57 protein-coding genes (2 of these 57 cut by a window edge) are annotated in these 56165 nt (G+C 62.9%); 28 read left to right on the top strand and 29 right to left on the bottom strand.

Translation table 11 applies throughout. The annotated features are described in order from the left end of the window. From LUA85_RS16760 to LUA85_RS16825, 14 genes are all read left to right on the top strand, one after another. On the top strand, window positions 1-514 hold the 3' portion of the coding sequence (locus LUA85_RS16760; RefSeq protein ID WP_231471496.1) for a DEAD/DEAH box helicase. 995 nt of this gene lie to the left of the window's left edge; only the last 514 of its 1509 coding nucleotides appear in the window; its start codon lies beyond the left edge, outside the window; its stop codon occupies window positions 512-514. 118 nt (window positions 515-632) lie between these two features. After that, window positions 633-1343 carry a sterol desaturase family protein gene (locus tag LUA85_RS16765; protein ID WP_231471497.1) on the top strand — a complete coding sequence of 237 codons (711 nt, stop codon included), beginning with the start codon at window positions 633-635 and terminating at the stop codon, window positions 1341-1343. After that, entirely contained in the window at window positions 1340-1771 is a 432-nt protein-coding gene (locus tag LUA85_RS16770) for a DUF2141 domain-containing protein (protein ID WP_231471498.1), read from the top strand. The genes LUA85_RS16765 and LUA85_RS16770 overlap by 4 nt, the downstream gene beginning before the upstream one ends. Further along, window positions 1771-3069, top strand: a complete 1299-nt coding sequence (locus LUA85_RS16775; protein ID WP_231471499.1) for an MFS transporter — start codon at window positions 1771-1773, stop codon at window positions 3067-3069. The genes LUA85_RS16770 and LUA85_RS16775 overlap by 1 nt, the downstream gene beginning before the upstream one ends. 19 nt (window positions 3070-3088) lie before the next feature. Next, window positions 3089-3937: a CoA ester lyase gene (locus LUA85_RS16780; protein ID WP_256448259.1), complete on the top strand. Its 849-nt coding sequence runs from the start codon at window positions 3089-3091 to the stop codon at window positions 3935-3937. Window positions 3938-4025: 88 nt separating this feature from the next. Continuing rightward, window positions 4026-5420 carry a hypothetical protein gene (locus LUA85_RS16785; protein ID WP_231471917.1) on the top strand — a complete coding sequence of 465 codons (1395 nt, stop codon included), beginning with the start codon at window positions 4026-4028 and terminating at the stop codon, window positions 5418-5420. A gap of 52 nt (window positions 5421-5472) precedes the next feature. Continuing rightward, a complete protein-coding gene (locus LUA85_RS16790) occupies window positions 5473-6444 on the top strand; it encodes an alpha/beta hydrolase (RefSeq protein WP_231471500.1) in 972 nt (323 codons plus the stop codon). 7 nt (window positions 6445-6451) lie between these two features. Continuing rightward, window positions 6452-7837, top strand: coding sequence for a M48 family metalloprotease (locus LUA85_RS16795; protein ID WP_371823732.1), 1386 nt, complete (start codon window positions 6452-6454; stop codon window positions 7835-7837). Between the two features lie 11 nt (window positions 7838-7848). Beyond that, entirely contained in the window at window positions 7849-8646 is a 798-nt protein-coding gene (locus tag LUA85_RS16800; RefSeq protein WP_231471501.1) for a DsbA family protein, read from the top strand. 72 nt (window positions 8647-8718) lie between these two features. Next, on the top strand, window positions 8719-9864 hold the full coding sequence (locus tag LUA85_RS16805) for a sensor histidine kinase (RefSeq protein ID WP_231471502.1): 1146 nt from the start codon (window positions 8719-8721) through the stop codon (window positions 9862-9864). Between the two features lie 97 nt (window positions 9865-9961). Then, window positions 9962-10759 (top strand): LytTR family DNA-binding domain-containing protein, encoded by a 798-nt coding sequence (locus LUA85_RS16810; protein ID WP_231471503.1) that lies wholly within the window; start codon window positions 9962-9964, stop codon window positions 10757-10759. Window positions 10760-10910: 151 nt separating this feature from the next. Then, entirely contained in the window at window positions 10911-11789 is an 879-nt protein-coding gene (nadC, locus tag LUA85_RS16815) for a carboxylating nicotinate-nucleotide diphosphorylase (RefSeq protein WP_231471504.1), read from the top strand. 32 nt (window positions 11790-11821) lie between these two features. Beyond that, window positions 11822-12244, top strand: coding sequence for a hypothetical protein (locus LUA85_RS16820; protein WP_231471505.1), 423 nt, complete (start codon window positions 11822-11824; stop codon window positions 12242-12244). 4 nt (window positions 12245-12248) lie between these two features. Continuing rightward, window positions 12249-12947 carry a ribonuclease T2 gene (locus tag LUA85_RS16825; protein ID WP_231471506.1) on the top strand — a complete coding sequence of 233 codons (699 nt, stop codon included), beginning with the start codon at window positions 12249-12251 and terminating at the stop codon, window positions 12945-12947. 27 nt (window positions 12948-12974) lie between these two features. On the opposite strand, the gene LUA85_RS16830 is transcribed toward LUA85_RS16825, so the two are convergent. Both LUA85_RS16830 and LUA85_RS16835 read right to left on the bottom strand, forming a co-directional pair. Continuing rightward, window positions 12975-13640 carry a TetR/AcrR family transcriptional regulator gene (locus LUA85_RS16830; RefSeq protein WP_231471507.1) on the bottom strand — a complete coding sequence of 222 codons (666 nt, stop codon included), beginning with the start codon at window positions 13638-13640 and terminating at the stop codon, window positions 12975-12977. A gap of 199 nt (window positions 13641-13839) precedes the next feature. Further along, a complete protein-coding gene (locus LUA85_RS16835) occupies window positions 13840-14217 on the bottom strand; it encodes a limonene-1,2-epoxide hydrolase family protein (protein WP_231471508.1) in 378 nt (125 codons plus the stop codon). A gap of 121 nt (window positions 14218-14338) precedes the next feature. Between LUA85_RS16835 and LUA85_RS16840 the strand changes: the two genes are divergently transcribed. Genes LUA85_RS16840 through LUA85_RS16850 form a run of 3 tightly spaced genes read left to right on the top strand, consistent with a single transcriptional unit; the run spans window position 14339 to window position 17395 of the window. After that, window positions 14339-15256: a Rieske (2Fe-2S) protein gene (locus tag LUA85_RS16840; protein WP_231471509.1), complete on the top strand. Its 918-nt coding sequence runs from the start codon at window positions 14339-14341 to the stop codon at window positions 15254-15256. 19 nt (window positions 15257-15275) lie between these two features. Continuing rightward, window positions 15276-16337, top strand: coding sequence for an oxygenase (locus LUA85_RS16845; protein WP_231471510.1), 1062 nt, complete (start codon window positions 15276-15278; stop codon window positions 16335-16337). Beyond that, window positions 16337-17395, top strand: a complete 1059-nt coding sequence (locus LUA85_RS16850) for an LLM class flavin-dependent oxidoreductase (RefSeq protein ID WP_231471511.1) — start codon at window positions 16337-16339, stop codon at window positions 17393-17395. Before LUA85_RS16845 ends, LUA85_RS16850 begins: the two co-directional genes overlap by 1 nt. 70 nt (window positions 17396-17465) lie before the next feature. Here the strand turns inward: LUA85_RS16850 and LUA85_RS16855 are convergent, their stop codons facing one another. The 3 genes from LUA85_RS16855 to LUA85_RS16865 all read right to left on the bottom strand — a co-directional run bounded on the left by LUA85_RS16855 (window position 17466) and on the right by LUA85_RS16865 (window position 20812). After that, window positions 17466-19115 (bottom strand): FAD-dependent oxidoreductase, encoded by a 1650-nt coding sequence (locus tag LUA85_RS16855; RefSeq protein WP_231471512.1) that lies wholly within the window; start codon window positions 19113-19115, stop codon window positions 17466-17468. A gap of 568 nt (window positions 19116-19683) precedes the next feature. Beyond that, window positions 19684-20214, bottom strand: a complete 531-nt coding sequence (locus LUA85_RS16860; RefSeq protein WP_231471513.1) for an ester cyclase — start codon at window positions 20212-20214, stop codon at window positions 19684-19686. A gap of 385 nt (window positions 20215-20599) precedes the next feature. Beyond that, window positions 20600-20812, bottom strand: a complete 213-nt coding sequence (locus LUA85_RS16865; protein ID WP_231471514.1) for a ferredoxin — start codon at window positions 20810-20812, stop codon at window positions 20600-20602. Window positions 20813-20919: 107 nt separating this feature from the next. Between LUA85_RS16865 and LUA85_RS16870 the strand changes: the two genes are divergently transcribed. The 7 genes from LUA85_RS16870 (at window position 20920) to LUA85_RS16900 (ending at window position 28445) form a co-directional block, all read left to right on the top strand. Then, the gene (locus tag LUA85_RS16870) at window positions 20920-22308 is read left to right on the top strand and encodes an aromatic ring-hydroxylating dioxygenase subunit alpha (RefSeq protein WP_231471515.1); all 1389 of its coding nucleotides are present in this window, start codon (window positions 20920-20922) and stop codon (window positions 22306-22308) included. A gap of 14 nt (window positions 22309-22322) precedes the next feature. Further along, a complete protein-coding gene (locus LUA85_RS16875) occupies window positions 22323-22904 on the top strand; it encodes a 3-phenylpropionate/cinnamic acid dioxygenase subunit beta (protein WP_231471516.1) in 582 nt (193 codons plus the stop codon). Window positions 22905-22909: 5 nt separating this feature from the next. Beyond that, the gene (locus tag LUA85_RS16880) at window positions 22910-24076 is read left to right on the top strand and encodes an NAD(P)/FAD-dependent oxidoreductase (RefSeq protein ID WP_231471517.1); all 1167 of its coding nucleotides are present in this window, start codon (window positions 22910-22912) and stop codon (window positions 24074-24076) included. Further along, window positions 24073-24888, top strand: a complete 816-nt coding sequence (locus LUA85_RS16885) for an SDR family NAD(P)-dependent oxidoreductase (protein ID WP_231471518.1) — start codon at window positions 24073-24075, stop codon at window positions 24886-24888. The genes LUA85_RS16880 and LUA85_RS16885 overlap by 4 nt, the downstream gene beginning before the upstream one ends. Then, on the top strand, window positions 24885-25511 hold the full coding sequence (locus tag LUA85_RS16890; protein ID WP_231471519.1) for a TetR/AcrR family transcriptional regulator: 627 nt from the start codon (window positions 24885-24887) through the stop codon (window positions 25509-25511). The genes LUA85_RS16885 and LUA85_RS16890 overlap by 4 nt, the downstream gene beginning before the upstream one ends. Window positions 25512-25549: 38 nt before the next feature. Continuing rightward, entirely contained in the window at window positions 25550-26779 is a 1230-nt protein-coding gene (locus LUA85_RS16895; RefSeq protein WP_231471520.1) for an acyl-CoA dehydrogenase family protein, read from the top strand. 379 nt (window positions 26780-27158) lie between these two features. Beyond that, window positions 27159-28445 (top strand): cytochrome P450, encoded by a 1287-nt coding sequence (locus LUA85_RS16900; RefSeq protein ID WP_231471521.1) that lies wholly within the window; start codon window positions 27159-27161, stop codon window positions 28443-28445. Window positions 28446-28737: 292 nt separating this feature from the next. Here the strand turns inward: LUA85_RS16900 and LUA85_RS16905 are convergent, their stop codons facing one another. Continuing rightward, the gene (locus LUA85_RS16905; protein WP_231471522.1) at window positions 28738-29190 is read right to left on the bottom strand and encodes a tRNA (cytidine(34)-2'-O)-methyltransferase; all 453 of its coding nucleotides are present in this window, start codon (window positions 29188-29190) and stop codon (window positions 28738-28740) included. Window positions 29191-29230: 40 nt separating this feature from the next. Then, entirely contained in the window at window positions 29231-29692 is a 462-nt protein-coding gene (locus tag LUA85_RS16910; RefSeq protein WP_231471523.1) for a nucleoside deaminase, read from the bottom strand. A 122-nt stretch (window positions 29693-29814) separates the two neighbouring features. On the opposite strand from LUA85_RS16910, the gene rpmB reads away from it, so the two are divergent. Further along, entirely contained in the window at window positions 29815-30099 is a 285-nt protein-coding gene (gene rpmB / locus LUA85_RS16915; protein ID WP_231471524.1) for a 50S ribosomal protein L28, read from the top strand. Between the two features lie 76 nt (window positions 30100-30175). Here rpmB and LUA85_RS16920 read toward each other — a convergent pair whose 3' ends face one another. The 4 genes from LUA85_RS16920 to LUA85_RS16935 form a co-directional block, all read right to left on the bottom strand. Then, window positions 30176-31198, bottom strand: coding sequence for an esterase-like activity of phytase family protein (locus LUA85_RS16920; RefSeq protein WP_231471525.1), 1023 nt, complete (start codon window positions 31196-31198; stop codon window positions 30176-30178). Window positions 31199-31246: 48 nt separating this feature from the next. Next, entirely contained in the window at window positions 31247-31750 is a 504-nt protein-coding gene (gene msrB, locus LUA85_RS16925; protein ID WP_231471919.1) for a peptide-methionine (R)-S-oxide reductase MsrB, read from the bottom strand. 151 nt (window positions 31751-31901) lie between these two features. Next, on the bottom strand, window positions 31902-33152 hold the full coding sequence (locus tag LUA85_RS16930; RefSeq protein ID WP_231471526.1) for an ABC transporter permease: 1251 nt from the start codon (window positions 33150-33152) through the stop codon (window positions 31902-31904). Further along, window positions 33149-34138: an ABC transporter ATP-binding protein gene (locus LUA85_RS16935; RefSeq protein WP_231471527.1), complete on the bottom strand. Its 990-nt coding sequence runs from the start codon at window positions 34136-34138 to the stop codon at window positions 33149-33151. Before LUA85_RS16935 ends, LUA85_RS16930 begins: the two co-directional genes overlap by 4 nt. A 73-nt stretch (window positions 34139-34211) precedes the next feature. On the opposite strand from LUA85_RS16935, the gene queG reads away from it, so the two are divergent. Beyond that, a complete protein-coding gene (queG, locus tag LUA85_RS16940) occupies window positions 34212-35258 on the top strand; it encodes a tRNA epoxyqueuosine(34) reductase QueG (protein ID WP_231471528.1) in 1047 nt (348 codons plus the stop codon). Between the two features lie 106 nt (window positions 35259-35364). Here queG and LUA85_RS16945 read toward each other — a convergent pair whose 3' ends face one another. From LUA85_RS16945 to LUA85_RS16995, 11 genes are all read right to left on the bottom strand, one after another. Beyond that, window positions 35365-36612 carry an NAD(P)/FAD-dependent oxidoreductase gene (locus tag LUA85_RS16945; protein WP_371823700.1) on the bottom strand — a complete coding sequence of 416 codons (1248 nt, stop codon included), beginning with the start codon at window positions 36610-36612 and terminating at the stop codon, window positions 35365-35367. Window positions 36613-36744: 132 nt separating this feature from the next. Further along, window positions 36745-37362: a molybdenum ABC transporter ATP-binding protein gene (locus LUA85_RS16950; RefSeq protein ID WP_231471529.1), complete on the bottom strand. Its 618-nt coding sequence runs from the start codon at window positions 37360-37362 to the stop codon at window positions 36745-36747. Next, window positions 37352-38044, bottom strand: a complete 693-nt coding sequence (modB, locus tag LUA85_RS16955) for a molybdate ABC transporter permease subunit (protein ID WP_231471530.1) — start codon at window positions 38042-38044, stop codon at window positions 37352-37354. Before modB ends, LUA85_RS16950 begins: the two co-directional genes overlap by 11 nt. Beyond that, window positions 38045-38815, bottom strand: a complete 771-nt coding sequence (gene modA, locus LUA85_RS16960; RefSeq protein WP_231471531.1) for a molybdate ABC transporter substrate-binding protein — start codon at window positions 38813-38815, stop codon at window positions 38045-38047. It abuts the gene before it with no gap. Between the two features lie 96 nt (window positions 38816-38911). Next, complete coding sequence (locus tag LUA85_RS16965; RefSeq protein WP_231471532.1) at window positions 38912-43627, bottom strand: NAD-glutamate dehydrogenase domain-containing protein; 4716 nt, start codon at window positions 43625-43627, stop codon at window positions 38912-38914. A gap of 207 nt (window positions 43628-43834) precedes the next feature. Beyond that, a complete protein-coding gene (locus LUA85_RS16970; RefSeq protein ID WP_231471533.1) occupies window positions 43835-44827 on the bottom strand; it encodes an LLM class flavin-dependent oxidoreductase in 993 nt (330 codons plus the stop codon). After that, window positions 44824-45741, bottom strand: coding sequence for a tetratricopeptide repeat protein (locus LUA85_RS16975; RefSeq protein WP_231471534.1), 918 nt, complete (start codon window positions 45739-45741; stop codon window positions 44824-44826). Before LUA85_RS16975 ends, LUA85_RS16970 begins: the two co-directional genes overlap by 4 nt. A gap of 4 nt (window positions 45742-45745) precedes the next feature. Further along, the gene (locus LUA85_RS16980) at window positions 45746-46480 is read right to left on the bottom strand and encodes an alpha/beta fold hydrolase (protein WP_231471535.1); all 735 of its coding nucleotides are present in this window, start codon (window positions 46478-46480) and stop codon (window positions 45746-45748) included. A gap of 37 nt (window positions 46481-46517) precedes the next feature. Continuing rightward, window positions 46518-46691: a hypothetical protein gene (locus LUA85_RS16985; RefSeq protein ID WP_231471536.1), complete on the bottom strand. Its 174-nt coding sequence runs from the start codon at window positions 46689-46691 to the stop codon at window positions 46518-46520. 2 nt (window positions 46692-46693) lie between these two features. Then, entirely contained in the window at window positions 46694-46888 is a 195-nt protein-coding gene (locus LUA85_RS16990) for a helix-turn-helix transcriptional regulator (RefSeq protein ID WP_231471537.1), read from the bottom strand. After that, window positions 46885-47310, bottom strand: coding sequence for a hypothetical protein (locus LUA85_RS16995; RefSeq protein ID WP_231471538.1), 426 nt, complete (start codon window positions 47308-47310; stop codon window positions 46885-46887). Before LUA85_RS16995 ends, LUA85_RS16990 begins: the two co-directional genes overlap by 4 nt. Window positions 47311-47660: 350 nt before the next feature. Between LUA85_RS16995 and thrS the strand changes: the two genes are divergently transcribed. Together thrS and LUA85_RS17005 are read left to right on the top strand one after the other, a co-directional pair. Next, window positions 47661-49652: a threonine--tRNA ligase gene (thrS, locus tag LUA85_RS17000; protein ID WP_231471539.1), complete on the top strand. Its 1992-nt coding sequence runs from the start codon at window positions 47661-47663 to the stop codon at window positions 49650-49652. Between the two features lie 170 nt (window positions 49653-49822). Then, window positions 49823-50764 carry a hypothetical protein gene (locus LUA85_RS17005; RefSeq protein WP_231471540.1) on the top strand — a complete coding sequence of 314 codons (942 nt, stop codon included), beginning with the start codon at window positions 49823-49825 and terminating at the stop codon, window positions 50762-50764. 5 nt (window positions 50765-50769) lie between these two features. On the opposite strand, the gene LUA85_RS17010 is transcribed toward LUA85_RS17005, so the two are convergent. The 7 genes from LUA85_RS17010 to sufB all read right to left on the bottom strand — a co-directional run. Beyond that, window positions 50770-51135, bottom strand: a complete 366-nt coding sequence (locus tag LUA85_RS17010; RefSeq protein WP_231471541.1) for an iron-sulfur cluster assembly accessory protein — start codon at window positions 51133-51135, stop codon at window positions 50770-50772. Window positions 51136-51250: 115 nt separating this feature from the next. Continuing rightward, a complete protein-coding gene (locus LUA85_RS17015) occupies window positions 51251-51739 on the bottom strand; it encodes an SUF system Fe-S cluster assembly protein (RefSeq protein WP_231471542.1) in 489 nt (162 codons plus the stop codon). Continuing rightward, window positions 51736-52971, bottom strand: coding sequence for a cysteine desulfurase (locus LUA85_RS17020; protein ID WP_231471921.1), 1236 nt, complete (start codon window positions 52969-52971; stop codon window positions 51736-51738). The genes LUA85_RS17015 and LUA85_RS17020 overlap by 4 nt, the downstream gene beginning before the upstream one ends. 83 nt (window positions 52972-53054) lie before the next feature. Further along, entirely contained in the window at window positions 53055-53792 is a 738-nt protein-coding gene (locus LUA85_RS17025; RefSeq protein WP_231471543.1) for a SufD family Fe-S cluster assembly protein, read from the bottom strand. Then, window positions 53789-54532 (bottom strand): Fe-S cluster assembly ATPase SufC, encoded by a 744-nt coding sequence (gene sufC, locus LUA85_RS17030; RefSeq protein WP_231471544.1) that lies wholly within the window; start codon window positions 54530-54532, stop codon window positions 53789-53791. The genes LUA85_RS17025 and sufC overlap by 4 nt, the downstream gene beginning before the upstream one ends. An 11-nt stretch (window positions 54533-54543) precedes the next feature. After that, window positions 54544-55041: a DUF559 domain-containing protein gene (locus LUA85_RS17035; protein ID WP_231471545.1), complete on the bottom strand. Its 498-nt coding sequence runs from the start codon at window positions 55039-55041 to the stop codon at window positions 54544-54546. Next, window positions 55038-56165 carry the 3' portion of a Fe-S cluster assembly protein SufB gene (sufB, locus tag LUA85_RS17040; protein WP_231471546.1) on the bottom strand. The gene runs 354 nt beyond the window's last position, so 1128 of the gene's 1482 nt are visible here — the last part of the coding sequence; its start codon lies off the right edge, out of view; the stop codon is at window positions 55038-55040. The genes LUA85_RS17035 and sufB overlap by 4 nt, the downstream gene beginning before the upstream one ends.

Below are 56165 nucleotides of genomic sequence, written 5' to 3' on the forward strand. Positions count from 1 at the left end.
GTATGTCCACCGCATTGGCCGCACGGCGCGCGCGGGTGCCGATGGCATCGCGATGAGCTTCTGCGCGCCGGATGAGAAGCCCTACCTCAAGGACATCGAGCGCCTGACCCGCCTGAAGGTGGACACCATGCCGTTGCCCGAAAACTTCATGGCCGAAGCCGCCAAGCTTCCCGCGCCCAGCCGCAAGCCTGCCGAAGAAGAGCGCGACGCGCGCCACGATGCCCGCGCCCAGCGCGGCAACGGTGGCCGTGGCGGAAACGGTCAATCGCGCGGTGGCGGTGGCGGCCAGAGCCATGGCGGTCGCGCGCAAGGCCGCGATGGCCGTCCGCGCGATGCCAGCCCGCGCCAGGAACAGCGCGATGGCGAGCGTCAGAACGATCGCGGCCCGGTGCGCAATCCGGTCCACGCCGACGGTGCCGGTGGTGAACGCGACGGCAACAAGCCGCGCACCTTCCGCCCACGCGGCGCGCCCGGCGTCGGCGCGCACCGCAACAAGGTCCGCCGCGCAAGCTGAATCAATACAGGCTGATCGATGACAGTGCGGCCCGCGAGGGTCGCACTGTCATCCCGTCAGCCGGTCATGCCCCAAGGCAGGGCTGTCCCTTCGCGGCAAAGCTTGGCATAGCGCAGGCATGAACAGCGCGCTTGCTTCTGCCCTTGCGATGACGGTGATCGTCGCGCTGCGCTATCTGGCCACCAGCGGGCTGTTTGCATGGGCCACGCACAAGGTGCGGCCCGGTCTCTATCGCGGCCTGGGCAGGCAGATCCGGTCCGAAATCGCGTGGAGCCTTGCCACCGCAGCGATCTATGGCGTTCCTGCCGGGATCGTGGCCTGGGGATGGCAGCAACGCGGGTGGACCAAAATCTACACCGATCCACTCGCCTGGCCGCTGTGGTGGATGCCGGTCTCGCTCCTCGCCTACCTCGTCATCCACGATGCATGGTTCTACTGGACGCACCGCTGGATGCACCGGCCCGCGGTGTTCCGCAGGGTTCATGCGATCCATCACGCCAGCCGCCCGCCCACGGCATGGGCGGCGATGAACTTTCATCCGGTCGAAGCGGCGATCGTCTCGTTGCTGATTCCGGCGCTGGTCTTCGTGATCCCGATTCACATCGGCATGCTGGGGCTGGTGCTGCTGATCATGACCGTGATGGGCGTGACCAATCACATGGGCTGGGAAATGTTTCCACGCGGCCTTGTTCATTCAAGGTTGGGGGGATGGCTGATAACCGCCAGCCACCATAACCGCCATCATGAGCAATATCGCTGCAACTACGGTCTCTATTTCCGTTTCTGGGATCGGCTGTGCGGCACCGACAAGGGACTTTCCGCCCCATGAAGCGCGCACTTCTGCTTCTTCCGATCGTGCTGCTGCCGGGAAACGGCGCAGATACGACGACGATCGCGATCGACCTGACCGGCCTGCGCAACAGGACCGGCATGATCCATGTCTGCATGACCGCAAAACCGAAATCGTTTCCCAAAGGCTGCGATACCGACCCGGACCGCCGGGTCGCTTCGGCAAAGGCGTCCGACACCGGACCGATGGTGCTGCACAACGTGCCTTCGGGGCGCTATGCCATTGCCGTGCTGCATGACGAAAACAGCAACAGCAAGATGGACATGGCCCTGTTCCTTCCCAAGGAAGGCTATGCCTTTTCGCGCAACGCGCCGATCAGGATGGCCCCCCCCAAATTCGATGCCGCAGCATTCGAAGTCTTGCCCGGAAAGCCCGTTCACATGACCCTGAAGGTCCGTTACATCTAGTGCCTGCCCCAACCAGCCAGACTTCCGGCGGCGCGCTTGCCCCGTTCCACTACCCGGCTTTCCGCGCGATTTGGACGGCCAACCTGTTTTCCAACATCGGTTCGATGATCCGGTCCGTCGGCGCAGCATGGCTGATGACCGAACTGACGACCAGCCACGTTCTGGTAGCGCTGGTGCAGGCCTCCGCCACGATCCCGATCCTGCTGCTTGGCGTGTTTGCCGGCGCGATTGCCGACAATTTCGACCGCCGCCGCGTGATGCTGGCGGCACAGACCGGGATGCTGGTCGTTTCGGGCGTACTGGCGGCGCTGTCCTATACCGGCAACATCGGTCCGTGGTCGCTGCTCGCGCTCACCCTGATGGTCGGCATGGGCACCGCGCTCAACGGGCCAGCGTGGCAGGCCTCGGTGCGCTTGCAAGTGGCGCGCGCCGATCTGCCGCAGGCGATCTCGCTCAACGCCATATCGTTCAATCTTGCCCGCAGCGTGGGGCCGGCACTGGGCGGCGTCCTCATCTCGCTGTGGAGCACCAGCCTCGCGTTCGGGCTGAACGCGGTCAGCTATATCGGCATGATCGTGGTCCTGATGCGCTGGCGGCCCGAATCGCTGCCCCCTGCGCGTGAGCCGATGCTGGCCGCCATCGGACGGGGCCTGCGGTTCTGCGCAGGCTCGTCACCGATCCGCAAGGTGCTGCTGCGCGGACTTGCCATCGGGGTCGGTGCGGCAGGATTCCAGGCGCTGATGCCCAGCATTGCGCGCGACATGCTGGGGGGCACCGAACTCGACTATGGCCTGATGCTGGGCGCATTCGGCATCGGGTCGATCCTGACCGCGCTGTGGATTTCGAAAGCGCGGCGGCGCTTCGGTGCAGAGGCCGTGGTGACGGGCGCGACGATGACCTTCATCGTGGCATTGCTGCTGATGGCCTGGGCGACCAGCCTGCCGATGGCAGTCGCGGCATCGTTCGTCGGCGGCATGGGCTGGGTCAGCGCGATGACCAGCCTGAACGTGGCCATGCAGTTGCGCAGCCCGGAGGACATTCTTGGGCGATGCTTGTCGATTTACCAGGCCGTAGCCTTTGGCGGCATGGCGCTGGGAGCGTGGGCATGGGGCACTGTTGCCGATCATTCCAGCCTGCCAACCGCGCTGCATGCTGCTGCGGGCTGGTTCGTGCTGACACTGGTCCTGCATTTCGTGGCTCCCATGCCAACGCGAGAGGAAGGCCGCCTCGACATCGTGCCCGATACGACGCAAGGCCTACCCGAAGGACTGCTCCAAGGACCGAAAAACTGTGACTGATCATCGCCCCTTACGCTCCGTGCTGTACATGCCTGCCAGCAATGCCCGCGCCATGGCCAAGGCGCGCGGTCTCGATTGCGATGCCGTGGCGCTCGATCTGGAAGATGCGGTCGCGCCGGAAGCAAAGGCTGATGCGCGCGGCGCGCTGGTTGCCGAAGCGCAGGCGGGGGGCTTCGGCCATCGTCGCCTGATCGCACGGATCAACGCGCTTTCGACGCCGTGGGGACATGATGATCTGCGCGCGCTCGCTGCCGCCCCGGTCGAAGCCGTGCTGGCGCCAAAGGTCGACGATGCCGACGATATTGTCGGGCTTTCGCGGGCGATGGACGCTGCGGGATTTGCGCCCGATATCGCACTGTGGGTGATGATCGAGACGCCGCGCGCCGTACTGGCGCTGGAGCGGATCGCGGCCTGTGCCGCCACTACGCGGCTGCGTGGCTTCGTGCTTGGCCTGAACGATCTGGCCAAGGACAGCGGCATTGCGCAGTTGCCCGGTCGCGCCGCCTTTGTGCCGGTGCTGACGATGGCCGTGCTGGCAGCCCGTGCCCACGGTCTGCTGATCCTTGACGGGGTGTGCAACGCGATTGACGATCCCGCACTGCTGGAGGCCGAGTGCGTACAGGCGCGCGATTCGGGGTTTGATGGAAAGACGTTGATTCACCCCGCGCAACTCGATGCCTGCAACCGCATCTTCGCACCGACCGATGCTGATATCACCAATGCGGAGGCAATTGTCGCGGCCTTTGCCGACCCGGCAAATGCGGGCAAGGGCGCCCTGAGAATAAACGGGAAAATGGCGGAACTGCTGCATCTGGCACAGGCCCGGCAATTGCTGGGCAAGGCCCAGGCCATCGCCATGCGCGCCTGATCCATGCCCACGCCACTGGCGCAACTTAAGCACATTTTTACAAAGTTGCGCCAGACCTGTCCCCGGACAAGGGGATCTGGTGGACGTAATGGATACTTTGCGGGGAATTGACCGGGACAGCGTCGATGCGGAACTCGACCTTGCAGGCTTCGAGGACGAAGTGGCAAGCGAACCACCGCCGTCGGTCGGCCAGGACGAGCGCCGCATGCAAGTGCGCGCCTACAATTACTGGGCCGGATTGCTGGGCAACCACACGTTCCCGCCCGTTGCCACCCTGCTGGCCGGGGTCTATCCCGATTTTGCCGAGAACGCGGTCCTGCTTCATTTCGATGATGGCATCGAAAACCCGGCCATTGCCTTCGTCGGCGGCAAGCTGGCGGCGGAATGCGGAACCGAAAGCTCGATCGAACGGCTGAGCCAGGTGCCGGGCCGCTCGCTGCTGTCGCGCATCACCGATCACTACATGCAGATCATCGCCAATCAGGCGCCGATCGGGTTCGAGGCGGAATTCGTCAACCAGCATGGCCGCACCATCCTCTATCGCGGCATCCTGCTGCCGTTCTCGTCCGACGGGCTGCAGATCGATTACATCATGGGGGCCATCAACTGGAAGGAACTGGCCGATCAGGCGACGACCGACGAACTGCTGCAAGCCATTGGTCAAGTACTCGACGCCGAGCCTCAGCAGACGCGTTCGCGCCGCCCGCTGATCGAGGCGACCGATGCGTGGGCCGATGGTCCTGCGGCGCTTGACCTTGGTGCATTCCCCCAGCCGGTTTTCGGCCTCGACGATGTTGCGCTGGACGATGCCGGGCTGGACGATGCCGGGCTGGACCATGATAGTCTGGCAGCGCCGGGGGCCTTGCCCGCGGAAGAACCGGAAGAGCTGGCCGACTGGCTGGCATCGGCCCGCGATCTGGCACTGGTAGCCAATTCAAGCGAGGACCGCACCCGCAGTGCACTTTACGCCGCAATCGGCCGTGCGTGGGACTTTGCCCTGGCGGCTCAGGACGCGCCTGAAGATTTTGCTGAACTGCTGGAAGACGCGGGCCTGACGATGCAGGAACGCGCGCCGATGACGCCGGTGGTGAAGCTGGTGTTCGGGGCCGATTACGACAAGACCCGCCTGACCGAATATGCCACCGCGCTCACCCATGCCCAGCGCATCGGTCTGCCGCGTGGTGGCCTGGGGCAATATCTGTCCGATGCGCCCGGTGGTCTCAAGGGTGTGGTCAATACCGAACGGCGCCTGCGCCGCGAGGAAGCGGGCAAGGCGCTCGCCAGGCGCGGACCGGAAGCGCTGGTCGAATCGCTTCGTGCGATCCCGCCGCGCAAGGTCTCGGAGATCGCCTGTGCCGATGGCGCCGAATTTGCGCTGGTGGTCGTGCGGCGCCTTGAAAACGGCGAAGTCACGCTTATCGGCGAAGTGATCGAAGATCCCGCGCTGTTCGAACGTGCCGCGCGCAACCTGATCGGTCACTGACCGACCCACAGACCGCTTTGCGGTATGCTCCGGCACTGCTAGCCCTTCTGCCATGAAGCGAACGGCACCACGAACGGCACTGGGCATTTTGCGAATGGGATGGATAGGCTGGACAGCCGTCACGCTGGCGCTGCTTGCGGCAATCGGAACGATCGCCTTTCGTCATGCGCGCCAGAACAATGCCGTAGCGCTGCTCGATAGCGTGGACAGGATCTTCAACGGCGGTGACGGCGCAATCCGGCTGGTGGCCAACGTCCGCTATGGCCCGGACCCTGCGCAGAAGCTGGAGATGTTCGTGCCCCAGAGTGCCAGCGGCGCACTCCCGATTGTCGTGTTCATCCACGGCGGCAGCTGGGCAAGTGGCGATCCGCACGATTACCGCTTCATCGCGCGCACCCTTTGCGCGCAAGGCTATGCCGTGGTGCTGGCGGGATACCGGCTCTATCCGCAGGTGCGCTACCCCGCGATGCTGGAAGACGGCGCGGCCGCGCTGCGCTGGGTACAGGACAATGCGGGCAAGCACGGCGCCGATCCGGCCCGGATGGCGTTGATGGGACATTCTGCCGGGGCCTACAATGCCGTCATGCTGACTCTCGACCGGCAGTGGCTGCGCGGCGTCGGCCTCGATGATCGGATCATACGCGGCACGGTGGGGCTGGCAGGCCCGTTCGATTTCCTGCCGTTCGATACCAGTTCGTCGATCAACAGCTTTGGCAAGGCGCCCGATCCATCGCTCACGCAGCCCGTCAACTTTGTCCGCCGAGACGCGCCTGCGCTACTGCTGGTGACCGGCGATAGCGATAAAACGGTAAAGCCCCGCAATTCGCAATCCCTGGCCCGGCGAATGACGGAAGCAGGTGTGCCGACCGCGCCGGTTTTGCTGAAGGGCGTGACGCATGAAGACATTATCAAGCAGTTCGCGCGTCCCTATTTGCGTGATAGCCGCACGCTCGATACCGTGTTGCCCTTTCTCGCCAAGGTAACCGCACCCGCTTCAGTTGCGGTTCAGGCAGAGGGTCGATAGTCCCGGCATCGTGAACAGACGCCCCACTCTGAGCCGCTTCCTCGCCCGCGTGGGCACCGGTCTTGCCGCGCTGGCGCTGTGCATCCAACCCGCCGCCGCGCAATCGGTCCTGCGCGATGCCGAGACGGAGGCCCTGTTCCGCGATGCCGCCGCGCCGATCTTCAAGGCCGCGGGCTTCAATCCGGGTGCGGTAGAGCTGGTCCTGCTCAACGATGGGTCGATCAACGCCTTCGTGGCGGGCGGGCAGGCCATCTTCATTCATTCCGGGCTGATCGGCGCGGCAGACAGCGTCAACGAATTGCAGGGCGTGATCGCTCACGAACTTGGCCATATCACCGGCGGGCATGTGATCCGTTTTGACGAAGGCCTGAAGCCCGCCACCGGGATCACCGTGCTCAGCCTGCTGCTGGGCGGTCTTGCCGCAGCGGCCGGATCGCCCGACGCGGCCATTGGCGTGTTCATGGCCGGCCAGCAAGCGGCGCTGGGCAAGTTCCTGGCGTTCAGCCGCGCGCAGGAATCATCGGCAGACGCCGCTGGCGCGCAGTTCCTTTCCAACGCGGGCATTTCCGGGCGCGGATCGATAGAATTCTTCAAGAAGCTGCAGAATCAGGAATTCCGCTATGGCTATAACGCCAGCGCCAATCCCGATGCAGAATTCTATCGCACTCACCCGATGACTTCGGACCGCCTGACCACGCTGCAGGACGTCTATGAACGCGACCCTGCCTGGAACACCCCGCCACCGGCAGACCTGCAAGCGCGGTTCCAGCGGGTGAAGGCCAAGCTCTATGGTTACCTTGCCGATCCGCAGGACACATTGCGGGCCTACCCGGAATATCTGACCGACGTTCCCGCGCGCTATGCCCGCGCCTATGCCTTTCACAAGGAAGCCTTTGCCGACAAGGCGCTGGAGGAAACCAAGGCGCTGATCGCGCAGGACCCGGCCAATCCCTATTTCCTGGAACTGGAAGGCCAGATCCTTCTGGAATCGGGTCGTCCCGCCGAAGCGATAGAACCCTTGCGCAAGGCGACCGCAGTGACCAGCAACGAACCGCTGATCGCCACGACGTTCGGCCATGCGCTGATCGCCACCGAAAATGCGCAGAATTTTGCCGAAGCGGAAAAAGTGCTGAAGACCGCCGTGGCGCGCGACAAGGACAATCCGTTCACCTGGTATCAGTTGGGCGTGGTTTATGAAGCCAAGGGCGATCTGCCCCGCGCGCGGCTGGCCAGCGCGGAACAGCAACTGATGAACATGCGACTGCCCGAAGCGCTGCGCAGCGCCGAAGCGGCAGAGGCCGCCTTGCCCAAGGGAACACCCGACTGGCTGCGCGCGCAGGACATTGCGATGTCGGCGCGCGCAATGATTGAGCGGCAGCGCAAGTCGCGCTAGGCCCGGTGGCGATGGCAGATTCCCAACCCCGGCGCCTTGGCGCTTTCGCACTTGTCGCAGCGCTGTTTGCCGCAGGGGGCGCTGGCGCGGGCTGGTGGTTCGAGAACCAGCGTTCGGACGATGCCGCCGGCAGTGATGCGCAACTCGAAGCCTCGCTTGCCAGCGCCGGTATCGACGGAAAAGAGCGCGCCGCCATCGAAGGGCTGGTGCGGTCCTACATCCTCGAACATCCCGAAGTGCTGCCGCAAGCGATGGAACGCCTGCAACAGCGCGAATCCGCAGCCCAGATCGCACCGATACGCGGCGCGCTCGAAACACCCTTCCCCGGCGCGGTGCTCGGCAATCCCAACGGCAAGGTCACACTCGTCGAATTCACCGACTTTGCCTGCACGTATTGCCGCCAGAGCGTGAAGGCCCTCGAAGGCCTGATCGCGCAGAACCCCGACTTGCGCGTGGTGATTCGCGAATTGCCGATCATCGCACCCGAAAGCGCGCCCGCCGCGCGCATGGCGCTCGCCGCGGCCGCGCAGGGGCGCTATTCCGCTTTCCACAAGGCGATGTTCGAAGGCGCGCGCCCCAGCGATGACAGCATCGCCGCTGCTGCCGGTGCCGCCGGGCTGGACCTTGGCGCCGCCCGCAACTTTACGGCGCGCAGCGAGGTTGAGGACGAACTCAAGCGGAACCTGGAAATGGCTCGCCAGCTTGGAGTCAATGGCACACCCGCATGGGTGATCGGCGAGCGGATGATAAATGGCGCAGTGCCTGCGGCCGAACTCCAAACCGCCATCGATGCTGCGCGCAAGGGATGATCTCCACCGCTGCCTTCGCGGTCGATCGGGCAAAGGCTAGCTTCCCTGTCCGCTAACCGATACAATCCGTTCATGGCCGCGCTGCCGTTCCGCCCTACGCCGTTCTTCGGCAACAAGAACCGCGCCTTCTGGCGCCTGCAGTTCCTTGGCTGGGGCGGCGCGATGCTGCTGCGCGCGGTTTCGTCCATCGCCAATGCGCAGCCATGGTCGTTTCTCGTCATTGTGGTCATCGCCACGATTACCGGCTTTTCGATCTCGCTGATCATGTCGGTAATCTACCGCGCGGTGATGAACCGCCGCCCGATCGTCACCTGGGGCGTGACTGCACTCGTCCTGCCGCTGTCGGTCGGCCTTTATGCGTTCATCGATTCATGGGTGATCAGCCTTTACCGCCAGGGCGGCGATGCCAGCTTTGCGCAATTGTTCGTGGGCGTGTTCTACCTCGACCTCACCCTGCTGATTTCGTGGACAGGCCTGTATTACGCGATCAACTTCTTCCTGCAGGTGGAGGAGCAGAACGACCAGTTGATGCGGCTGGAAGCGCAGGCAACCAGCGCCCAGCTTGCGATGCTGCGCTACCAGTTGAACCCGCATTTCCTGTTCAACACGCTCAATTCCATCTCCACGCTGGTCCTGCTCAAGCAGACCGAACCGGCCAATGCGATGCTGTCGCGCCTGTCGTCGTTCCTGCGCTACACGCTGGTCAACGAACCGACCGCGCGCGTGACCGTTGCGCAGGAGATCGAGACGCTCAAGCTGTACCTCGATATCGAACTGATGCGCTTCGAAGAGCGCCTGCGCACCGAATTCCGCATCGAGGACGCCGCCCGCAACGCCCTTATGCCCTCGCTACTGCTCCAGCCGCTGGTTGAAAACGCGATCAAGTATGCGGTCAGCCCGCTCGAATATGGCGCGGAAATAACCATCGAGGCGCAACTCGTCGGCTCCATGCTGCGGGTTACCGTGTCCGATACCGGGCCGGGCTTGCAACCGGGCACCGACCCTTCGACGGTGTTCGGCGTGAGCAGTGACTCGACCGGCATAGGATTGGCCAACATTCGCGACCGGCTGGCGCAGGCCTATGGCGAAAACCAGCGGTTTGATATTTCCAACCGCGCGGAAGGTGGCTTTCAGGTGGTGCTCGAACTTCCGTTCGAGCCACGCGAACCTGCCTCCAACGCCATTCCTGTCCGCCGTCCAGCGGGCGTATCGGCATGATTTCGGGAACCGAACGCCCGCAGTCCCGTCCTGCGTTCAGGGCTGCTCCAACGGGAAATCCGTCACGGGGGCGCAACGTGATCCATAAGGGAACCGCATGACCATTCGCACGATCCTCGTCGACGACGAAAAACTGGCCATTCAGGGGCTGCAACTGCGCCTTGAAGCCTTCCCCGATGTCGAAGTGATCGACACCTGCTCCAACGGTCGCGAGGCCATTCGCAAGATCAAGACCGAAAAACCCGATCTGGTCTTCTGCGATATCCAGATGCCCGGATTCGATGGTTTTTCCGTGGTCAAGGGCGTGATGGAGATCGATCCGCCCCTGTTCGTCTTCGTCACCGCCTATTCCGAACACGCGATCAAGGCATTCGAGGCCAACGCGGTCGATTACCTGCTCAAACCGGTCGAAGTGGATCGTCTTGCCGATGCGCTTGACCGGGCGCGCACCCGCATTGCCGAAAAGCGTGGCCGGGAAGAGGCGGACAAGCTGAAAATCGTGCTTGCCGAAGTGGCGCCCGATTCCATGCCTGAAATAGAAGATGAGGGTGAGCCGGTAACCGGCCGTTTCGAAAAGCTTATCAACATCAAGGATCGCGGCCAGATTTTTCGCGTCGATGTCGACACGATCGAGCGGATCGAGGCGGCGGGCGACTACATGTGCATCTACACCGGCGACAATTCGCTGATCCTGCGCGAGACGATGAAGGATCTTGAACGCCGTCTCGATCCGCGCGTTTTCCAGCGGGTCCATCGCTCGAAGATCGTCAACCTCGATCAGGTCCGCCAGGTCCGCCCGCACACCAACGGCGAATGCTTCCTTGTGCTGGAGAGCGGCGCGGAGGTGAAGGTCTCACGCTCCTACCGCGATGTTGTGGCAAGGTTCGTTCACTAAGCCCCGCTTCTGCCAAAAATGCCAGATACCCGTTCATCCTGAGCTTGTCGAAGGACTCGCGAAACAGTAGCGACCTGACGCATATGCAGCGTTCGTAGTTCCCGCCCTGCGCGCGTCCTTCGACAGGCTCAGGACGAACGGAGTGGGTGACATGGAAGAATTTGAAATCCCCGGCTTCGATCTTGAAGCCTTCGTCGCCGCCACGCTTGCCGAAGATCTGGGTGAAGGTCTGCCCGGCGGCGGGCATGACGTGACTTGCGAAAGCGTGATCCCGGCTGACGCGCGCTTTACCGGCGTGATGGATAGCCGCGATGCGATCACGGTTTGCGGGCTGCCGATTGCCGCAGCGTTCTTCCGCGCGCTCGACCCGGCGATGTCCATCGAGATTCTGGTTCGGGAAGGCGCACAAGTAACGCCCGGATCAGACCTGATGCGGCTGGAAGGCAATGCCCGCGCGATGCTGACGGCGGAACGCAGCGCGCTGAACACTGTCCAGCACTTGTCCGGCGTAGCGACTCTGACCCGTCAGTATGTCGATGCGATCGAGAGTTTCGGGGGCGACACGAAAGCCCGCCTGCTCGATACGCGCAAGACTATCCCCGGCCTGCGCCATCTGGAAAAGTACGCGGTGCGCACCGCCGGTGGCACCAATCACCGCATGGGCCTGTGGGATGCGGCGATGATCAAGGACAACCACGTCCTCGTTGCGGGCGGCGTGGCCGAAGCGGTACGTCGTGCGCTGTCGGCGGGCGTGAACGACGTGATCTGCGAAGTGGACCGAATCGAACAGATCGAACCAGCGCTTGCCGCAGGTGCCACTCGCCTGCTGCTCGACAACATGGGGCCGGACCTGCTGCGACAGGCGGTGGCACTGGTTGGCGGACGTGTGCCATGCGAGGCTTCGGGCGGTGTGCGGCTCGACACGATCGGTGCGATTGCCGCATCGGGCGTCGATTACGTTTCCGTCGGCCGTCTGACGCAAAGCGCGCCTGCGGCGGATATCGGTCTCGACTTCACACCGCTGGCCTGACAGTCTGTAGGGGCAATGACAGGGGATTTTTGATGCGTCCGGCTTCCATCCAGTGGTTCGAGCGGATTTACTTTGCAACGCTCGCCATCGGGCTGATCAACCTGCTGATCCATTACGGCACCCTGAGCGAAGTATTGGGCGGTAGCGGTCAGACGATGGGTATTGTGCTGATCAGCTTCCTTGCTGGTATCGCGATCTCATTGGTATTCTGGTATCTCGTCGCACGCCGTGCCAGCACCATCGCCAAATGGTTTCTGGTCGTCCTCGTGGTGATCGGCCTCATCGGGTTACCCGGCGGCTTTGCGATGACCGAGACGCTGGGCATCGCTTACGTTGGCATCGGCGCGCTTTCCACGCTGCTGCAGGCCATCGCCACCGGACTGTTGTTCACGCCAGAATCGCGCCGCTGGTTCGCCAGCAAGGGTGCACCAGCCGGACCCGAAACCTTCGAATAGCATGATGCGCACGGTAATTGCCTGTGTCCTGGCGGTCGGCGCCACCCCCGCCATCGCCCAGGGGTGGCAATGCCGGGTGCCGCCCCAAATCTCCGTACCGCCCCTGCCCAAACCGGACGCCCCGCCGCGCGTGGTGCCGACGACCGGCTATACCCTCGCGCTGAGCTGGTCTCCAGAGTTCTGCCGTACCCGCAAGGCCGATCCCGCGCATGCCACGCAATGTTCGGGATCGATGGGGCGCTTCGGTTTCGTACTGCACGGGCTTTGGCCCGAAGGCAAGGGCGGGGCCTATCCCCAATGGTGCCCGGTGCGGCGCGCGCCAGATGCGCAGACGCTGCGAGAAAACATGTGCGCCACGCCATCTGCCGATCTGCTGGTCCATGAATGGGCCAAGCACGGCAGTTGCATGACGCGCGATCCCGCAACCTATTTCGACAAGGGCCGCGCGCTGTTCCAGGCGATGCAGTTTCCCGATATGGCCCGGCTTTCCCGGCAGGAGGGCCTTGATGCAGGGATGGTACGGCAAGCCATGGTCACTGCCAACCCGCGCCTGAAGCGCGATATGATCAGGCTTCTGCTGGGCCGTGACGGCTGGCTGCGTGAAATCCATGTGTGCCATGGGCGCACCCTGAAGCCCGCGCGGTGCCCGCAGGGCACTGGCCCTGCCGATAGCGTTCCTGTCAGGATCTGGCGCAGTTTCTGAAGCCCGGACATACTGCGAAAGGCCGGATCATGCTGGCCGTTCCTGCGGACTGCCAGCAAATGGATCGGGATGTGCAGCGATCCCCTGCAAGACCAGCGTGACGACGTGGGTGCGCCAGCGATCGATCATCTCGTCGCAGGTGAAGTCGGTTCCGCAGCTCTCGATCATGGCCCAGGCTTGCGTGAATACGGACGTGGCAAGCGTAAACAGCGTCCAGTAAAGCATGAAGGGATCGATCCCCGGTCGAAAGAATCCCTCGGCAACACCCCGGTCCACGATGGGAATCATCCTGGCGTTGACGAACTTGCGAACGGTGGGGATGTACTGTGATCGGCGCGTTATATGCTCACCCTGATGCAGGTCCTGATCGAGCATCATCCCGGCAAGGTAGGGACGCTCACGGAAACTCTGCATGATGCGGGTAACCAGCAGTGCAATGGCTTCGGGCGGTGTGCAATCGTCGTAGTCACTGCTGTCGAGCATGATATGCGAATCGCGCGAGATAAGGTCGAGCACAACGCCGTAGAGTTCTTCCTTCGACTTGTAATAGTGATAGACCAGTTGCTTGGTGACGCCTGCGGCCTTGGCAATGGCATCAAGCCGCGCTCCGTCGAACCCGTTCTGCGCAAACTCGGCGCGGGCAGCCGCCAGTATTTTCTCCAGTGTGACAGCCGCGGAATGGGGGCGCGCCATGACCTAGCGCTCCGCGCCAGTGGCCGCACCGCTGGGCGATGCCTGCCCACAAACATGACATCCCTTCCCCATGGCTGGCAATTGTCCCTCGCCAAAACCTGCCGGCATCGCGCCGGTCCCGAACAGCATTCTTCATCCCGTCCCGACCGGGGGCCACGCGCCGGGGGCAGCCTGGCCACCCCTATGGCGCAACGGCCATTCAGAACCCCTTTGCCGTATCGAAATAGTCACGCCAAGCGAGGATTTTCGGCCCGTCCATTTCAAAAACGCCCATCAGCGGGATCGAGAGGACGAGATTGCCGTCCTTGTCATAAAAGTTGTCGATCCGTTCAGTCAGAACGGCATTGCCCGCCGCAGCAATGTGATGAACAATCACTTCACCGCTCTCGATCGGGTTGGCGCCTGCAAAGGCTTCCATGAACGCCTTTGCCTGCGCGAAGCCCACCGTCCGCGAAATGCCGACATTTTCCCATACCGTCTCGTCGGTAAAGCGTTTTTCCATCGAAGTGAGCATGGCGGCCAATGTCGGCTTCCATTCATCGAAAAAGGCCAGAACTTCCGTCACGGGGTCGCTCATTGCTCCAACGCTCCTTTGCACAACCTGTCCGGCCCAAAAGCCAGCCTTTTCGGAGAATTGACAATTAAATTGCCATATGTCAATTTAATGCCAATGAAGTCTGGGAGAAAGCGAGTCGTTAATGCCAGCGAATGCGTGGTGGGCCGTCGCACGGTCTGAAGAGATTACCGCGACCAAGCCGATCAATGTCGATATTGGAGATCAGCCGATAGTGCTGTGGCGCGACAATGGTGTTGTCCGCGCGCTGGAGGATCGCTGCCCTCATCGCCGCGCGCCGCTTTCGCTGGGTTGCGTGCTGGGCAGCGGCAAGATTCAATGCGGCTATCACGGCTGGACCTTTGATGGGAAGGACGGCCAGCTGGTCGATATCCCCAACCTCAAGAGCGACCGCAAATTCCCGCCCGTCTATCGCGCCCGCGCCTTTGCGGTGGCGGAAAGCGGTGGCTTTGTTCGCGTGAACCTTGACGCCAAGGCAGCAGCACCTGCGCCTCTGGCCGAAACCCTGCCGCTGGCAGGCACCGAGAATGTCGCTCTGGGCCACGAACACTTCATCAATGCCCTGTTCGACAATCCCGCACTGGTCATCGCCATCCGCGGCATCAAGTTCACGCCATATCTCATGGCCGAACTGGTCGAACAGGATGGCCGCCTCGTGCTTGAACGGTCATGCCAGTGGTCGACGCCGAGCTGGCCCGCTCCGTTCATCTCTGATTTTCCCGTGACTCTGCGTATCTCGACCGATGCGATAACCGGCGAAAGCGAGCTGTTGCTGCGCGACGATGCCTTCATGCCGCTGTTGCGCGCCACCATTGCGCCGGTTCCAGCTGCGCGCGGCGTCACGCAGGTTCGCTGGCGGGCAAAGCTGGAGGCCGGGCGTCGCAGCCTTGCCGCGAAAGCCATGGCACTGGGCGCACCGTTCCGCGTCCTGCCGACGGTGGACGGTGCCGAACTTCGCGTCACCAAACCATCTGCTTCCATCCACGCGGCTGATTTGCGCCGCGAAATTGCCAACCGCGCCGACAGCGCCGTCGCTGCCTGATCTGGAAAAGGAGATCGCAATGCTCGATATCAATGACAGTGCGCCGACCCTCGACTACGAGGATCCGATTTCCTCCGATCCGCGCACGTTTGCGGCAAAGGTCAATTCCTGGGTTCCGCACGACATCGTGCTCAAGGATGCCTGGTTTCCGCTTGCCCACAGCTTCGCGGTGGAAGCAAAGCCTGTCCGTCGTGCGGTCTATTCGCAGCCCTATTTCCTGTGGCGGGAAAACGGCCTTGCAGTTGCTTCGGAATTTCATCCTGCCGAAGGGCTGCAGGGGGCAAAAACCGCATTTTCCGATGCCGCCGGACGCTATCCGGTGATCGAGAAGTATGGCTATGTCTGGGGCTGGTTCGGCAATCCCGCCAATGCCGCCCCGGAACATGTGCCAAGCATCCCCTACCTGCCTGAAGACGGCGGCCTGCCCCTGCACATGCTGGGCACGGTGCGGTTCGATTGCTGCGCCCCGCTAAGCCTCGAAAACCTGATCGATCTCACGCATGCCGATTTTCTTCATGCCGATGTCGTCGGCGACGAGAAGATGGACAAGGAAACGGTCGAGGTGTTTCACGACAGCGAAACCATCACCATGGTCCGTACCTGCGTGAACAAGTCGGTCGCGCCGGTGATGAAACTGTTCGGCGGCGTGAAGGCCGATGTCCAGCAGGTCCGTCAGGTGATCCGCATTTACCTGCGCAGCCACGCCGCCATTGCCTATGGCCGGTTCAGCCCCGGTGATAACGTGCAGTTGTTCCACCCGTGCGTACCCGAAACGCGCGACAGGACCCGGCTCGACTATGCGATGAACACGAGCAACGTGAAGAAGAGCAATCCCTTCCGCTACGTGATGCCCAAGGCCAGCTACAAGGTTTCGCGGCAGGACAGTTCGATGACCAGCCCGCAAAGCCCGCGCTACATGCACAGCGAACCGCGCAAGGACCTGCATTCGCCACTGGATGAAGCAGGACAGAAATATCGTGTGCTGATGCTGGCACTGGCCGAACGTCAGGCGCGCGGCGATTTTGCCTATCGCGACAATGTCAGCACGGATTGCAGCGAAATCATCGGGTATCAGAAATAATGACCAGCCTATTGAATGCAACCGGCGGCGAGCGTCGCTGGTGGGGCGTCATGCCCGTGCTTCCCGCGCCGGTCATGGGCGGTATTGCCAAACAGATGGAGGCCGTAGGCTTCGAGGGATGCTTTTCCTTGCAGATCTACGGTCCTCCGTTCGTGCCGATGGCGGCAGTCGGTGCGATGACCGACAAGCTGAAGGTATCGACCGGTATTGCCGTGGCGGGGACCCGCAGTCCGGTCGAGACCGCATTTGCCGCGATGGAAACCGACACGATCACCCAGGGCCGCTTCATCCTCGGCTTGGGGACCTCGCTGCACAGCGCGGTGTGCGGTATCTACGGCGAACCCAAGCGCAAGCTGCTGACGCATCTGCGCGAAGTCGTGAAGGTCGTCCGCTATGTAAACGCCAACGCGCACAAGGGGATGGAGCCGATTCACGGCGAATACTTCAACGCCGAATGGACCGAGATGATGATGACCGCACCTCCGGTGCGCGAACGCATTCCGATCTGGATCGCCGCACTGAAGGACAAGCTGACCAGCCTCGCGCTTGAAATCAGCGATGGCCTGATGGTCCATGCGCTGTGGACGGTTGATTACACCGTCCAGAAAAAGGCGTTCATCGAGGCTGAACTGGCCCGTTTCGGCCGCCAGCGCAGCGACGTGGAAGTCAACGCCTGGCCCTGGATCGCGATCAACGACGACAAGCAGCAAGCCATCGACGACAGTCGCGCAACCGTTGCCGGTTATATCGGTTACAAGGAATACGAGCCGTTCTTCGACGCGATCGGGTTCGGTGATCTGGCCCGTTCATGCCAGCTGGCGGCGGGCGAACATGGCGATGTTTCCAGCGTCATCAAGAATGTCAGCGACGAGGTCGTCCAGGCCTTCGTCAAGTGCGGGTCGGTGGACGAAGTTCTCGAACAGATCGAGCCGTTCTGGACGGTGGTGGATTCGCTGTGCCCGATGACGCCGTACCGCAATCTCAGCCAGGAAAAGCTGATGACCTATAACGAAGGTCTCTACCGGATGGTTGCCGAGGCCAAGCGCCGGGCCGCCTGATACTTCGGACGATCAGGGCGACCCCGGACCTTCCAGCGCACGGAGCGCGGAAGGTCCGGGGTTCGCCCCTTCATAAGCTTGCGATTGCCTTCCCGGCGATATAGCCGGTCACCATGGCGGGACCGACGTTGCAACCGTGAGCAGGCGATTTGCCCTGCCAGATCGAGTTTGCATCCAGTCCGGCCGCCCACAATCCGGGGATCGGCTGGCCATCTTCACCGCGGACCCGGCACTTTGCATCGATCTTGACGCCGACGGTAGTCGAGCCATCGCCGGGGAAAATCTGGATGGCATAATACGGACCATCGCCAAGCGGGCCAAAGCATGGATTTGGCGCATGGCCCGGATCGCCGATTTCCTGATCGATCAGCGTATCACCCTTTCCGAATGCGGTATCCTTGCCGGTAGCCGCATCGGCATTCACCCTGGCTGCCGTGGCCACCAACCCGGCGGCGTTGACACCAATCCGCGCAGCCAGTTCCTCCAGGGTTTTCCCGCTCTTCAGATAGCCGCTTGCCAGAAGCTCCTTGAGCCGTCCGCCACCCGGCAGAACCAGCCCCATGCCATACTTCTTCACGTTCTTCGCGCTGGCAATGATATGTGCCGGTACGGTGCCGGTGGCGTGCATGGCGCTGACGAAATGCTGGCTCGCCTCGTTGGCGAAACGCGCACCCTGGTTGTTCACGGCGATGCAGCCGGGCTTCGACATGTCGATCAGGTGGGCGTAACGCTCTACATAGCCATTGGCGAGCGTGTTGGTCGAAACCACCGCCCAGACCGCATTGACATGATTGTCCGCGCCCATCGCCGCGCCAACCGCCTGACCTGCGGCGATTCCATCGCCGGTATTGGTATAGGGCAGGATCGAAATGTGCTGGTCGGGATAAGGGATGAACGCCTTGCGCAATTCTGCACTGGCGGAGAACCCTCCCGATGCCAGCACGACGCCGCGCGCAGCCTTCAGGTCGGTGCTCTTTCCATCAATCGTGGCGCGAACCCCGACGACCTTGCCGTCCTCTACCAGCAAGCGCTCGACCGGCGCATTCTCGCGCAATTCCACCCCGGCATCGATGGCCGACTTGAACAGGCGTCCGGCCAGCGCCGTGCCCATGGTCAACCGCGAACCGCGTCCGAGCTTGCGCTTGTCGAGTGCGAACCGGACCGCGATCTTGGCCATGTGCCACAGTGCGCCCGGCGCCGGCAGACGCGCGATATAGGGCAAATCGAACAGATCGATCATCATGCCACCCGGCGCGTTGAACTCCTCGCGCGGCTTCGACAGGCGCGAAAAATCAGCCCCCAGGGTCTTGCCGTCGAACTCCGCCGGTGCGAGCAGCCGCCCTTCATGCGCCGATCCCGGTACTTCTGGATACCAGTCCGAGGACGGCGGCGAGAGCAGGAAGTGAACCGAGGTGTTTGCGCCAAGCCATGCCACCATTTCGGGACCGACCGCCATGTACGCTTCGATGATCTCGCGCTCCGCGCGATTGCCGACGACGGCAAGAGCGTAGTCGCGCGCCTTTTCCACGCTATCGTCGATGCCCGCGGCGATGGCCTGCGGGCTTCCGGGAATCCACACGCCGCCACCGGAAATTGCGGTGGTCCCGCCGAAATGGCCAGCCTTTTCCAGCAGCACGACCTTCAGCCCGGACTTCGCAGCGGTCACCGCCGCAGTCAGGCCGGCAGCTCCCGATCCCATGACAATCACATCGTAATTCATCGCTTAATCCCCCGCGCACATCATGGCGCTTATCTGTTTATCATCAATTCCTGATTGATCGGTGCGGTCGGACCTTCGTGCAGGAATCCCGTCCAGCAATGTCCGCCCCGTTCGTTGGCAACGGCAACGTCGGACAAGACACTTGCGGTCGTTGTGCGATCACGCTGGGCCATGCGACAACTTTACCTGCATCAAAACATTTCCGACCTTCGACCACCGCTTCCACGCAGATGGCGCAGATCTCACGACAGGCGTTCCGGCCTGCTCACAAATTCCGCAATGGGCTGCAAACGCTGGGTTTCGGGCGATCTTGCGGACAAACGCCCTGGTTTCCAGCCCTTCCTCCATCGCGATCTCCTGCATCCATGCCCCTTCGCATCATCGGCACGAGACACTGAAGCGCGCCTTCCCTTGGACAGGGTGCGCAAGCCGCACGGGGCGGGGGAGCGGCAGGCAATGGCACATGCCCCTGCCGCCATCGGACTTGATTGGTTGCCAACGCAAAAGGGGGAGGCCTTGCGGCCTCCCCCCAATGCATCGACAGACGCTTCCTGAGCGGAAGACCGTCTTACTTGTAGGGATCCACCGGCTGCGGCGCTTCGATCACTTCGAGGTCGATCAGCATCGAGAGCACGTCGGAGATCGAGTAGATGTGCACGATCTTGTCGCCGTCGAACTTGATCCAGCTGAACCAGAGCACGTCGAGCTGGTTGCCGGTTGGCTGGACGCCCATGTAAGGGCCGCCGGTGTGTTTGCCGTGGTGGTGGCACAGTACGCAGATTTCGTCGTCGCCACGGCCCCACGCCTTGAGCGTGCGATAAAGGCTGGGCGGGAAGGTCTTGTAGAGGGCGACAGGCGATGTCGACCACTGCTCGAACGTTCCGAGATCAGGACGATTGGGGTTGTCGTAAGTCATCTTCGACTTGTCCATGAACTGGTCGAAGCCGCTCCAGTCACCCACGTTCAGCTTGTCGTGCAGATTCATCCACTGGTTGACCATGAACGCCTGGCGTTCGGTCAGACCTTCGGTGATTTCGGCGCGCTTTTCAGCCGAGAGCGTGAAGTCTGCTTCAGTGAAGGGCGGGATACGTCCAGCCATGTCAATTCTCCAAAATAGTATCCGCATGTAGCGGTGGTTTATGTCTGAGCACCAACTGCGCCTGCGCGCCAACTTGTGTTCGGGGCGGCTTTTCAGGGCTATCACCGAATGTGCAACCTACCTTCGGAAAGGACATTGCGGCCCTGTTCGAGATCGCGCCTATCTTTCGGGACGGAAAATGCCGAAGACATGCCAAGGGTGGGTGGGCTTCCATACCGAAGGAAGCCCGTCGCGCGATGTCTGGATGGAAGCGCCCGGACGGCCACCGGCATAAACAAGGCACAAACAAGGCAAGGGCGGCCAGTCAGATACTGGCCGCCCCCGAATCTCCTGAATTGAATCCCCTGAAGCAAGTCACCGCATCATGCAGCGCGGCATCGATCCCTCAGGCAGGGACGACCTTTATGGCGTTCTGCGGACAGGCATCGGCGCCTTCGCGAGCGCGATCCTCAAGGCCTTCGGGCACGATTTCCTCATCGACATAGACGATGCCGTTCTCGTCCAGTTTGTAGACCTCAGGGCAGATTTCTGCACAAACTCCGTAGCCGCAGCACGCAGGCTTGTTAATGACAACCTTCAACTTTCCCTCTCCGCTCATGGCGAAACTCCGTATGCTCGTGACGCCTCAACTTACATGTTGAACACCTTCCATACAATATGTATATCTCGAATCAGATAGAAAAGAACCCCCGAGGAGAAGCTGCCATGCTCCAGAAAACCAGCCTGGTATTGCGTGATGGAACGTCGCTCGACGATCTCGTCAAACGTGATACGAATGAAGTGTCTTTGCGGGTAATGACCGACGAAGAGCTTTATCATCATGAAATGGAACGGATTTTCGCCAAGACTTGGCTGCTTCTCGGCCACGAGAGCGAGATTCCCGACGTCGGTGATTTCATCGTGCGCGACATGGCCGAAGACAATGTCATCGTCGCTCGCGGACAGGACGGCGACGTTCATGTCTCGCTGAATGTGTGCCCGCATCGCGGCATGCGTGTGTGCCTGGGTGAGGCTGGCAACAAGCGTATTCACCAGTGCATCTACCACGGCTGGGCGTTCCGCCCGAACGGCGATTTCATCGGTGCGCCGGTCGAAAAAGAGAAGATGCACGGCAACGATGTCGACAAGTCCACGCTCGGCCTGAAAAAGGCGCGGGTCTACCTTTACGGCGGCCTGATCTTCGCAACGTGGAATGTGGATGGCCCCTCGTTCGAAGAATACCTAGGCGACATCAAGTTCTACCTCGACCAGCTGTTCTGCCGCACGGACAACGGCCTGGAACTGCTTGGCCCGCCGCAGCGCTTCGTGCTGCCCTGCAACTGGAAGGTTCCGGGCGAACAGTCCGGCTCGGACGGCTTCCACACGTTGACGCTCCATCGCTCGCTGATGGAAGGTGGCGTGATGGGCGGCACGGCCGAAACGATCTACGATCAGGCTCCCGGCATGTATGGTGTCGATGTTTCCTGCAAGCAGGGCCACTCGCTGCGCTGCCTTGAAGCTGAAAAGACATTCAAGATGTTTGCCGACGTGCCGTTCGAAGGCAAGTCGACAGAAGAGCGCCTCAATCTGCTGACGCCTCCCGGCATCACCAAGGACATGATTCCGCAGCTGTTCAAGAACCTCAGTGAAGACCAGGTTCGCCAGCTTGCGACAATTCCGCCGCAGGTTGGCGGCATGTTCCCGAACGTGCTGATCGCGTTCATCTTCGCACCGCGCACCGATGGCGGTTCGTCGGGTGCGCTGACGCTGCACACCTACATGCCCAAAGGCCCGGACAAGGTGGAGTTCATCAACTACATCTTCGCCGAAAAGGACGCGCCGGAACAGATGAAGCGCGACATGCTTCAGAATTCGATCTGGAACACTGGCACTTCGGGCGTGATCGAACAGGACGACGCCGACGTATGGCCCGTGATCATGCGCAATGCGCGTGGCGCAGTGAGCAAGGACATCACCCTGAAGTATCAGGCCCTGCACGGCCATGAACGGCCTGAAGGCTGGGTGGGTGAAGGCCTGCTTTATCCCGGCTTCACCAAGGATGACACGCAGTGGAACTGGTGGATGGCCTATTACGATCTGATGAGCGAAGCCTGAGCGAGGGACAAGACATGACCTGGATCACCAAATCGACCGCCGCTCCAGACGCCACCACCATCATGCGCGGCCTTACCGCAAAGGTCCGCGTTCCGCTGGGTTCGGAAATCTACAACCGCATCCTCGAAACGCTTTACGACGAGGCTGCCCTTCTCGACGAGCGCCGGTTCGACGATTGGGTAGCGATGCTTGCGCAGGACATCATCTATCAGGCGCCAATCCGGCTGACGCGTACCGGTGCACATCGTGACCGCGATGTGATGCGGACGATGTTCCACTTCGACGAGGATTACGGTTCCTTGCTGATGCGCACCGGCCGTATGCAAAAGAGCGCCTGGGCCGAAGACCCGCCCTCGCGCTGCCGCCGCTTCGTGACCAACGTGCGTATCGGCGAAACCGAAGCGGCAGGCGAATACGAAGTTGTCAGCTATCTGTTCCTTGAGCGCAGCCGTGGCGACAATCCCCACAACGAGCAGATGACCGCCGAACGCCGCGACATATGGCGCGATGTTGACGGTATCTACAAGCTTGCCCGGCGTGAGATCATCGTCGATCAGGCGGTGCTCGGCATGTCCAACTTCGCCGTGTTCCTCTGATCGCTATGACGGGCCAAGCTGCCCCAACCATCGTCGTCGTCGGAAGCGGTCTTGCCGGCTTCGGGGTCCTGCGCGAGTTGCGCAGGCTTTCCCCCGAAGCCCGGCTGGTATTGGTGACCGGCGAATCCGGCCACTTCTATTCCAAGCCTGCGCTGTCCACGGCCCTGGCCAAAGGCAAGAACGCGGCAACCCTGGTGACAACGCCAGCGGAAAAGATGATTGCCAACCTCAGGCTCGATGCGCGCATTGGCCGTGAAGCCGAGGCGATCGATCGTAACGCAAAGGCTCTGCTGACCACCGGTGGTCCCATCCCTTACGATGCGCTGATACTGGCAACAGGTGCCGAGCCTGTTGTCCCGCCGATCGGTGGCGAGGCCGCGCACCGCGCCATAGCCGTCAACCAGCTCGATCATTACGACAGGTTTCGCCGTGAACTGCCCGAAGGCGGGCGCGTTCTGGTGATCGGATCAGGTCTGGTTGGCACTGAATTTGCCAATGATCTGGTTTCGAGCGGATACAATGCGACAGTCGTCGACCTGATGCCGCAGCCGCTGGCGCAACTCGTGCCTGCGCAAGTGGGCGAACGGGTCCGCGATGCTCTGGCTGACAAGGGCGTTGACTGGCACCTTGGCCGCAGGGTCGAGACGATCGACTATCGGCAAGGAACGCCGGGCTATGTCGCCCGTCTCGACGATGGCACCGTGATTGAATCAGACCTTGTCCTGTCGGCGGTGGGGTTACGTCCAAAGGTGGATCTGGCGCGCGAGGCCGGTCTTGATGTCGGACGTGGCATCCGCGTCGATGAATTTGGCCGGACAAGCGATCCTTCCATTTTCGCCATCGGAGACTGTGCGGAATACCCCCACGGGCTATCGGCCTATGTCACGCCGATCATGGCCGCAGCGCGGGCCATTGCGCCCGGTGCGCTGGGAACACCGACAGCGATGCGTTTTCCGCCGCTTTCGGTTCAGGTCAAGACAACGCTCTATCCGATCAATCTGCTGCCGCCTGGTGCCGCAACGGTCGGAGAATGGCGCACGATCGAGGACGACGAGACTGGCGGGAAATATGTTTTCGTCGATCAGGCAAACGTGGTTCGCGGTTATGTGCTGACGTGTGACAAGTGCGAAGAACGCATGGAAATGGATAAGATCGTGGGAGAAACTGCATGAACCGCTTGCTTGAGGGCAAGGTCGTCATCGTCACCGGCGGTGCGAAGGGACTTGGCCATGGCATCTCCCGGTGCATGGCCCGCGAAGGGGCATCGGTCCTGATTACCGGGCGCGATGGTGCGGCTACCGAAGCCGTGGCCGCAGAAATCCGCGCCGAATTTGGCACGGCAGCCATTGGCATGTCCGCCGACATGCGCTCGAAGGAGCAGGTTGAAGCCATGGTCCAGCGCGCCGTCGATGAATTTGGCGGGCTGGACACGCTGGTGACCAATGCCTCGCAACTTTCGCCCAACGTGCTGCTGGAACACAAGACCGACGAAATGCTCGCAGATACCCTTGCAATGGGAGTCTGGGGCACATGGTGGGCAATGCGGGCAGCCATGCCCCACATGAAGAAGCGCGGCGGTGGCAGCGTCGTCAATTTCTATTCCATCGATGCCAATACCGGCGCGTGGCTGCATAGCGATTACAACATCAACAAGATGGGCATTCTCGGCCTGACGCGCAGCGCAGCCGTGGAATGGGGGCGGTTCAACATCCGTGTCAACGCGATCGCCCCAACCGGAATGGGTCAGGTTTTCGCGCAACTGGTCAAGGACGTTCCGGGCTTTCTCGACATGGCCACATCGACCAACCCGCTGAAGCGGGCGGGGGATCCGGAAAAGGATATCGGTCCGGTCGTGGTGTTCCTTGCTTCGGAAATGTCGCGGTTCGTCACGGGCGAAATGATCAATGTCGACGGGGGCCAACACCTGCCGGGTTACGTCAGCATTCCGCATAATCTCGAAGAAATGGAAAAGGACGGGGCATGAAATTCATACCGGACGAACCCATTGCAACGATTGGTCCCGGCAGCGAACTTGAATTGACGCCCAGCGTCATCAAGATCCTTTCCGGTGCACTGGATGCGATTGCAGCACGGGGAATCCGGCGCCTTTCGATGAGCGACATCATCGAGGCCAGCGGCGTTTCGCGCGGCACCTTGTACCGCTATTTCTCGAACAAGGACGATGTTCTGGCTGCTGTGGCCGAATACGTCTGCGTCGGGTTTGAAACTGGTCTTGCCGCCTGTGCCAACGGCATCACCGATCCGACGGAACGTTTTCGCCGCGTCATGCAATTCTACTCGCGCTATACCAACGAAAACTCACCCGATCGTGTGTTTGAAGTGGAACCGCGCTTCCATCTGGAGTTCTTTCGCAGTCGCTTTGCGCGCTACAATGCCGCAGTCAGCGCCGCGCTCCAGCCGACGTTCGCGCATTTCGAAAGCCTGATCGGGACCGAACTCGACCATGAGGCATTCGTCGAAACCCTGGTCCGGCTCCAGTTGAGCACCTTGCTTGTCCCGGCCACCGAAGCCTGGACGATGCGGTGGGACGAAGCGCCGGAAGTTATAGAGAATTGGGTGCGTCGCGTCGCGCGACAGCACGCCTGATTTAGATAGATGTGATTTAGATAGAGAGGAAAATGGAGATGGCTACCGCATCGTTGCCCAGAACGAACGAGGGTCTGTCGACCTGGGCCAGCAAGGAAACCGCCGATGCGCTGGTAGCGCGGGCGAAAGAGTTGCGCCCCTTTCTGATGGAGCAGGCGCCCGAAGGCGAACGGCGACGCAATCCTACAGAGGCGGTGGACCGGATGCTCAAGGAAGAAGGCTTCCTGCGCATGCTCCTGCCCCAGCGGCTGGGCGGGTTCGGTCTTTCACCCACCGATTTCTGCCGTGTGCAAATGGAGATCGCCAAGGGTGATCCGGCAATCAGCTGGGTTGTGCAGATCGTGAACGGCACCAGCTGGATCACCAGCCTTGCGCCCGATGGTGTGCAGGATGCGGTATTTGCCAACGGCCCGGCTGCGGTGTGCGGTGCCTACAATCCTCCGGGCAAGGCCCGCAAGGTGGACGGTGGCTGGATCATCAACGGTGCCTGGCCATATACGTCCGGGTCGCGCCAATCGACCTGGGCACAGCAGGGCGTGGTGCTTGAGGGCTACGAAGGGCCGGTCGTACCCGGAATTTCGATGTGCTACATCCCGTTCAGCGACCTTACCATCAAGGATTCCTGGTATGTCACGGGCATGCAGGGCACAGGATCCGATACCAGCATTGCCACGGATGTCTTCATCCCCGATGCGCAAATGGTGCTGATGGACGAGCGGGCCGGCCAGATCGACCGGACGAAGCGCCATTTCGGCGCGCCATCCGATCTGCTTCCCGCCGTGCCTGTAGTCCGCACCACGGGGATCGCCCAGCTTATTGGCGCGGTCGAGGCGATGTTCGAAATCGTTCGTGCGGAAGCACCCAAAAAGCCGGTGCTGACCACGATCATCGGCCCGCGCACCAGTTCGGGGGCTTACATGCGGGATCTGGGCGAAGCTGCTGCCCTGATCGAAACTGCCAAGCTGATTCTGTTCGACCTGACGGCAGAACTCGACGCGGTTGGCCTCGGTGCCGAGCTTACGCTTGAGACCAAGGCTCGCGGTCGGGGGCAGTGCGGCAAACTGATCGAGCTGACCCATCAGGCGAGCGAATCGCTGATGTTCCTTGCAGGAAGTTCGGCCTTTTCGCTCGACAAGCCGATTTCGCGCTATTGGAAGGATGTTTCGATGGGCCTTCGCCACATCCAGAACATCCCCGCAATCGGCTATGAAATCTTTGGCCGCAACCTTACCGGGGCTACCCCGATCTCGCCTCCGGGCGCCTACTGATCCACTGACGGGAATCCTGCGCGCGGCAACAGCAACATGTTGCCCGTGACAGGATTCCGCCCGGTCCGGCAACGCACCATCACCGTGCTGTCCCACGCCTTTCAGATGGCGTGTAGCGTAGTGGCCGTGACTGTTCCGGTCGCGCAACCGGACGGATGGCAACAGGCCGCAGCTGTTTCCTGCACATCGCACTTCGGCTTACGCAAACCTGCGCGATATTTCCGCTGACCCGGTCTCCGGGCAGAGCGTCCGAACTTTGCCATCCCGGCGCGCAAGCGCTTTACGGCATTCAAAAGACTTGCCTTCAGGCAGATGGCCGTGCGGACTAGAACGATCAGGCGTCAGTTTCGCCTGCGGGCGTAGGGAACGAGTGGAAACGATGAACAAGAACGAAGCCATGCTCGACCAGATGGTCGCCGACTATTCTCTGGTGACCAACGGCTATTCCGGCAAGGCACCGAGCAACCCCTATCCGATGTTTGCCGAAATGCGGGGGAAATGCCCTGTGATGCACGGCGATCTCCTGATCCAGAACAATATCCCGTCAATGGCCGACTACATGATGTCCGGCCGTCCTGTCGTGACCTTGCTGCGGTACAAGGACATCCATCAGGTCCTGATGAACCCGGCTGACTGGCAGAGCTATATCGTGGGTGACGGCTTCGGTGCGGCGGTGGACAACATGCTGCTGACCGCGATGGACGGGGAGGAACACGACAAGTTCCGCGCCACCTTGCAGAAGCCCTTCATGCGCAGCGAGATCCGCAAGCTGATCGACACGCTGATCCGCCCGGTCGTGGTCGAGGAATTCATCGCCAAATTGCGTCCTGCGGGCAAGGCCGACCTGTTGCGCGAATTCGCCCTGCCGTTCCCGATCCGGGCGATGTACGCCTATTTCGGCTTTCCCCATGACGAGGACCTGCTGGGCAACCTTGCCAGTTGGGCGATTCAGGTCGTCGCCGCGCCGCAAACCGACCCCGAAGTTGCCAAGATCACCATTCCCCAATCGATGGTTGCGGGCCAATCGATGTATGACACGCTGCTGCCGATCGTTCAGGCGTACCGTGCGCGTGGCGAAATGCGCGCAGACATCCTCGGCTACATGATGCAGGTGGAACACGAAGGAAAGCGCTTCACCGACGCCGAAATCGCCGCCTTTATCCGCATGCTGCTGCTTGCTGCCGGTGAGACGACCACGCGCAGCTTTGCCAACATGATGGTCCAGCTTCTCGAAAATCCCGATGTGCTGGACGAAGTACGGCAGGACCGTAAGCTCATCCCCAAGGCGGTCATGGAAACGATGCGCCGCGATCCTACGGCTGGCGCCGTGGCGCGCGTTGCTGCGCGTGACATGGAAGTGGGCGGACAGGTCATTCCCAAGGGCACCGCGGTCCTGCTCTCGATCGCATCGGCCAACCGCGATCCTGAAACCTACGAAGATCCTGACCGGTTGTGGCTGAAGCGGCCGATGCGCCCGCTGCTCAGTTTCGGCTTCGGCCCGCACATGTGCATGGGCATGCATATGGCACTGGCCGAAATTGAAGTCGCGCTCGATGCGATGCTCGATTTGCCGAACCTGCGTTTCGACCCGGCCTATCCCCACCCGCAGATTCGCGGCCTGAACATGCGTGGACCTGATGCGATCCACGTGCTGTGGGACGCATAGCCTGATTCCGGTCCGGCGCTGCAAAGAGGCGCCGGACTGGTCTTGACAGGTGCCCATTGCCTGCGATGGCGCCAATTTTGCCAACACCACACCCATGGGAAAACCACGCGGCTTCCCTGATCGGCAAAAAAAGGGGGCCAACTTGCGTCGGCCCCTTTGAAAGTTTGGGAGAGGATGCCTGAAAGGCCTGTCCTGTTTGCTCAATGACTGCCGCTATCACAAGTGCGTTTACAGCAAAGTAAGTTGCATTTTACGCAAACGCGGCTGCCGAAATGCCGCCGATATGCAAGACTCATGATCCTGCTTGTTGCGTTTGACGCAATGCCTCGCCCAGAGCCAGGGCTGCCGCCGTGGCAAGGTTCATCGAGCGTACCTGCGGCCGCATCGGTATGCGGATGCAGGCGTGACAGGCATCGGCCACAGCACCGGGTACGCCTGCGCTTTCCTTGCCGAACAGCAGGACATCGTCTGGGCGAAAGCTGAAGTCATAAAGTGTTTGCTGGCTTTTCGTGGTGAAGAGGATCAGCCGGTGAGGGCTGACCTTTGCTGTGAACGCAGCGAAATCGGGATGGCGCGCGATAGTTACATGATCGATGTAATCCATGGCCGTTCGACGGACCCGGCGATCGTCCCACTGGAATCCCATCGGCTCGATCAGATCCACTGCCGCCCCCAGGCAAGCGCCCAGACGCAACACCGCCCCCACGTTTCCGGCAATCTCAGGTTCGTACAAGGCAACGCGCATCGCGGCTGATTGGCGCTGATATGGCCGCATTGCAAGCCGCCTATGATCCTCTTCGTTCACGGAAGAAGGTGCGCAGCAGGTCGGCCGATTCAGCCTCGCCCATGCCTGGATAGACTTCGGGGCGGTGCAGGCAGGCGGGCTGGTCGAACAGGCGCGCCCCATGCTCCACCGCGCCGCCCTTGGGATCGGGCGCCGCGTAGTACACCCTGACAATGCGCGCGTGAACGATCGCACCTGCGCACATCGCGCAAGGCTCCAAAGTGACCCACAAGTCGCAATCGTCGAGCCGTTCCTGCCCCAGCGCCGTGGCAGCAGCGCGAATCGCCAGCACTTCGGCATGGGCGGTGGGATCGCATTGCGCCCGCGGGCGGTTGTGCGCGCGGGCGACGATCCGGCCGTCCTTGACCACGACCGCGCCAATCGGCACTTCGCCTTCATCGCGCGCGCGCGCCGCTTCATCCAGCGCGGCGCGCATCGGTTCGGGAAGGGGCCAGCGGGTCATGGGCTGGCGCTAATGCGCGCCACGGCATTTCGCAACGTGCGAATCCTTGACTTCGCCCGTTGAATCGATAAGAGCCGCGCCTTCCCGATAAGTGTTATCGAACAGCCAAGCGAGTTTTAGCCATGTCGCGTATCTGCGAACTGACCGGTAAGGGCCGCCAAGTCGGTCACAACGTAAGTCACGCCAACAACAAGACCAAGCGCCTGTTCCTGCCCAACCTGCAGAACGTCACGCTGATGAGCGAGAAGCTGGATCGCAGCTTCAAGTTCCGCGTTTCGACGCACGGCCTGCGCTCGGTCGAGCACAACGGCGGTCTCGACAACTGGCTGCTCAAGCAGTCGGACACCAAGCTCAGCTCGCGCGCCCTCAAGGTGAAGCGCGACCTGGTCAAGGCGACCGCAGCCTAAGACCTGCCTCCCGCAAGGGACGAATTTCAAAAGCCCCCTTTCCCATCGCGGAAAGGGGGCTTTTGGTCTGTGCGGTTCATTCCTTCGGCGGCAGTCTGGCCGGATCAAGCCACAGTTGCATCACCCGCGTTTCCTGGAATGCCGTATCGTTGGCATCCGAAATGAGCCAGACTCCCACGCGCCCGTCCGCCTCCGTTCGAATCGCCATGCCCTCGTAATTTTCGCGCAAGGCCGGGCCTTCGATGCGGGCAAGTTCCTGCGTTGCCAGTGGGCGCTTTGGATCGATCGTCGCCATGTCTGCCAGCACGATACGGCTGGTGAAGCGGGGCGGAAACAGGTTGAAGCCGCGCGTCAGGATCAGCAGGCGCCCATCGGGCAGCGGCGCCATATCGACCGGATCAAACCCCGCAGGTGTCAATATCCCGAATTTCTGCGAGGGCGACAGGCCGGGACGGCCTGCAAACAGCAGCCCCAGATGCAGCCCCCCGCGTCCGCCGCCACACGATTCGCACAGCATGATCCAACGCCCGTCGGCCAGCCGCGCCATCGCTTCGGCGCCTCCGTTTTCGGGCCAGTCAACCAAAGGCGGCACTGCATGGAAGCCCGCCAGTCCTGTTTCAGGATCAATCCGCGCGACGTGCCACTCGCTTTCCAGCCCGGTCCAGAGCGAGCCATCCACCGGATCGCGCACGACAGATTCGACGTCGAAGGATTCATTCGGCCCTTTGCGCAACCTTCGCACCAGCGTCCGCCCGGTAGGCATTACGTGCGCTCCAGCACCAAGCTGCGGGCCGAAGCCCAGCCAGCCATTGCGATCACTGACGGCAAGGAAATGGCCCGATGGCAGCGCTACCAGCGCGGAATATCCGCCAAAGCGCTGATTGTCGGACTGCAACCGCCAAAGTCCCTGCAAGGTGAACGCACCCAGTGCTGCCCGTTCCGCAGGCGGGACCTGGGGTGTCAGCCAGTCAACGCGGACGCGGCTGCTGTCCCCATCGGGCGGAAGCGGCTTCCATGCCCAGGTGAGCCACAGCAACGGGAGCAGCAGGAAAACAATGGCGAGAAACTTGCGCACGATTTCCCGATGGCAGATCGCCATTTAGCGTCAATGACTTTGCTTCGGGAAAATCTGGCCGCCCGAATTGAATCAGGCAGGCCGGAATTTCAGGGCATCGCCGTTGATGCAATACCGCAACCCGGTGGGTTGAGGCCCATCGTTGAAAACGTGGCCCAGATGGCCGCCGCACTGCGCGCAATGCACTTCGGTGCGGGACATGCCCAACGAACGGTCCGTGGTTGTCCCCACCGCGCGCGGCAGCGGCTTCCAGAAGCTGGGCCAGCCGGTGCCACTCTCAAACTTGGTGGACGAGGCGAACAGCGCGCTGCCATCTGCCGCACAGACGAAGGTGCCCTTGCGCTTTTCCTTGAGCAGTGCGGACGTGCCGGGGCGTTCCGTGCCTTCCTCGCGCAGGATATAGAATTGTTCGGGCGTCAGCACCCGCTTCCATTCCGCTTCGGTCTTCTGGATCGGGAAGGTGCCCTTGGCCGCGGGCTTTGCGCTGCAGGCACTGGCCAGCGGCATCGCGACGCCCGCTCCCAGCAAGGCCAGAAAGCGACGGCGGGGCACATATCGAGAAACCGGTTCATGCATCATTGCGGCAACCTTGGTGTGTCCTGCCGATGGGCCGGAAGGGTGAGAAACCCGGGGGGCGGTGGCCCACCGGCAAGACATGGCAAAGACTAACCACAGCCCGCCATTCCCGTCGTGATGAATATCATAGGTGAGAAGAAATTGCCGTCTTTCAAGCCTTCCGGCGATTTTGCGCGGATCGGCCGAACAGACGGGAAAAAACGCGCCCGCGCGATGTCCTGCCCCGCGAAGGGCCGGATTTCATCACTGTCCGGCGAAACATCTGCGCGCCTGCGCGCACGATCAGCACAACCCATAGTACCTGCCAACCCAGTGCCACCAGATGCGGCCAGACTTCTTCATGCTGCGCCGCACGCGCCAGCATGGCATAAGGTGAACTGACGGGGAAAATCCACGATGCCCATTCGACCCAGGTGCCCGCCGCCGTCAGTGCATAACTGGAAAAGAAGAACACCATCAGCTGGAACATCGAAACCGGCATCGACAGCGTCTGCACCTCGCGTACGGTGCTGGCCATGCCGCCGATGGACAGGAACAACGATCCCATCAGGAGATAGGCCATGGCAAAATAGAGGAAGCCCAGCACGAGGAACAGCGGCCAGCCCACCGCAGGCGTGGCCATTGTGGGCAACCCCTGCCCCCCTGCCAGCACAAGGCCCCCGCCAACCGCACCCCACACCACGATGCCGACCATGCTGACGCCAAGCATCGCAAACAGCTTGCCCATGAACATCGCATCCATCGGAATGGCCGCCGCCAGCACCTCAATGATCTTGTTGCCCTTTTCCTCGACCAGATTGGACAGGACCATGCCTGCAAGCAGCATCGTCAGCAGGAACAGCAGCACTTGCCCGCCCTGCGCGGTATAGGCCTGGCCGGTCCGTACCTTGGCGACGCTGCCGGTCACCTCCTCCACCGCCACATCGGGATAGACCATGGCCGTGCCAGAGCGCGCATGGGCGGCAAGGTTCGAGACAAGCCCCACCCATTGCCGCACGCGTTCCTTCGGACCCGCCAGGGTCGGCGCATCGAGCGTCCCCCCCACCACGGCGGTCACCTGCCGGCCGCTGTCCGCCAATGCGGCGCGGGCGTCAAACTGTTCGCCTGGTTCCAACCGCCGGATCACGACGACCTGCGGGATCGTTCCGGCAAGACGGCCGGAAAGCTCCTCGCGGGCCGCCAGCATCCGGTCGGCGTCGGCACCGCTCATCGCCAGACCGATGGTCGGGCGATCGACGTTCTGCTGGACCTTGGCGCCGATGTTCCCGGCAAGCCCGCCGACGAGCACCGGAAACGCCGGGCCGATCAGGAAGAAAATGAAGGTCTTGGACCAGATCACCGCCACGAAATCGCGCCGGGCGATTACCAGCGCCGCGCGCAGCTTTTCGGAAAGGCCGGTCATCGGGCTTCGCCCCCCTCTTCTTCAAGCGCCCTTGCCGCCGCCTCGCCCGCGATGGCAACGAAGGCATCGTGCAGTCCTGCCCGCTCGATAGACAGGCTGAGAATGCCCGCATCGCCTTCGATCAGCGCGCGCAGCAACGGTTCGACGCCCGTTTCAGGCAGCGTGAAATACCACAATGCGCCTTCGTGCCGCGCATCGGCGGGCAGTGCCGCGCGCCAAGGGCCGTCCTGCGCACGCGTTTCCAGCCGCACCTGCGGGCGCAAGCGGTCTCGCGCCACGTCGACCGGGCCTGCGAAGGGCACCTTGCCGCCTGCGATGATCGCGACAGAATCACACAGCCGTTCGGCATGGGCGATGACGTGGGTCGAGAAAATCACGGTCGTGCCCCGCTCTGCCAGCGCACGGATCATGCGTTCGAGCTTGCCCTGGTTAAGCGCGTCGAGACCTGAAAAGGGTTCATCGAACACGACAAGATCGGGCTGGTGGACCAGCGTGCCGAGCAACTGGACCTGCTGCGCCATGCCTTTCGACATCTGACGGATCTGGCGGTCTGCGGCATAGCCCAAGCCATGCTCTTCCAGCATTTCGCGGCCCCGGCGGCGCCCTTCCTTGAGCGGCACCCCGCGCAGGGCGGCCAGAAAGGCAATCGCCTCATAGGCTTTCATCGCTGGATAGAGTCCACGCTCTTCGGGAAGATAGCCGATGCGGCGCGCAACGTCCGTGGGGTGTTCGCAGCCAAGTACGCGGCGATAGCCTTCATCGGGATCGATGATGCCCAGAAGCATCCGCAAAGTGGTGGTCTTGCCCGCACCGTTCGGCCCAAGGATACCGTAGATCGAGCCTTTGGGCACCGAAATATCCACGCCATCGACGGCGGTGAAGCCATCGAAGCGCTTGACCAGACCGCGCGCCTCGATCGCGAGTTCTACGCCGTGGGCCTCAACGCCGTTGCCGGACACGGGCCATTCCCCTAGCTCGATTTTCATGGATCATGGCCCTAGCGATAGCGGATGAACGAGCGAGGCAGCAAGGTTGGTTAACGGCGCGACAGGGTTTCTGATGGACCGGCTGAAGGCGGAGGCCGCGCGCCTTGGCTTTGCCGCCTGCGGAATCGCGCCTGCCACCGATGATCCGCAGCTTGGCGCGCGGCTGGAACAATGGCTGGGCGATGGCCACCACGGCACGATGGAATGGATGGAGACGCGGCTCCACCACCGACGCGGGCCGCAATCGCTGTGGCCGCAGGCGCGCAGCGTGATCGCGCTGGGGATGAGCTATGCCCCCGCCGCCGATCCGCGCGCGCTCGAAGCCCATCCCGATCGCGGACGCATTTCAGTCTATGCGCAAGGCGGCGATTATCATGACGTGGTGAAGCGCAACCTCAAGGCGCTCGCGCGCTGGCTGGTGGCGCAGGCACCGGGCGAAGAGGTCAAGGTCTTCGTCGATACAGCGCCGGTGATGGAAAAGCCGCTGGGGCAGATGGCGGGGATTGGCTGGCAGGGCAAGCACACCAACCTTGTCAGCCGGACGCACGGTTCCTGGCTGTTCCTCGGCGCGATCTACACCACGCTGGAGTTTGCCCCGGACCAGCCGCATCCAGACCGCTGCGGATCATGTACCGCCTGCCAGGCCGCCTGCCCGACGCAGGCCTTCCCAGCGCCCTATCGCCTCGATGCGCGGCGCTGCATTTCGTATCTGACGATCGAACACAAGGGACCGGTGCCAGAGGAGTTCCGCGCCGCGATGGGCAACCGCATCTATGGTTGCGACGATTGCCTTGCCGCCTGTCCATGGAACAGCTTTGCCGCCAGCGCACAGGCCAACCGCGCGTTCCTGCCCCGCGCGGAACTGGCCGCACCGCGACTGGCGGAACTGCTCACGCTTGACGATGCGACATTCCGCAAGGTGTTCAGCGGTTCCCCGATCAAGCGGATCGGGCGCGACCGCATGGTCCGCAATTGCCTTTATGCCGCAGGCAACAGCGGGGATCTGCGGTTGTTGGCGCCCGTATCCGCATTGCTCGACGATGCCGATCCAGCGGTGGCAGATGCGGCACGGTGGGCTTTGAAAATGTTCGCGCAAAGACCGCAGAGAAACAGCGCATAGGCGCTGGCACAATTCGGACATCAGGCCAGAGTTTGCTGTAAAACTCCGCCGCGACGCGACCTGCCCTTAACTCTGCGGTCTTTGCGGCCTCTGCGCGAGCAAATTCCTACGTCGCCATTTCCTTCAGCGGCACACTGGCATCAGCGAGCAATTCGGGCGCGATCTGGGCGCGGGCTTCGACCAGTTTCTTGCCCTGGACATAATCCCTGACCATGTTCACGCAATCGAGCGCAATGACCTTGCCCGCTTTGAGATAGACCACCGAGAACGAGCGCGTTGCCGGATCGCCGCGCAGCACGGCGTTGTCATGGCCGGTCGAAAGCCCAACCGTTTGCAGCTTGAGGTCATACTGGTTCGACCAGAACCACGGCGTTGCCTTGTAAGGCACAGGCGCGCCGCAGATATCCTTGGCTGCAACCGTCGCCATATCGTTGGCATTCTGCACCGATTCGAGCCGGATCACCGCGCCGTCGGCAAAATCGTTGGCATGCGCCGCGCAATCGCCGATCGCATAGATATCGGGCAGGGATGTGCGGCAGAATTCATCCACGTCCACGCCGTTGCCCCCCGATGCACCCGCCGTGATCAGCGGCCCGATGCAGGGGATGATGCCGATGCCGACGATCACGATGTCAGCGGGAAGCACCGATCCATCTGCCATGCGTACGCCGGTCACCTTGGTGCCATCGCCTTCGATGCAGTCCATCGCCGCACCCGTGCGCAGATCGACGCCATGGGCGCGGTGTTCGGCCTGGTAGAATTCCGAGAGCGATTCACCCGCCACGCGCGCCAGCACACGCGGCAGCGCTTCAAGCAGGGTCACATGCACATCGAACTTGGTCAGCACCGCGGCTGCTTCCAGACCGATATAGCCACCGCCGATCACCACCGCGCGCCTGGCTCCGGCGTCAAGTTCGGTCATCAGCCGGTCGGCGTCTTCCTTGGTACGCACGGCGTGAACACCGGCCAGTTCGGCGCCCATGCACGAAAGACGGCGCGGATCGCCGCCGGTCGCCCATATCAGCTTGCCATATTCCACTTGCGAGCCGTCGCTCAGCGTCACAGTGTGTGCAGACGGATCGAGCGAGACGACTTCCGTACCCAGCTTCATCTCGATGTTCTTGTCGACCCAGAACTGCGCAGGGCGGATGCAGATGCGTTCGAAGGTCTTTTCGCGGGCAAGATATTCCTTGGACAGCGGGGGACGTTCATAGGGAATTTCGGGTTCGCGCCCGATGACCAGCACACGACCTTCAAAACCGTTCTGACGCAGCGCAATGCCCGCTTGCGCCCCGCCATGGCCTGCGCCGACAATGATGACATCCGCACGTTCCATCTGCGTATTCCCAGCCATTCGAATCCTCCCAGCTTTCCGCCCGGTTTGGCCAAAAGCGCGCCTTCGTCAACTGACCGGCGTCAAAAATACCCACCGTTGCCAACTTTCTTGCGCCCGATGATTCCGCGCCTCCTCGTCAACCGTGCGCTCTCAGACTTCGACGATCAGCCCAGCCAGCCGCACGACTTCCGCGCGGTCATGGCTGACGTAGAGGATCGGCAAGCGCAATTCGTCGCGCAAACGCTCGATCACGGCCAGGACTTCCTCGCGCCGCGAACGATCCAGCGCCGCCAGAGGCTCGTCCATCAGCAGAAAACGCGGGCCGCTCAAAAGCGCGCGCCCGATGGCGACACGCTGCGCTTCTCCACCCGACAGCGTCTTGGGCCAGCGCTCAAGCAAGGCGCCGATACCCAGGAAATCCGCCGCATCTTCCAGCGACATCAACGCCTGCCCATGGGCACGGTCCGCGCCATAACGCAAGTTGTCGCGCACCCGCATGTGCGGAAACAGACGCCCGTCCTGAAACACATACCCCGCGCGCCGCTCCTGCGGCGAAAGATCAATGCCTGCCGCGCTGTCGAACAGGACTTCGCCACCCACCGCGATGCGCCCGGCATCGGGCCGCAACAACCCGGCGGCCATGTTCAGCAGCGATGTCTTGCCCGCACCCGAAGGGCCGAACAGCGCGGTCAGGCCTGCCCCGGCGTCGAAATCCGCCGATACGGATGCATCGCCCAGTTGCCGCTGCACACGTATTTCAAAGGACATGGCCGCCCCTTCCCGTACGCCGGGCGAGCGCTTCGGACACGATCAGCGCGGCCAGCGAAAGCAGGACCGAAACCACCGCAAGCCTGACGACCTGCGGCTCTGCTCCGGGAACCTGAAGCGCGCTGTAGATCGCCAGCGGCAGGGTCTGGGTCTCACCCGGAATGTTCGAAACGAACGTGATCGTCGCACCGAATTCGCCCAGCGACCGCGCAAACCCCAGGACTGTCGCCGCAATCACGCCGGGCAAAGCCAGCGGCAGGGTGATCGTGCGGAACGTGCGCCAGCGCGATGCGCCCAGTGTCATCGCTGCCTGTTCCAGCCGGGGATCGACCGCTTCGATCGACAGGCGCATCGCCCGTACCATCAGCGGCAGCGCCATTACCCCAGCCGCCAGCGCCGCGCCGGTCCAGCGGAACATGAACGTCATGCCGAACCACGCTTCAAGCCAGCGCCCGGCCGGCCCTTGCGGCCCGAAGGCGATCAGCAGCAGCCATCCCATGACCACGGGCGGCAGGACCAGCGGCAGATGCACCAGGGCATCGAGCACGACCTTGCCGGGAAAGCGCCCCCGCGCCAGCGCCCACGCCAGAGCGAATGCCAGCGGCAGACACAGGCCAACCGCGACGGCGCCGACCTTCAGCGAAAGGCGGACGACCTCCCATTCCTCCGGTCCCAGCGTCATTCAGCGCGCACCAAAGCCTCGGCGGGCAAGGATAGTCCGGCCTTCGCGCGAGATGAGGAATCGGCGAAACGCTTCGGCCTCGCGATGGCTCGACGTCTTCAACAGCGCCACCGGGTAGGTGATCGGCGGATGACTGCTGGCGGGAAACATTCCGATCACCCGCACTTTGCCCGATGCGCGCGCATCGGTGGCGTAGACCACGCCGAGCGGCACCACCCCGCGTTCCACCAGCGCCAATGCCGCGCGAACATTTTCGGCAGGCACGATCCGCCCCGCGATGTCGCGCCAGACGCCCAGCCGTTCCAGCGCGGCCTTGGCATAGCGGCCCGCCGGAACGGTCGCCGGATCAGCCAGCGCCAGGCGTCCGCTGCCCAGTGCGCGGCCCAGTGCAAAACCCGGCGTGATACGCAGCTTGAGCGCGCTCGTTCCCGGAGCCACCAGCACCAGCCTGTTTTCGGTCAATCGCGCCCGCGTTCCCGCCCGCAGCAACGCCTTGCCCTGCAAGTAGTCCATCCATTCTTCGTCCGCCGAAACGAACAGATCGGCCTTCGCGCCGGCTTCAACCTGCCGTGCAAGCGCGGAAGAGGCGGCAAACGAAAGGACGGGGCGCGGATGGTTCAAGGCCGCCCAGCGATTGGCAGCGTCGGTCAGGGCTTCCTGCATGCTCACGGCGGCCAGGACCAGCGGTCCCCGCTCCTGCGCGGATGCATGGCCGGTCACCATAAAGCTGGAAAATGCGAGAACCAGCAGCATTCGAACGAGGAGGATCATGCAGACTCCGGCAAGGCTATATACCTGCGTATATAGACAGGCCGTGCCTGAACCAACCCCTTTCCCTCCAATGGCTTTCGCGGCCCACGCCGATTTTCAGCGCCCCAGCAGCGTTCGCGCTTGACTGGCGACTTGCGCCAGCATCGCCGGACCGACCGTGGCCGCCGCCTGCGCCCGCGCCACCAGACTGCGGAACTGGCGTACCGAACCGCCATTCGCGGCCAGCCAATCGGCCACGAAAACACCGGGGGCCGCACCTTGCGAGCGCATCAGGAAATCGAGCCTCATCTGCTGGAAATCGCGCGCAAGGCCCGCCACCAGCAGGCGTTCCCACGGATCGGACGGATTCATCCGGCGCGCCGCCTGCTGCGCCCAATCCACCCCTAGTGCCGCACCAAGATCGGCAAAGGCCCCGGTAAGTGCGCCGGCATCGACATTCAGAACACCCGCCAGATGGGCGAGGCCGATTGCGCCATCCATGTCATACAGATGGACAAGCCGCGCGGCGATTTCAGGCGGGGTTCCGGCAGCCGCCAGTTCCTGCGCCATCTGCCGCGCCTGCGCCTGCGCCTCACCCCGCAGCAATTGCGCGGCGGTGTGCGACAGCAGCGCGACGCCGCCGGACAGGTCTTCGAGCAGGATAGCTGGCTGGAGTGTGCCGCGCCCGGCGCGCACCACATCGGCGATATGGCCGCGCAATCCTTGCCCCATGCGTTCGAACAGCGCCAGCCGCAGGGCTTCGGGCATGGCACCCTGATCGAGCAAATCCCATGTAGTGCGCAGATCGAGCAGACGCTCCGCGGCGACAAAGGCCGACGCCACTTGCGCCAGCGAACAGCCTTCTTCCTCGCACAGTTCGAACGGATGGACCGGACCCATGCGATTGACGATGCGGTTGGCCAGCTTGGTCGCGATGATCTCGCGACGCAGGCGGTGGTGCGTGATCTCGGTCTCGAAGGCTTCGCGCATCTGTGGCGGGAAGGCCGCCATCAGTTCTTCTTCCAGAACCGGATCGTCTACAACCGGGCTTTCCTCAAGTTCACGTTGCAGCACCAGCTTGCTGCTGGACAGCAGCACCGCCAGTTCCGGCCGGGTCATGCCCTGCCCGGACGCAGCGCGACGGGCGAGATCTTCCGGTCCCGCAAGACCCTCGGTCTTGCGATCAAGATCGCCGCCCTCTTCGAGGACGTCGATCAGCCGCGACCATGATGGCATAGCTGCGACCCCTCCACGCTCGGCGATGGAGAGCGCCAGCGCCTGCAACCGGTTGTCTTCCAGCACGATGTGCGCGACATCGTCGGTCATCGATACCAGCAGGTCGACGCGCGCATCCTCGGTCAGCCTGCCCGCGCGTTTTGCGGCGGCAAGTGCGATCTTGATATTGACCTCGTTGTCCGAACAATCGACGCCTGCCGAATTGTCGATGAAGTCGGTGTTGATCCTGCCGCCGTTCAGCGAGAACTCGATACGCGCCGCCTGCGTGGTGCCAAGGTTCGCACCCTCGCCAATCACCTTCGCGCGCACTTCATCGGCCGAAACGCGCAAAGAATCATTTGCCGGATCGCCAACATCGATATTGTTCTGCTGGCTGCCCTTCACGTATGTGCCGATGCCGCCAAACCAGAGGAGATCGACCGGCGCGCGCAAAATGGCCGAGATCAGCGATTCGGGGTCCAGTTCCGCCTCGACCACGCCAAGCATGGCCTGCACCTCAGCCGAAAGCGGGATCGCCTTCATCGAACGCGCGAACACGCCGCCGCCCGCCGAAATCAGGCTCTTGTCGTAATCGTCCCAGCTTGAGCGGGGCAATGCGAACATGCGCGCGCGCTCTGCCCAGCTTGCCGCCGGATCGGGTTCGGGATCGAGGAAGATGTGGCGATGATCGAACGCGGCAACGACCTTGAGCGCTTTTGACAGCAACATCCCGTTGCCGAAAACGTCACCCGACATATCGCCGCAACCGGCCACGCGAACGGGTTCGGTCTGCACATCCACGCCCATTTCAAGGAAGTGACGACGTACTGACAGCCACGCGCCGCGCGCAGTGATGCCCATCGCCTTGTGATCGTAGCCCTTCGATCCGCCGCTGGCGAAAGCATCGTCGAGCCAGAAGTCCTTCGATTCGGCGATGGCATTGGCAACGTCGGAGAAGGTCGCGGTGCCCTTGTCGGCCGCGACCACGAAATAGGGATCTTCGCCATCGCGCACGACGATCTGCGGCGGATGCACCACATTGCCCTCGACGATATTGTCGGTAAGCGACAGCAGTGTGCGGATAAATACCTGATAGCTCGCCTTGCCCTCGGCCAGCCAGCCTTCGCGGTCTTTCACCGGGTCGGGCAATTGCTTGGGATAGAAGCCGCCCTTGGCCCCGGTCGGCACGATCACGGCATTCTTGACCCGCTGTGCCTTCATCAGGCCGAGCACTTCCGTGCGGAAATCATCGCGACGATCCGACCAGCGCAAGCCGCCGCGTGCCACCGGCCCGGCGCGCAGGTGGATGCCCTCCACGCGCGGGGAATAAACAAAGATTTCACGCCATGGCAGCGGCTTGGGCAAACCCGGCACACCTGCGGAATCGATCTTGAAGGCCATCGCCTCGGCTGCCGCGGGGGCGAATGCGTTGGTGCGCAGAATCGCAAGAACCAGCGCACGGAACTGGCGCAGCAAGCGGTCGTCATTGATCGCCGCGACACTCGCAAGACCTGCGCGAATATGTTCTTCGGCAGCGATGAAAGCCGCTTCGCGATCCCCATCAAAGCCCGGATCGTGGCGGGCGACAAAGGCCTCGATCAATCCGCGCGTGACGTTCGGCGCATTCTTCAGCGCTTCGACCGCGGTGGGAATGCCAAAGGTCATGCCAGCCTGCCGCAAATAGCGATAGAACGCGCGCAGCCAGTTGGCCTCCACCGCGCTGAGACCAGTCGCCACGATCAGGCGATTGAAGGCATCGTCCTCGGCCGCCCCATTCAGCACTGCGGCTAGCGAGCTTTCGATGGCACCTGCGCGCCGCACCAGATCGTCCACATTGCTGTCTGCCGGATGGGCGACGAGGAAATCGTGAATATAGCCGAGCCGGCCACCGTCCAGCGGGGTGGGCATTTCTTCCAGTACGCGGAAGCCGAAGTTTTCCAGCACCGGCACGGCGTCGGACAGGATGATCGCCCCTTCGCGCTGGTACAGTTTCAGCCGCAGCGCGGCCTCACCCGCATTGCGATGGAGGCGCACGGCACGGCGGGGTGCCTTGCTGCCTGAAAGCGTACGCAACACCCTTATGTCACGCGCTGCTTCTGCCGGGCCTGCGGCATTGCGATAGGCGACAGGGAAGGCTTCGGCATAACGCGCGGCAATGGCCGCAGCGCGCGAAGGGTCCTCGACGGTGGCGAGTTCCGTCTCGACCGCGCCGGCCCAGCCGCGAACCATCGCCTGCAATTGCATGTCGAGCGCTGCTTCGTCTGCCTTGATCGCCTGATCGCGCACATCAAGGACGAAACGCAGCATCGCCAGCGTGCTGCCCTCCACTTGCAGCGCCCAGTCGAGCACTTGAGCGCCCGCGCCCGCTTCGAGCATGTGCTGGACGGCAAGGCGCACATCGGTGGAAAGCGCATCGCGCGGCAGCCAGACGAAGGCGAACAGATGCCGCTCAAGCGGTGCCTGCACCAGCGCAAGGCGCGGACGCGGGCGATCCACCAAGCTCATCATCGCCGTGGCCACCCGTTCCAGATCGGCGTCGGCGAAACTGGCGAGCAGATCGTGCGGCAGCGCGGTCATCGCATGGACCAACGCCTTTCCGGCATGGCCGGCGGGCGAGAAGCCGAACTTGTCCATCAGCATGGACAACTGGCTGCGCAGGCGGGGAATACGGTCTGGCGCCGCAGCGAGCGCCGCACTGGTCCATACGCCCGCATGGACGGAAAGCGCAGTAACCTTGCCATCATCAAGCCGCGGCACGATGAACAGGTCCAGTGGCACACGGCGATGCACATTGGCGATGCGATTGGCCTTGACGATCAACGGCACACGGCCCCGCCCGTCGATCCCGGCCTGATCGAACCAGCGGAAAGCGCGTTCGTACGATGTTGGCGCAAGCAGGTCTTCGGCACTGGCGCGGCAGATGCCAAGTGGGCGCTCCTGCGTTCCATCGCGGTGACGGACAACGCAGCCGAGTTGCGTCAGCATGCCATCGGCAAGCCAGCGCAACAGGGCCGCGCCTTCGGGATCGGCCAGGTTTGCGGCATCATCGCGCATCGCCGCCTGCATTGCGGGCCAATCGACCACCGCGGCACGGACATCGGCCAGTGTCGTTTCAAGCGCGCCGATCAATGCCCGGCGCTGGCGGGCATCGGCGCGCACTGTCTCAAGATAAACGATCGATTCGCGGCGTTCGCCTGCGGCATCACCTTCGGGAAAATCGATCAGGCCACCATCGCCATCGCGGCGTACGGCAACCACGGGATGAACCATGCGATCGATCGCAAGGCCTTGCGCGGTGATGGTCGAGGCGATCGAATCGACCAGGAAGGGCATGTCGTCATTGATTACGGCGATGCGCAGGTGGCGCGCGCCGCTATCCGAACCGCTTACGCTTTCGATGGCGATGGCGGGATCGCTGCCCTTGCGAACCGTTGCTGCACCGACCGCGAACAGTGCCGCCTCGGCCAGCCGTCCGGCATCGAATTCGCGCGCTTCATCGGGCAGGAGCGCGCCCATGAAGCGCGCCATCAGCGCGGCGGCAAGCGGATTGGCAATATCCTGTGCGCCCTCTGACGGGACACTGGCGGACGACGACTGCACTGCGGACTTCGACGCCATGGGTAAGGCTCCTGGCTCTCCTGCGAGAGAGTTTATTGCTCTCTCTTGTAATTAAATGCCACAATTTTGTAGCAATTGTACGGATGCTAGACCAGCCGGTGCGACGGGGCAAGTCCGGTTGAGCGCAGCGGGCGGGTTAACCCGCCGTCGGAAACCGTGTGCCTGGCAAGCGATCGAGGGCCGCATGGCAAGTATGCCCTTGCCGCTTCAGGCCGGCACCAGCCCGTTTGCCGCCTGCATGGTCAACCGCAGCGACCGCAGCCGCGCGGTCTGGTCGAAGATCGAGGCGGCGGCGATGATCTCGTCGGCACCCGTCCGCTCGGCAAAAGCCGCAAGGCCCTTGCGAACCGTCTCGACCGTGCCCACCGCGCTGACCCGGCGAACGCTTTCGAGCATGGCGATGGCGGGGGCGGGAAGATCATCCCGGTAATTGGGCACGGGCGGCTGGAGCTTGCCGGGCGTACCGGTGCGCAGCGCGACAAAGGATTGATCCATGGATGAGGCCAGCAGGTGCGCTTCCTCGTCAGTGTCGGCGGCAATGACGTTTATCGCAGCCGCGCAATAGGGCTGCGCAAGGGTTTCGGATGGTTCGAATCGTTCGCGATATATCCTGAGCGCTTCATCGAGATGCCGGGGCGCGAAATGCGAGGCGAAAGCATAGGGCAGACCCAGCATCGCGGCCAGTTGCGCGCCGAAAAGGCTCGATCCCAAAATCCATATCTGCGGCTTGGCATCCTTGCCCGGAACAGCTTGCAAAGGCACCCGCGGGTCGCCCGCGAACTGGGCCTGCAACTCGACCACATCGGCGGGGAATTCCTCCGCCGCGCGATTGGTGTCCTTGCGCAAGGCGCGCACGATGCGCTGGTCGGCGCCGGGCGCGCGCCCAAGGCCAAGATCGATGCGGCCCGGAAACAGCGCGTCAAGCGTGCCGAATTGTTCGGCGATCACCAGCGGGCTGTGATTGGGCAGCATGATTCCGCCCGAACCGATGCGGATGGTCGAGGTGGCATGGCCGATATGGGCCAGCACGACCGAGACGGCCGCACTGGCGATTCCTTCCATGCCGTGATGCTCGGCCACCCAATAGCGCTGGTAACCGCATTCTTCCGCCACTTTTGCAGCGGCGGCGGAATTGGCGAGCGCATCGCGGACCGTTCCGCCCTCGACCACGCTGACCAGATCGAGAACGGATAGTTTCATGGGGCTGGCGTCTTTTCTGTTGCTGGCGTTGCGGCAGATGTGGGGGCATCCCCAAGCTGTTCAAGGTATTCCTTTGCAACCTTTCCGAAATCGCCATCGGGATCGGCGGTTACAACCGATGTCCACGATTTACGTGCCGCGTCGTCGCGCCCGTCGAGCACGGCGATCACGCCCGCTTCCAGCCCGATGCGCGGATCGCGCGGGGCATAGTTGGCGGCAATCTCGATATCGCGTTGCGCGCGCGGCAAATCGTCATTGCGCCGCGCCAGCGTGGCTGAAAGCAGCCAGCCCTCGGCATCTTCGGGCGCAAGCCGGTGTACCTCATCCAGGGCGCCGCCCGCCTCCGCCAGCCGCCCCAGCGCCACCAGGGTCCGCGCCCGGTCTGCCTGTATTCCCGCCAGCGCCGCGTTGTCGGCATAGCCCTTCACCGCGAGCGCGCGATCGAACCAGCCCAGCGCGTCCTCCGGCTTGCCGCCTGCCAGCGCCGCGTTCCCTGCCATGGCCATCAGCGGCACAGCGGCGACTTCCTGTTCGGCAGGGATGCCCGCCACGCCTTGCGCAAAAGCGTCCAGCGCCCCGTCAAAATCACCAGTGTTTGAAAGGATCAGTCCGAGGCACTGGTTGGCGCGCACGTTCTGCCCGGCATCGCGGCCTTCGGCGGCCCAGCTTCGCGCATCGGCAAGCGCGGCTTGCGGATCGCGCGCAGCCTTGGCGATGCAGGCCGTGAGGCGATCCTGTTCGGGCAGATCGGGCCGCACCAGCCCGGCTTCTGCCTCGACATCGGCCTGCTTGCGGCGGCGCGGGATCGGCAAGGGCGATACTTGGCCGGGCGAGGGGTTCGGTCCCACCTGCATCAATTGCGCCTCTTGCACCATCTCGACCGCAAAGGGCTGCGGCGGGGGCAGGTCGATCATCGCTTTATCCTTCAAGATCGGCCAGTTCGCGCAGCAGCAGGGCGATGTCGCTTTCCCGCGAGAGCCGGTGGTCGCCGTCCTTGATCAGATGCACCTGCACATCGGCTGAACGCAATGCCCGCGCAAGACGCAACGAAATTTCCCACGGCACGTCGGCATCTTCCAGCCCGTGCAGCAGCCGCACCGGCCCATCGAACGCCACCCCTGCCGCCAACCGCTTGTTGCGCTCTCCATCGGACCAGAACCGCGCGTGAGTCGGCGTCGGTTCGGGGCCGTAAGGGTTGTCCTCGAAGATCGTGCGCCCTGCCGCCAGCGCAATCCGCTGCGATTGCGAAAAACCCCATTCGGTGAAATCGGGCGCGGATGCGATCCCGATAAGCGCCTTTGCCCGGTCACCCAGTGCTTCGGCCACCAGCAGCATCAGCCAGCCGCCCATGCTCGATCCGACAAGCTGGACCGATTCGATGCCAAGATGAACGATCAGCGCCACCACCTCGTCGCGCCATCGGGACAAGCTGCCGTCCGCGAACGCGCCGTCGCTCTGCCCGCAGCCGGTATAGTCGAGCAACAGACAGCCCCGCCCCCTTCGCTGCGCCCATTCCATAACCGCCTGCGCCTTTCCGCCCGCCATGTCGGACATATAGCCGGGGAGGAAGACGATTGTCGGCGCAGTCCCGGCAAGATGGCGATAGGCCATCTGCTGGCCGGATGGCAGGTTGAAGCGGGCAAGGTCGGTCATGCCCCGGTCATGGCCTGCGCCTTGCCTGCGGGCAAGATCACATCAACGCCAGCAGCGGCAGAGTGAGCGAGACGCGCGGGGCACTGCGTTCAACGGGCGTGGCGGGACGCTCTGGTTTCCCCCGCTTGCTGGCAGACATCGATGCGGCGGTTACACCAATGGCGATGGCCAGCCACATTCCGGCATTCCGCGCATTCCGGTTGCACATCATGGCTATTCCCCTTTCTCGAATATCTGTTCGATCGGCAGTTCGAACAACTCGGCGATGCGGAACGCAAGCGGGAGCGAGGGGTCGTATTTCCCGGTCTCGATCGCGTTGACGGACTGGCGGCTGACCTCCAGCTTTTCGGCAAGATCGGCCTGGCTCCAGTTGCGCATCGCACGCAGCACCTTGAGGCGGTTCTTCATTCAGCCCGGCCGCGTTTTTCGAGCACTGCGTTTATCAAACCACCAATACCAAGTCCGGCAAACCAGAAGAACGTCGCGCCAAAGCCGCCATCGTTGGAGGAGATCAGGTCAAAGTTTTGCAGCCATTCGCGCACGCTGGTGATCACCAGTGCGAACCCTGTGGCGAACAGGCATTGCCTGACCATCAACATGCGCAAGTATTCGTCGGTCTGCTCCACCAGCAGGCGCATCACCGCCCAGATCACCCCGATGATCGGCAACGCAGGCAACAGCGCCAGAACATAAGCCAAAAGCCCCTCTCCATAGCCGCGCTTGAACATCCATTTCGAGAACACGAGCAACAGCACATAGGCGGTCATCAGCACCATCAGCCGGATCGTGTAGCGGCGCACCGCAGGGTTGTTTTTGCCGCAAGTGGACATTGGTCAAGCTTCCTTGATCTGTTGACAAGGACACTTGACTATACCTCACCCAATGTCAAGCATCATTGTCAAAGTGTCCGTGTTGCTTGACCAGTTTGTGCGTGATGACTCGGCGCCCATAACCCGCTAAAGGCCAAGGCATGGCATTACGCTCCGTCACCACCACTACAACCACTACCCCCGCGAGCCGGGGGCGGTTGCTGCTGGCGTAAGGCCTGCCGCGATGCCGCCACCCGGTTCGGGTGGATGCGCATCGCCTCCCGAACCGATCCGATTTCCCCGGTGCGCGCCCTTTCGGCGGCGGCGCTCCTGTGGCAAGGCGCTGCCAACCAAGCGTTAGAGAGTCCTGCATGTCCGAACTGCTGAAGATCACCCTGCCCGATGGTTCCGTGCGCGAAGTTGCGCCCGGCAGCACTCCGGCGGACATCGCCGCCGCCATTGGCCCCGGCCTTGCCAAGGCGGCGCTGGCGGCAAAAGTCGACGGTGAACTGGTCGATCTTTCGCGTCCTTTTACCGCCGATGCGCAGCTCGCGCTGGTGACCGCGAAGGACGAGGTCGAGGCGCTCGACCTTGCGCGGCACGACTTCGCGCACATTCTGGCCGAGGCGGTGCAGGCGTTGTTTCCGGGTACGCAGATCACCTTCGGGCCGAGCACGGACGACGGGTTCTACTATGACTTCGCACCTGCAGAGCGCCCGTTCACGGAAGAAGACCTGCCCGCGATCGAGGCGCAGATGCGCAAGATCATCGGCGCGAACAAGCCGCTCCGACGCGAGGAATGGAGCCGCGAGCAGCTCATCTCGCGCTGGAAGCAGCAGGGCGAAAGCTTCAAGGCCGAATGGGCCGCAGAGCTTCCCGGCGACGAGCCGCTGACGGTGTACTGGTCGGGCGACGACTGGCTCGACATGTGCCGCGGGCCGCACCTGCCCTCCACCGGCAAGCTGGACCCCAACGCGTTCAAGCTGACGCGCGTTTCGGGCGCCTATTGGCGCGGCGACCAGAACAACGCGATGCTCAGCCGCATCTACGGCACCGGCTGGCTCAACAAGAAGCAGCTGGACGCGCACCTGACGCGGCTGGAGGAAGCCGCCAAGCGCGATCACCGCAAGCTGGGCAATGAAATGGACCTGTTCCATCTTCAGGCCGAAGCCCACGGCAGCGTATTCTGGCACCCCAAGGGCTATCTGATATGGCGCGAGCTGGAAGCCTATATGCGCCGCGCAATCGATGGCGCGGGCTATCGCGAGGTCAAGACCCCGCAGGTCATGGACGCGCGCCAGTGGGAACAGTCCGGCCACTGGGGCAAGTACCGCGAAAACATGTTCGTGATCCCCGACGAAGTGCCGAACGTGGACGACGAAGGCCCGGTCATTTCGGGTGAGGCGGACTGGATGGCGCTCAAGCCGATGAACTGTCCGGCGCACGTGCTGATCTTCCGGCAGGGGCTGAAATCCTACCGCGATCTGCCGATGCGCCTTTACGAAAACGGCTGCTGCCACCGCAACGAACCGCACGGCGCGCTGCACGGGCTGATGCGTGTGCGCCAGTTCACGCAGGACGACGCGCACATCTTCTGCCGCGAAGACCAGATCGTCGACGAAGTGCAGGCCTTCTGCGAACTGGCCGACCGCGTCTACAAGCACTTCGGCTTCACGTATTCGATCAAGCTGGCGTTGCGCCCCGAAAAGCGGTTCGGCACTGAAGAAATGTGGGACATGGCCGAAAGCGAGCTGCGCGCCGCCGTGGTCCGCGCCGGGCTTGCGACCGAAGACTATGGCTGGGAAGAACTGCCCGGTGAAGGCGCGTTCTATGCGCCCAAGCTGGAATGGCACCTGACCGACGCGATCGGGCGCACCTGGCAGGTGGGCACGATCCAGTCCGACCGCGTCCTGCCCGAACGACTCGATGCCAGCTATGTTGGCGAGGACGGCGAGAAGCACCGCCCGGTCATGCTGCACCGCGCGATCTTCGGATCGTACGAACGCTTCATCGGCATTCTGATCGAGCACTTCGCCGGACGTCTGCCGGTGTGGCTGGCCCCGGTGCAGGCCGTGGTCGCCACCATCGTTTCGGACGCTGACGACTATGCCCGCGATGCGCTGGCAAAGCTCAAGGCCGCTGGCATTCGCACCGAAACCGATCTTCGCAACGAAAAGATCAACTACAAGGTGCGCGAACATTCGCTCCAGAAGGTCCCCTACCTGCTGGTCGTGGGCAAGCGCGAGGCCGAAGAAGGCACCGTGGCCATCCGCATCCTTGGCGAACAGCACCAGAAGGTCATGCCGCTGGACGAGGCGATTGCCATGCTCAGGAGCGAGGCTCTGGCACCCGATCTGCGCTGACGTGGCGTACATGTTTCGACAGGCTCAGCATGAGCGGGGGCGGCTCATACCCACCACCCGTTCGTCCTGAGCCTGACGAAGGACGCGCGCTGAACTTTGCCTGATAACCGCAAATTAAGCGGTTTCCCTTAGGTGTGGCACCAATATTCGCCACCCAGGGACCGGCCACGATGACCATGCAATTCCGCTCGCTTGCTGAAACGGCCGCCGCCGATGGCGAGATCGACGCCGCCGAAATCCTCAGCCTGCGCCGCACCGCATGGCCCGACGGACGGATCAGCCCGGACGAGGCCGAAGCGATCTTCGTGGTCAACGACCGGATTGCCGCCCCCTCCGCCGAATGGAGCGACTTCTTCACCGAGGCGCTGGTGGAGTTCATCGTCAACACCGCAGAGCCGCGTGGGTACGTTTCCGAAGACAACGCCCGCTGGCTGATCGAACGTGTCCGCCACGATGGCAAGGTGTGCAGCCTGACCGAGCTGGAACTGGTCGTGCGCGTGCTGGAAAAGGCGCTGTCCGCCCCGGAATCGCTGCGCCTGTTTGCGCTCGCCCTGCTGGAACAAGCGGTATTGACCGGGCAAGGCCCCACCCGTGCGGGCGGTGACCTTCATCCGGACAGCATCACTTCGGCCGAATGCGCGCTGATCCGCCGCACGATCTTTGCATCGGGCGGCGATCGCCCCGCCGCTGTCAGCCAGCGCGAGGCCGAACTGCTGTTCCGCCTGAAGGACGAAACGCTGGGCGCGGACAACGCGCCCGAATGGGAGCGCCTGTTCGTGCAGGGCGTCGGCAATTACCTGCAAGGCTGGCAAGGCGCGAAGGGCCTGACGCGGGAGCGCGCGGGCGAGCTGGAAGCGTTCATGAAGGATCGCACCAGCCATGTCGGCAACTTCTTCAAGCGCATGGCAAAAACCAATTCCCACGGCTTTTCGCAAGCCGTGGGCGAAATCAGCTTTGGCCGACGCAAGCCATCGCGCGACACTGCCGGAGAAGCCATGCAGGATCACGCGGTTACGGATGCAGAGAAACTATGGCTCGATGCGCGAATCGATGCGGACGACAAGGTCGATGCGCTGGAAGAAGCGCTGCTGCGCTTCCTTGCCGAGGCCTGATCAGATCAGACGGTAAAGCTTTCACCGCAACCGCAGCTGCCCTTGGCGTTGGGGTTCTGAAACACGAACCCGGCGGTGAAATCGTCTTCCTGCCATTCCATCGTGCTGCCGATCAGATAGAGCACCGATGCGCTGTCTATGAAGAACAGCCCGCCCGGCGTCTCGATCCGTTCGTCCATCGGATCGGCTTGCGTCACGTAGTCAACCGAATAGGCCAGCCCTGAACAGCCCCGGCGCGGCGTGGACAGCTTGACCCCGATGGCGTCGGCAGGGGCCGTGTCCATCAGATGCGCAATCCGCGCCTCGGCAGACGGCGTGAGGATCACGGCGGCGGGGCGTTGGCGGCGAACTTTGGTCGTGGCTTCGGTCATCACGCTGTCTCCCCCCTCCCGCTTGCGGGAGGGGACGGGGGTGGGCCTTTACAAGATAGGGATGGTGCCGGCCTCTGCCCACCCCCAATCCCTCCCGCAAGCGGGAGAGGAAAAACTACAGCATTCCCAGCTCAAGCTTGGCTTCATCGCTCATTTTCTGGGGGTCCCATGCCGGATCCCACACGAGATTGACCTCGGCATCGCGCACGCCGGGCACCGCGCTGACGCGCAGTTCCACTTCGGCGGGCATCGATTCGGCCACCGGGCAATGCGGCGTGGTCAGCGTCATGGTGACGACGACATGCGCCTCATCCGCCACTTCCACGCCGTAGATCAGGCCGAGATCGTAGATGTTGACCGGGATTTCAGGGTCGAAGATTTCCTTGAGCGCGGCAATCACGCCTTCGTAGATGTCACCACCCGGCTCGCCCGCAGAAACACCTTCGGGCTTGGCGGCAAGGAAACCTTCGAGATAGTCGCGCTTGCGCTCAAGCTTTTCGGCGGGCGTTTCCACCGGCTCTGGAATGTCATCCACGCGGGCACGCCGGGGCGCGTTCACCTCGGCCACTTCCTCGACGACGAATTTGGGATCCTCACCGCTCATCCGAAAATCCTCTTGGTCCTTTCGATCCCGCGCACCAGCGCGGCGATATCGCTTTCATTACTGTAGATGCCGAAGCTGGCGCGCGCCGTTGCCGGTACGCCAAGGTGCGCCATCAGCGGTTGCGCGCAATGATGCCCCGCCCGGATCGCCACCCCTTCCTCATCCAGAATCGTGCCGAGATCGTGCGGATGCACACCCTCCAGCGCAAAGCTGAGGATTCCGGCACTGTCTTCAGGCCCGAACAGCCGGATCGAGTTCATCCCCTGAAGCGCCGCGCGCGCCTTTGCCACCAGCGCGCATTCATGCGCGTGGATGGTGGCAAGGCCCTGTGCGGTCACGAAATCGACCGCCGCGCCAAAGCCGATGGCTTCGACAATCGCGGGTGTACCGGCCTCGAACCGCTGCGGTGCGGGGGCATAAGTCGTGCGTTCGAACGTCACCTTGTCAATCATCGCGCCGCCGCCCTGCCACGGCGGCATGGCATCGAGGATCTCCGCCTTCGCCCACAGCGCACCGATGCCGGTGGGACCATAAAGCTTGTGCGCGGAAAAGACGTAGAAATCGGCGTCGAGCGCCTTCACATCCACCGTCAGCCGCGCGACCGCCTGGCAGCCATCGAGCAGGATCTTCGCGCCGACGCCATGGGCCAGCGCCACCGCGCGCGGCGCATCGAGCACCGAGCCGAGCACGTTCGAAACATGCGCGAAGGCCACCAGTTTGTGCGCCGGGGTCAGCATGCGCTCCGCCGCGTCAAGATCGATCAAGCCGTCATCGGTCAGCGGGCAGACGTCGATGTCCACGCCGGTACGGTCGCGCAGCATCTGCCAGGGCACGATATTGGCGTGGTGCTCCAGCGTGGAAATCAGGATGCGGTCGCCTGCTTTCAGGTTGGCGACGCCCCAGGTCTGCGCGACGAGGTTGATCGCCTCGGTCGCGCCGCGCGTGAACACGAGTTCGTTCTCCGCGCCGCCGATCAGACCTGCAACCTTGCGGCGCGCGGCTTCGAAAGCCAGCGTCATGTCAGCCGAGCGGGCATAGACGCCGCGATGGACCGTGGCGTAATCGCTGCCCAGCGCGCGCACCATCGCATCGATCACCGCTTGCGGCTTTTGCGCGGTGGCGGCGGTATCGAGATAGTGCCAGCGGCTGCCGTCGGGGTTGACGAGGCCGGGCCATTCCTGCCCGGCACGGGGAGGGGGACCACCCGCAGGGTGGTGGAGGGAACTCTCCATCAACGCAGCGCCGGAAGGATAGCCCCCTCCACCACCTTCGGCGGTCCCCCTCCCCGTGCCGGGGACGATGATGCGGTTGTCGCTCACAGGATCGCCTCCAGCGCAGCCAGCGCAGCCTCGGTCAGCGCCTCTTCATCGGCGGCGCCGACGAAGGCTTCGGCGATGAACGCCTGCAACATCAGCTTCTTGGCCTGTGCGGGAGTGAGACCGCGCTGGGCCAGATAGAACAACCCCTGCGGATCGAGTTCGCCCACCGCGCAGCCGTGCGCGCACTTGACGTCATCCGCATAGATTTCAAGTTCGGGCCGCGCATTGGCGGTGGCCGTCCGGTCCAGCAGCATCGCGCGGATCGACTGCGATCCATCGGTGCCGATCGCCCCGCGCGCCACGGCAACCTTGCCAAGATAGGTGCCTGTCGCGTGACCTGCGAGTACTGAGCGCACGACCTGTGTCGACACCGCATCAGGCTCTGCATGGGTAACTTCGGTGACGATCTCGGCAGTCTGGTCCCCGCCTGCGATCTGCGCCGCGCCAAGGTGGAACCGGGCACCCCTGCCCAGCGTCACCGATACCGCGATACGGCCATAGGCAGACCCGGCGTTGAGCAGGCGCAAGTCGAACGATGCGCCGTCTTCCAGCACGATGGCAAGATCGCGCGCATCGGCGGACGCGCCATCCAGCACCAGCGCCAGCGCGCCGGTCTCACCCACAGCAATACGGATCTCCTGACGGTCCAGCGGCCAAAGCGCTTCCAGCGAAGCGATATCCGCATAACGGAACGCCTCGTCGCGGCGGGTAGGAAGGGCAAGCGTAGCGCTCACGCCGCCACCGCCTCGTAGCCCTGCTCTTCGAGTTCGAGCGCCAGTTCCGGCCCGCCGGTGCGCACGATCCGGCCACCGGCCAGAACGTGGACGAAATCAGGCTTCACGTAATCGAGCAGGCGCTGGTAATGCGTGATCAGCAGCACGGCCTTGTCGGGCTTGCGCATGATCGCGTTGATGCCTTCGCCGCAGATGCGCAGCGCGTCGATGTCGAGACCGGAATCGGTTTCATCAAGGATCGCCAGCTTGGGATCGAGAATCCCCATCTGCACCATCTCGGCGCGCTTCTTTTCGCCGCCCGAAAAGCCGACGTTCACCGGGCGCTTGAGCATGTCCATGTCCATGCGCAGCAGGCCTGCCTTTTCCTTGGCGAGCTTGAGGAACTCCCCGCCCGAAAGCGGCGCTTCCCCGCGCACCTTGCGCTGCGCATTGGCCGCCTCGCGCAGGAACTGCACGAAGGATACGCCGGGGATTTCAACCGGATACTGGAAGCCAAGGAACAACCCCGCCGCCGCGCGCTCATGCGGTTCCAGCGCGAACAGGTCCTCGCCTGCAAAGCTGACGCTGCCGCCGGTCACTTCATAGCCGGGACGCCCGCCGAGGGTATAGCCGAGCGTCGATTTGCCCGCGCCATTCGGCCCCATGATCGCGTGGATTTCACCCGCGTTGATGGTGAGCGACAGACCCTTGAGGATCGGCTTGTCAGCAACAGTGGCGGAAAGGTTTTCAATGTTGAGCATCGGTTTCTCGCTTAGCGCCTTGGCGCACCATAAGAGCGGCTGGCAGGTCGGGCCGGGCGCGAATTTGCGCGCAGTTCTTCGTAGCGGGCCTTCATCGCGCTGATCGTGGCGCGGCCTGCGCCTTCCGGGTCGGCCAGCACTTCTTCGGCAGTGAAGCGGATCACCTTGATGCCGACTTCGGTCAGGCTCTTGTCGCGGCGGTGTTCGATTTCGGCGGGCACATCGCCTTCATCGATCAGCACCACCATTTTCAGCGGCAGGCTGGCAAAGCTGGCGATGGCCGACCCGATCACCGTGAACGCCTTGGGCTTGTACTGGCCAAGGTCTTCCTTCGCCAGTTCTTCGCTCAGCGCGGCATGCGCAGGGCTGGGATTGCGCTTCAGTTCGCGCGCCAGTTCGTGGATCGCATCCAGCCGCGATTCCGCAATGTTCCAGCCGCGCCCCTTGCGCTGAAGCTTGGGCGCGTCTTCGCGCTCGCTGACGGGGCGCAGGGTAAGGGTCTTTTTCAACCGACCGATCCTTCAAGGCTGATGCCGAGCAGCTTTTGCGCTTCGACCGCGAATTCCATCGGCAATTGTTTCAGCACTTCGCGCGCAAAGCCGTTGACGATCAGGGCGACGGCGCTTTCCTGATCCAGCCCACGCTGCATCGCGTAATAGAGCTGGTCATCGCTGATCTTGGAGGTCGTGGCCTCATGTTCGATCGTGGCGGTGGGGTTGCGCACTTCGATGTAGGGCACGGTGTGTGCGCCGCAGTCCGCGCCCAGCAGCAGGCTGTCGCACTGGGTGAAGTTGCGCACGCCATCGGCGCCCGGCGCCACGCGGACGAGACCGCGATAGGTGTTATTGCTGCGGCCCGCGCTGATGCCCTTCGACACGATGGTCGAACGGGTGCGCTTGCCGTTGTGGATCATCTTGGTGCCGGTATCGGCCTGCTGGAAATTGTTGGTCACGGCAACCGAGTAGAACTCGCCCACCGAATCATCGCCATTCAGTACGCAGCTTGGATACTTCCACGTGATCGCCGATCCGGTTTCGACTTGCGTCCACGAAACCTTCGACCGCTTGCCCTGGCACAGCGCGCGCTTGGTGACGAAGTTGTAGATGCCGCCAAGGCCCTCGGCATTGCCGGGATACCAGTTCTGCACCGTGGAATACTTGATTTCGGCATCGTCCATCGCAACCAGTTCGACCACGGCGGCGTGAAGCTGGTTCTCGTCACGCTGCGGGGCGGTGCACCCTTCGAGGTAGCTGACGTAGCTGCCCTTGTCGGCCACGATCAGGGTGCGTTCGAACTGTCCGGTGTTTTCCGCATTGATGCGGAAATAGGTGGAAAGCTCCATCGGGCAGCGCACACCTTCAGGAATGTAGACGAAGGTGCCATCGGAAAAGACCGCGCAGTTGAGCGCCGCAAAGTAGTTGTCGTGCATCGGCACGACCTTGCCGAGCCACTTCTTCACATGCTCAGGATATTCGCGGATCGCCTCGGAGATCGAGCGGAAGATCACGCCCGCCGCTTCCAGCTCCTTGCGGAAGGTCGTGGCGACGCTGACCGAGTCGAACACCGCATCCACGGCAATCTTGCGCGCGCCTTCCACCCCGGCGAGCACTTTCTGCTCCTCCAGCGGAATGCC

The sequence above is a fragment of the Novosphingobium sp. CECT 9465 genome (genome assembly GCF_920987055.1).
GTDB lineage: Bacteria > Pseudomonadota > Alphaproteobacteria > Sphingomonadales > Sphingomonadaceae > Novosphingobium.

Excerpts from the sequence above, each read along its gene's own strand:
- LUA85_RS16890 (WP_231471519.1), top strand. The coding sequence starts at position 24,885 with ATGAAATTCATACCGGACGAACCCATTGCAACGATTGGTCCCGGCAGC.
- LUA85_RS16805 (WP_231471502.1), top strand. The coding sequence starts at position 8,719 with ATGGCCGCGCTGCCGTTCCGCCCTACGCCGTTCTTCGGCAACAAGAAC.
- nadC (WP_231471504.1), top strand. The coding sequence starts at position 10,911 with ATGGAAGAATTTGAAATCCCCGGCTTCGATCTTGAAGCCTTCGTCGCC.
- LUA85_RS16800 (WP_231471501.1), top strand. The coding sequence starts at position 7,849 with ATGGCAGATTCCCAACCCCGGCGCCTTGGCGCTTTCGCACTTGTCGCA.
- sufC (WP_231471544.1), bottom strand. The coding sequence starts at position 54,532 with ATGCTCAACATTGAAAACCTTTCCGCCACTGTTGCTGACAAGCCGATC.
- LUA85_RS16850 (WP_231471511.1), top strand. The coding sequence starts at position 16,337 with ATGACCAGCCTATTGAATGCAACCGGCGGCGAGCGTCGCTGGTGGGGC.
- LUA85_RS16945 (WP_371823700.1), bottom strand. The coding sequence starts at position 36,612 with ATGGCTGGGAATACGCAGATGGAACGTGCGGATGTCATCATTGTCGGC.
- modA (WP_231471531.1), bottom strand. The coding sequence starts at position 38,815 with ATGATCCTCCTCGTTCGAATGCTGCTGGTTCTCGCATTTTCCAGCTTT.
- LUA85_RS16880 (WP_231471517.1), top strand. The coding sequence starts at position 22,910 with ATGACGGGCCAAGCTGCCCCAACCATCGTCGTCGTCGGAAGCGGTCTT.
- LUA85_RS17015 (WP_231471542.1), bottom strand. The coding sequence starts at position 51,739 with ATGAGCGGTGAGGATCCCAAATTCGTCGTCGAGGAAGTGGCCGAGGTG.
- LUA85_RS17005 (WP_231471540.1), top strand. The coding sequence starts at position 49,823 with ATGACCATGCAATTCCGCTCGCTTGCTGAAACGGCCGCCGCCGATGGC.
- LUA85_RS16770 (WP_231471498.1), top strand. The coding sequence starts at position 1,340 with ATGAAGCGCGCACTTCTGCTTCTTCCGATCGTGCTGCTGCCGGGAAAC.
- LUA85_RS16970 (WP_231471533.1), bottom strand. The coding sequence starts at position 44,827 with ATGAAACTATCCGTTCTCGATCTGGTCAGCGTGGTCGAGGGCGGAACG.
- LUA85_RS16930 (WP_231471526.1), bottom strand. The coding sequence starts at position 33,152 with ATGACCGGCCTTTCCGAAAAGCTGCGCGCGGCGCTGGTAATCGCCCGG.
- thrS (WP_231471539.1), top strand. The coding sequence starts at position 47,661 with ATGTCCGAACTGCTGAAGATCACCCTGCCCGATGGTTCCGTGCGCGAA.
- LUA85_RS16935 (WP_231471527.1), bottom strand. The coding sequence starts at position 34,138 with ATGAAAATCGAGCTAGGGGAATGGCCCGTGTCCGGCAACGGCGTTGAG.
- LUA85_RS16845 (WP_231471510.1), top strand. The coding sequence starts at position 15,276 with ATGCTCGATATCAATGACAGTGCGCCGACCCTCGACTACGAGGATCCG.
- msrB (WP_231471919.1), bottom strand. The coding sequence starts at position 31,750 with ATGCATGAACCGGTTTCTCGATATGTGCCCCGCCGTCGCTTTCTGGCC.
- LUA85_RS16950 (WP_231471529.1), bottom strand. The coding sequence starts at position 37,362 with ATGTCCTTTGAAATACGTGTGCAGCGGCAACTGGGCGATGCATCCGTA.
- queG (WP_231471528.1), top strand. The coding sequence starts at position 34,212 with ATGGACCGGCTGAAGGCGGAGGCCGCGCGCCTTGGCTTTGCCGCCTGC.
- LUA85_RS16920 (WP_231471525.1), bottom strand. The coding sequence starts at position 31,198 with ATGGCGATCTGCCATCGGGAAATCGTGCGCAAGTTTCTCGCCATTGTT.
- LUA85_RS16985 (WP_231471536.1), bottom strand. The coding sequence starts at position 46,691 with ATGATGTGCAACCGGAATGCGCGGAATGCCGGAATGTGGCTGGCCATC.
- LUA85_RS16875 (WP_231471516.1), top strand. The coding sequence starts at position 22,323 with ATGACCTGGATCACCAAATCGACCGCCGCTCCAGACGCCACCACCATC.
- LUA85_RS16825 (WP_231471506.1), top strand. The coding sequence starts at position 12,249 with ATGCGCACGGTAATTGCCTGTGTCCTGGCGGTCGGCGCCACCCCCGCC.
- LUA85_RS16820 (WP_231471505.1), top strand. The coding sequence starts at position 11,822 with ATGCGTCCGGCTTCCATCCAGTGGTTCGAGCGGATTTACTTTGCAACG.
- LUA85_RS16885 (WP_231471518.1), top strand. The coding sequence starts at position 24,073 with ATGAACCGCTTGCTTGAGGGCAAGGTCGTCATCGTCACCGGCGGTGCG.
- LUA85_RS16765 (WP_231471497.1), top strand. The coding sequence starts at position 633 with ATGAACAGCGCGCTTGCTTCTGCCCTTGCGATGACGGTGATCGTCGCG.
- LUA85_RS16995 (WP_231471538.1), bottom strand. The coding sequence starts at position 47,310 with ATGTCCACTTGCGGCAAAAACAACCCTGCGGTGCGCCGCTACACGATC.
- LUA85_RS16990 (WP_231471537.1), bottom strand. The coding sequence starts at position 46,888 with ATGAAGAACCGCCTCAAGGTGCTGCGTGCGATGCGCAACTGGAGCCAG.
- LUA85_RS16900 (WP_231471521.1), top strand. The coding sequence starts at position 27,159 with ATGAACAAGAACGAAGCCATGCTCGACCAGATGGTCGCCGACTATTCT.
- LUA85_RS16905 (WP_231471522.1), bottom strand. The coding sequence starts at position 29,190 with ATGCGCGTTGCCTTGTACGAACCTGAGATTGCCGGAAACGTGGGGGCG.
- LUA85_RS16835 (WP_231471508.1), bottom strand. The coding sequence starts at position 14,217 with ATGAGCGACCCCGTGACGGAAGTTCTGGCCTTTTTCGATGAATGGAAG.
- LUA85_RS16980 (WP_231471535.1), bottom strand. The coding sequence starts at position 46,480 with ATGACCGACCTTGCCCGCTTCAACCTGCCATCCGGCCAGCAGATGGCC.
- LUA85_RS16910 (WP_231471523.1), bottom strand. The coding sequence starts at position 29,692 with ATGACCCGCTGGCCCCTTCCCGAACCGATGCGCGCCGCGCTGGATGAA.
- LUA85_RS17020 (WP_231471921.1), bottom strand. The coding sequence starts at position 52,971 with ATGGAGAGTTCCCTCCACCACCCTGCGGGTGGTCCCCCTCCCCGTGCC.
- LUA85_RS17010 (WP_231471541.1), bottom strand. The coding sequence starts at position 51,135 with ATGACCGAAGCCACGACCAAAGTTCGCCGCCAACGCCCCGCCGCCGTG.
- LUA85_RS16860 (WP_231471513.1), bottom strand. The coding sequence starts at position 20,214 with ATGGCTGGACGTATCCCGCCCTTCACTGAAGCAGACTTCACGCTCTCG.
- LUA85_RS16865 (WP_231471514.1), bottom strand. The coding sequence starts at position 20,812 with ATGAGCGGAGAGGGAAAGTTGAAGGTTGTCATTAACAAGCCTGCGTGC.
- LUA85_RS16975 (WP_231471534.1), bottom strand. The coding sequence starts at position 45,741 with ATGATCGACCTGCCCCCGCCGCAGCCCTTTGCGGTCGAGATGGTGCAA.
- rpmB (WP_231471524.1), top strand. The coding sequence starts at position 29,815 with ATGTCGCGTATCTGCGAACTGACCGGTAAGGGCCGCCAAGTCGGTCAC.
- LUA85_RS16810 (WP_231471503.1), top strand. The coding sequence starts at position 9,962 with ATGACCATTCGCACGATCCTCGTCGACGACGAAAAACTGGCCATTCAG.
- LUA85_RS16895 (WP_231471520.1), top strand. The coding sequence starts at position 25,550 with ATGGCTACCGCATCGTTGCCCAGAACGAACGAGGGTCTGTCGACCTGG.
- modB (WP_231471530.1), bottom strand. The coding sequence starts at position 38,044 with ATGACGCTGGGACCGGAGGAATGGGAGGTCGTCCGCCTTTCGCTGAAG.
- LUA85_RS16790 (WP_231471500.1), top strand. The coding sequence starts at position 5,473 with ATGAAGCGAACGGCACCACGAACGGCACTGGGCATTTTGCGAATGGGA.
- LUA85_RS16855 (WP_231471512.1), bottom strand. The coding sequence starts at position 19,115 with ATGAATTACGATGTGATTGTCATGGGATCGGGAGCTGCCGGCCTGACT.
- LUA85_RS16870 (WP_231471515.1), top strand. The coding sequence starts at position 20,920 with ATGCTCCAGAAAACCAGCCTGGTATTGCGTGATGGAACGTCGCTCGAC.
- LUA85_RS16840 (WP_231471509.1), top strand. The coding sequence starts at position 14,339 with ATGCCAGCGAATGCGTGGTGGGCCGTCGCACGGTCTGAAGAGATTACC.
- LUA85_RS16785 (WP_231471917.1), top strand. The coding sequence starts at position 4,026 with ATGGATACTTTGCGGGGAATTGACCGGGACAGCGTCGATGCGGAACTC.
- LUA85_RS16965 (WP_231471532.1), bottom strand. The coding sequence starts at position 43,627 with ATGGCGTCGAAGTCCGCAGTGCAGTCGTCGTCCGCCAGTGTCCCGTCA.
- LUA85_RS16830 (WP_231471507.1), bottom strand. The coding sequence starts at position 13,640 with ATGGCGCGCCCCCATTCCGCGGCTGTCACACTGGAGAAAATACTGGCG.